Annotated in this window: 53 protein-coding genes, 2 tRNA genes and 1 pseudogene (1 of these 56 running past the window's edge); 45 read left to right on the top strand and 11 right to left on the bottom strand. The window is 59.7% G+C overall.

Annotated elements, in window-relative coordinates; translation table 11 throughout:
- Positions 1-382 precede the first annotated feature (382 nt).
- Positions 383-844: a tRNA (uridine(34)/cytosine(34)/5-carboxymethylaminomethyluridine(34)-2'-O)-methyltransferase TrmL gene (gene trmL / locus ACQ5BL_RS13320; protein WP_243804142.1), complete on the bottom strand. Its 462-nt coding sequence runs from the start codon at positions 842-844 to the stop codon at positions 383-385.
- Between trmL and ACQ5BL_RS13315 the strand changes: the two genes are divergently transcribed.
- Positions 843-1295, top strand: coding sequence for a hypothetical protein (locus ACQ5BL_RS13315; protein ID WP_207886286.1), 453 nt, complete (start codon positions 843-845; stop codon positions 1293-1295). The two genes, trmL and ACQ5BL_RS13315, sit on opposite strands and share 2 nt — an antisense overlap.
- A 585-nt stretch (positions 1296-1880) precedes the next feature.
- On the opposite strand, the gene secB is transcribed toward ACQ5BL_RS13315, so the two are convergent.
- Genes secB through ACQ5BL_RS13300 form a run of 3 tightly spaced genes read right to left on the bottom strand, consistent with a single transcriptional unit; the run spans position 1881 to position 3079 of the window.
- Positions 1881-2363: a protein-export chaperone SecB gene (gene secB / locus ACQ5BL_RS13310; protein ID WP_207886287.1), complete on the bottom strand. Its 483-nt coding sequence runs from the start codon at positions 2361-2363 to the stop codon at positions 1881-1883.
- Positions 2364-2400: 37 nt separating this feature from the next.
- Positions 2401-2655 carry a glutaredoxin 3 gene (gene grxC, locus ACQ5BL_RS13305; protein WP_207886288.1) on the bottom strand — a complete coding sequence of 85 codons (255 nt, stop codon included), beginning with the start codon at positions 2653-2655 and terminating at the stop codon, positions 2401-2403.
- A 1-nt stretch (position 2656) separates the two neighbouring features.
- Entirely contained in the window at positions 2657-3079 is a 423-nt protein-coding gene (locus ACQ5BL_RS13300; RefSeq protein WP_207886289.1) for a rhodanese-like domain-containing protein, read from the bottom strand.
- Positions 3080-3225: 146 nt separating this feature from the next.
- Here ACQ5BL_RS13300 and gpmI point away from each other — a divergent pair, with 146 nt between their 5' ends.
- The 4 genes from gpmI (at position 3226) to ACQ5BL_RS13280 (ending at position 8319) form a co-directional block, all read left to right on the top strand.
- Positions 3226-4761, top strand: a complete 1536-nt coding sequence (gpmI, locus tag ACQ5BL_RS13295; protein WP_243804140.1) for a 2,3-bisphosphoglycerate-independent phosphoglycerate mutase — start codon at positions 3226-3228, stop codon at positions 4759-4761.
- 139 nt (positions 4762-4900) lie between these two features.
- Positions 4901-6193 carry a murein hydrolase activator EnvC family protein gene (locus tag ACQ5BL_RS13290; RefSeq protein ID WP_207886291.1) on the top strand — a complete coding sequence of 431 codons (1293 nt, stop codon included), beginning with the start codon at positions 4901-4903 and terminating at the stop codon, positions 6191-6193.
- 29 nt (positions 6194-6222) lie between these two features.
- A complete protein-coding gene (locus ACQ5BL_RS13285; protein ID WP_207886292.1) occupies positions 6223-7533 on the top strand; it encodes a S41 family peptidase in 1311 nt (436 codons plus the stop codon).
- 3 nt (positions 7534-7536) lie between these two features.
- The gene (locus ACQ5BL_RS13280) at positions 7537-8319 is read left to right on the top strand and encodes a divergent polysaccharide deacetylase family protein (RefSeq protein WP_243804138.1); all 783 of its coding nucleotides are present in this window, start codon (positions 7537-7539) and stop codon (positions 8317-8319) included.
- A gap of 121 nt (positions 8320-8440) precedes the next feature.
- Here the strand turns inward: ACQ5BL_RS13280 and ACQ5BL_RS13275 are convergent, their stop codons facing one another.
- The 7 genes from ACQ5BL_RS13275 to hisB all read right to left on the bottom strand — a co-directional run bounded on the left by ACQ5BL_RS13275 (position 8441) and on the right by hisB (position 13478).
- Positions 8441-9199: a substrate-binding periplasmic protein gene (locus tag ACQ5BL_RS13275; RefSeq protein WP_243804136.1), complete on the bottom strand. Its 759-nt coding sequence runs from the start codon at positions 9197-9199 to the stop codon at positions 8441-8443.
- A 155-nt stretch (positions 9200-9354) separates the two neighbouring features.
- Positions 9355-10113, bottom strand: coding sequence for a substrate-binding periplasmic protein (locus ACQ5BL_RS13270; protein ID WP_243804134.1), 759 nt, complete (start codon positions 10111-10113; stop codon positions 9355-9357).
- A gap of 208 nt (positions 10114-10321) precedes the next feature.
- Complete coding sequence (gene hisF / locus ACQ5BL_RS13265) at positions 10322-11092, bottom strand: imidazole glycerol phosphate synthase subunit HisF (protein WP_207886296.1); 771 nt, start codon at positions 11090-11092, stop codon at positions 10322-10324.
- Between the two features lie 112 nt (positions 11093-11204).
- Positions 11205-11942, bottom strand: coding sequence for a 1-(5-phosphoribosyl)-5-[(5-phosphoribosylamino)methylideneamino]imidazole-4-carboxamide isomerase (hisA, locus tag ACQ5BL_RS13260; protein ID WP_088420217.1), 738 nt, complete (start codon positions 11940-11942; stop codon positions 11205-11207).
- Positions 11943-11982: 40 nt separating this feature from the next.
- Positions 11983-12243, bottom strand: a complete 261-nt coding sequence (locus ACQ5BL_RS13255; RefSeq protein WP_045215778.1) for a DUF2164 domain-containing protein — start codon at positions 12241-12243, stop codon at positions 11983-11985.
- A 3-nt stretch (positions 12244-12246) separates the two neighbouring features.
- The gene (gene hisH / locus ACQ5BL_RS13250) at positions 12247-12885 is read right to left on the bottom strand and encodes an imidazole glycerol phosphate synthase subunit HisH (protein ID WP_243804132.1); all 639 of its coding nucleotides are present in this window, start codon (positions 12883-12885) and stop codon (positions 12247-12249) included.
- The gene (hisB, locus tag ACQ5BL_RS13245) at positions 12885-13478 is read right to left on the bottom strand and encodes an imidazoleglycerol-phosphate dehydratase HisB (RefSeq protein WP_152226950.1); all 594 of its coding nucleotides are present in this window, start codon (positions 13476-13478) and stop codon (positions 12885-12887) included. Before hisB ends, hisH begins: the two co-directional genes overlap by 1 nt.
- A 150-nt stretch (positions 13479-13628) precedes the next feature.
- Between hisB and ACQ5BL_RS13240 the strand changes: the two genes are divergently transcribed.
- The 40 genes and pseudogenes from ACQ5BL_RS13240 to arcD form a co-directional block, all read left to right on the top strand.
- Entirely contained in the window at positions 13629-14027 is a 399-nt protein-coding gene (locus tag ACQ5BL_RS13240) for an acetyl-CoA sensor PanZ family protein (RefSeq protein ID WP_243804129.1), read from the top strand.
- A gap of 173 nt (positions 14028-14200) precedes the next feature.
- Positions 14201-16432 carry an AsmA family protein gene (locus tag ACQ5BL_RS13235; protein WP_243804128.1) on the top strand — a complete coding sequence of 744 codons (2232 nt, stop codon included), beginning with the start codon at positions 14201-14203 and terminating at the stop codon, positions 16430-16432.
- On the top strand, positions 16429-17496 hold the full coding sequence (gene mutY, locus ACQ5BL_RS13230) for an A/G-specific adenine glycosylase (protein WP_243804126.1): 1068 nt from the start codon (positions 16429-16431) through the stop codon (positions 17494-17496). Before ACQ5BL_RS13235 ends, mutY begins: the two co-directional genes overlap by 4 nt.
- Entirely contained in the window at positions 17493-17765 is a 273-nt protein-coding gene (locus tag ACQ5BL_RS13225) for an oxidative damage protection protein (protein WP_015479334.1), read from the top strand. Before mutY ends, ACQ5BL_RS13225 begins: the two co-directional genes overlap by 4 nt.
- A 78-nt stretch (positions 17766-17843) precedes the next feature.
- Positions 17844-17919: transfer RNA gene (locus tag ACQ5BL_RS13220), tRNA-Phe, on the top strand.
- Between the two features lie 230 nt (positions 17920-18149).
- Positions 18150-20480, top strand: a complete 2331-nt coding sequence (locus ACQ5BL_RS13215; protein ID WP_243804124.1) for an LTA synthase family protein — start codon at positions 18150-18152, stop codon at positions 20478-20480.
- Positions 20481-20754: 274 nt separating this feature from the next.
- Positions 20755-21528, top strand: a complete 774-nt coding sequence (locus tag ACQ5BL_RS13210; RefSeq protein WP_243804123.1) for an ABC transporter ATP-binding protein — start codon at positions 20755-20757, stop codon at positions 21526-21528.
- Between the two features lie 14 nt (positions 21529-21542).
- The gene (locus ACQ5BL_RS13205; protein WP_207886303.1) at positions 21543-22295 is read left to right on the top strand and encodes an ABC transporter substrate-binding protein; all 753 of its coding nucleotides are present in this window, start codon (positions 21543-21545) and stop codon (positions 22293-22295) included.
- Between the two features lie 56 nt (positions 22296-22351).
- Positions 22352-23047: an ABC transporter permease gene (locus ACQ5BL_RS13200; RefSeq protein ID WP_207886304.1), complete on the top strand. Its 696-nt coding sequence runs from the start codon at positions 22352-22354 to the stop codon at positions 23045-23047.
- On the top strand, positions 23044-23736 hold the full coding sequence (locus tag ACQ5BL_RS13195; protein ID WP_207886305.1) for an ABC transporter permease: 693 nt from the start codon (positions 23044-23046) through the stop codon (positions 23734-23736). The genes ACQ5BL_RS13200 and ACQ5BL_RS13195 overlap by 4 nt, the downstream gene beginning before the upstream one ends.
- Positions 23737-23800: 64 nt before the next feature.
- Positions 23801-25021 (top strand): methyltransferase, encoded by a 1221-nt coding sequence (locus ACQ5BL_RS13190; RefSeq protein WP_243804121.1) that lies wholly within the window; start codon positions 23801-23803, stop codon positions 25019-25021.
- Between the two features lie 389 nt (positions 25022-25410).
- Positions 25411-25890, top strand: coding sequence for a MarR family winged helix-turn-helix transcriptional regulator (locus tag ACQ5BL_RS13185; RefSeq protein WP_243804119.1), 480 nt, complete (start codon positions 25411-25413; stop codon positions 25888-25890).
- Positions 25887-27368, top strand: coding sequence for an efflux transporter outer membrane subunit (locus ACQ5BL_RS13180; RefSeq protein ID WP_243804118.1), 1482 nt, complete (start codon positions 25887-25889; stop codon positions 27366-27368). Before ACQ5BL_RS13185 ends, ACQ5BL_RS13180 begins: the two co-directional genes overlap by 4 nt.
- Before the next feature lie 14 nt (positions 27369-27382).
- Positions 27383-28567, top strand: a complete 1185-nt coding sequence (locus ACQ5BL_RS13175; RefSeq protein WP_243804116.1) for an efflux RND transporter periplasmic adaptor subunit — start codon at positions 27383-27385, stop codon at positions 28565-28567.
- A 13-nt stretch (positions 28568-28580) separates the two neighbouring features.
- A complete protein-coding gene (locus ACQ5BL_RS13170; protein ID WP_243804114.1) occupies positions 28581-30113 on the top strand; it encodes a DHA2 family efflux MFS transporter permease subunit in 1533 nt (510 codons plus the stop codon).
- 73 nt (positions 30114-30186) lie between these two features.
- Positions 30187-30262: transfer RNA gene (locus ACQ5BL_RS13165), tRNA-Thr, on the top strand.
- Between the two features lie 295 nt (positions 30263-30557).
- Positions 30558-30725, top strand: coding sequence for an MBL fold metallo-hydrolase RNA specificity domain-containing protein (locus tag ACQ5BL_RS13160; protein ID WP_430293166.1), 168 nt, complete (start codon positions 30558-30560; stop codon positions 30723-30725).
- A 147-nt stretch (positions 30726-30872) separates the two neighbouring features.
- Positions 30873-31937, top strand: coding sequence for an LPS O-antigen chain length determinant protein WzzB (locus ACQ5BL_RS13155; protein ID WP_243804113.1), 1065 nt, complete (start codon positions 30873-30875; stop codon positions 31935-31937).
- A gap of 98 nt (positions 31938-32035) precedes the next feature.
- Positions 32036-33340, top strand: a complete 1305-nt coding sequence (gene wbpA, locus ACQ5BL_RS13150; protein WP_243804111.1) for a UDP-N-acetyl-D-glucosamine 6-dehydrogenase — start codon at positions 32036-32038, stop codon at positions 33338-33340.
- 75 nt (positions 33341-33415) lie between these two features.
- Positions 33416-34366 (top strand): UDP-N-acetyl-2-amino-2-deoxy-D-glucuronate oxidase, encoded by a 951-nt coding sequence (gene wbpB / locus ACQ5BL_RS13145; protein ID WP_243804109.1) that lies wholly within the window; start codon positions 33416-33418, stop codon positions 34364-34366.
- 7 nt (positions 34367-34373) lie between these two features.
- The gene (gene wbpD / locus ACQ5BL_RS13140; RefSeq protein ID WP_243804107.1) at positions 34374-34958 is read left to right on the top strand and encodes an acyltransferase; all 585 of its coding nucleotides are present in this window, start codon (positions 34374-34376) and stop codon (positions 34956-34958) included.
- Positions 34959-36071 (top strand): DegT/DnrJ/EryC1/StrS family aminotransferase, encoded by a 1113-nt coding sequence (locus tag ACQ5BL_RS13135; RefSeq protein ID WP_243804105.1) that lies wholly within the window; start codon positions 34959-34961, stop codon positions 36069-36071.
- Positions 36072-36075: 4 nt separating this feature from the next.
- Entirely contained in the window at positions 36076-37134 is a 1059-nt protein-coding gene (rfbB, locus tag ACQ5BL_RS13130) for a dTDP-glucose 4,6-dehydratase (RefSeq protein WP_243804103.1), read from the top strand.
- Positions 37135-37144: 10 nt separating this feature from the next.
- Complete coding sequence (gene rfbA, locus ACQ5BL_RS13125) at positions 37145-38008, top strand: glucose-1-phosphate thymidylyltransferase RfbA (RefSeq protein ID WP_243804101.1); 864 nt, start codon at positions 37145-37147, stop codon at positions 38006-38008.
- On the top strand, positions 38005-39030 hold the full coding sequence (locus ACQ5BL_RS13120) for a TDP-N-acetylfucosamine:lipid II N-acetylfucosaminyltransferase (RefSeq protein ID WP_243804099.1): 1026 nt from the start codon (positions 38005-38007) through the stop codon (positions 39028-39030). Before rfbA ends, ACQ5BL_RS13120 begins: the two co-directional genes overlap by 4 nt.
- A 4-nt stretch (positions 39031-39034) precedes the next feature.
- Entirely contained in the window at positions 39035-39607 is a 573-nt protein-coding gene (locus ACQ5BL_RS13115; RefSeq protein WP_243804097.1) for an acyltransferase, read from the top strand.
- The gene (rffA, locus tag ACQ5BL_RS13110; protein ID WP_243804095.1) at positions 39594-40724 is read left to right on the top strand and encodes a dTDP-4-amino-4,6-dideoxygalactose transaminase; all 1131 of its coding nucleotides are present in this window, start codon (positions 39594-39596) and stop codon (positions 40722-40724) included. Before ACQ5BL_RS13115 ends, rffA begins: the two co-directional genes overlap by 14 nt.
- Positions 40721-42139, top strand: a complete 1419-nt coding sequence (locus ACQ5BL_RS13105; RefSeq protein ID WP_243804092.1) for a lipopolysaccharide biosynthesis protein — start codon at positions 40721-40723, stop codon at positions 42137-42139. The genes rffA and ACQ5BL_RS13105 overlap by 4 nt, the downstream gene beginning before the upstream one ends.
- An 88-nt stretch (positions 42140-42227) precedes the next feature.
- Positions 42228-43307 (top strand): EpsG family protein, encoded by a 1080-nt coding sequence (locus tag ACQ5BL_RS13100; protein WP_243804090.1) that lies wholly within the window; start codon positions 42228-42230, stop codon positions 43305-43307.
- A 230-nt stretch (positions 43308-43537) separates the two neighbouring features.
- Positions 43538-44680, top strand: coding sequence for a glycosyltransferase (locus ACQ5BL_RS13095; protein WP_243804088.1), 1143 nt, complete (start codon positions 43538-43540; stop codon positions 44678-44680).
- Positions 44681-44814: 134 nt separating this feature from the next.
- Complete coding sequence (locus ACQ5BL_RS13090) at positions 44815-45945, top strand: glycosyltransferase family 4 protein (protein WP_243804086.1); 1131 nt, start codon at positions 44815-44817, stop codon at positions 45943-45945.
- Positions 45946-46195: 250 nt separating this feature from the next.
- A complete protein-coding gene (locus tag ACQ5BL_RS13085; RefSeq protein ID WP_243804084.1) occupies positions 46196-47152 on the top strand; it encodes an NAD-dependent epimerase/dehydratase family protein in 957 nt (318 codons plus the stop codon).
- 109 nt (positions 47153-47261) lie between these two features.
- The gene (locus ACQ5BL_RS13080) at positions 47262-47813 is read left to right on the top strand and encodes a sugar transferase (RefSeq protein ID WP_243804082.1); all 552 of its coding nucleotides are present in this window, start codon (positions 47262-47264) and stop codon (positions 47811-47813) included.
- Positions 47814-47841: 28 nt separating this feature from the next.
- Complete coding sequence (locus ACQ5BL_RS13075; protein WP_243804080.1) at positions 47842-49842, top strand: polysaccharide biosynthesis protein; 2001 nt, start codon at positions 47842-47844, stop codon at positions 49840-49842.
- A 640-nt stretch (positions 49843-50482) separates the two neighbouring features.
- Positions 50483-51388 carry a dTDP-4-dehydrorhamnose reductase gene (gene rfbD / locus ACQ5BL_RS13070; protein ID WP_243804078.1) on the top strand — a complete coding sequence of 302 codons (906 nt, stop codon included), beginning with the start codon at positions 50483-50485 and terminating at the stop codon, positions 51386-51388.
- Positions 51389-51487: 99 nt separating this feature from the next.
- A pseudogene (locus ACQ5BL_RS13065) lies at positions 51488-51812 on the top strand (glucose-1-phosphate thymidylyltransferase RfbA); the annotation flags it as partial.
- Positions 51809-52354: a dTDP-4-dehydrorhamnose 3,5-epimerase gene (gene rfbC / locus ACQ5BL_RS13060; protein ID WP_243804076.1), complete on the top strand. Its 546-nt coding sequence runs from the start codon at positions 51809-51811 to the stop codon at positions 52352-52354. The pseudogene ACQ5BL_RS13065 and the gene rfbC, both read left to right, overlap by 4 nt.
- A 113-nt stretch (positions 52355-52467) precedes the next feature.
- Positions 52468-54279, top strand: a complete 1812-nt coding sequence (locus tag ACQ5BL_RS13055) for a sensor histidine kinase (RefSeq protein ID WP_243804074.1) — start codon at positions 52468-52470, stop codon at positions 54277-54279.
- On the top strand, positions 54276-55667 hold the full coding sequence (gene dctD, locus ACQ5BL_RS13050; protein WP_243804073.1) for a two-component system response regulator DctD: 1392 nt from the start codon (positions 54276-54278) through the stop codon (positions 55665-55667). The genes ACQ5BL_RS13055 and dctD overlap by 4 nt, the downstream gene beginning before the upstream one ends.
- 593 nt (positions 55668-56260) lie before the next feature.
- Positions 56261-57305, top strand: the 5' portion of a protein-coding gene (gene arcD, locus ACQ5BL_RS13045; RefSeq protein ID WP_243804071.1) for an arginine-ornithine antiporter. 404 nt of this gene lie beyond the right edge of the window; only the first 1045 of its 1449 coding nucleotides appear in the window; it begins with the start codon at positions 56261-56263; its stop codon lies beyond the right edge, outside the window.

The raw sequence follows: 57305 nt of genomic DNA, 5'->3' as shown, positions 1-57305 counted from the left end.
GTCCTGCGATTAAAAAGGGGCCGGAAGGCCCCTTTTTTCTTGCATCACCGTGAGCGCCGTGCCGGCTTTAGCCAATCGCGGACAGAGTCCGCTCCTACGCTCGGATCGGGTGTAGGAGCGGGCCATGCCCGCGATCAGCGTCAGCAAGGCACGGTCACATCCCGGCAACATCTATCCCCAAAACCTGTGGATAACACTGTGCACGGAACGGGGAAGGAACGTGCTACAGCCCAGAGCACGCGCGGTCTGCGGGTTTGCGCGGTTTCTGTGCAGGAATTTCGCGCTTGCCCACAACCACTGTGCGCCTGCCTGTGGATAAGCCTTGGACAAGCCGCTGCACTCCCCGCCCGACGCGGCTTTGCGCGGATCGATCAGAAAACGCTCAGTCCATGGCGAAGCCGTGCTGACGCCAGGCCTCGTAGACCGTCACCGCCACGGTGTTGGACAGGTTCAGGCTGCGGCAGCCGGGGCGCATCGGCAGGCGAACGCGCTGTTCCGGCGGCAGGGCATCGCGCACCTCCTCCGGCAAGCCACGGCTTTCCGGGCCGAACAGGAAGGCATCTCCCCGCTCGTAGGCCACCTCATGGAACGGCTGCGAGCCCTTGGTGGTGAAGGCGAACAGACGCGGCTGGCCGAGTTGTTCCAGGCACTCCTCCAGGGTCGCGTAGCGGCGCACGCTGGCATACTCGTGGTAATCCAGCCCGGCGCGGCGCAAGCGCTTGTCGTCCAGCTCGAAGCCCAGCGGCTCGATCAGGTGCAGGCTGCAGCCCGCATTGGCGCACAGCCTGATAATGTTGCCGGTGTTTGGGGGGATTTCCGGTTGAAAAAGGATCACGTGGAACATGCAGCGCTCCGAGCCTGAGAACGGCGGGCATTCTACTCCCGCGCAGGCGCAAATGCGGCCCAGGCCGTTACTCAAGGTATGGGTTTCGCTGTGCGTGCTGGGGCTGCTGGTGGGCCTGATGCTCGGGCGCCTGGTGAATCCACCCCATGACGGACCCGCGCAAATCCTCGCCATAGAGGCGGCGGCGGACGGCCTGATGCTCACGCTGAATGCCCAGCCCGCCGTGCGTGCCGGTCATCTGGAGGGTGCCCTGGCCTTGCAGATCGACGCCAACGGCACGGCGCAGCAGGGCCAGCTGCGGATCGGCGATGCGCCGCTGCGCTGGAAACTGGAGCCGCAAGGCGGCGGTATGCTGCTGACGCTGCTGTCCACCCGCACGCTGCAAGGCGCCTGGGACAGCGCCGAGGTGGAGGGCCGGTGGCACCTGAACGTCAGGGTGCGGCCCGAATAAAAGCGGGGTTCTCCCGGCCTGCCTGGTCCGGGGCCCCGAAGCGGGTTGCAGGCCATCGAGGGAAGATGGCCGCTGGCATAAAAGGGGGGCTTACCCGGCCTGCCTGTACCAGGACCCCCAAACCGGTTGCGGCGGCCGCTGCTTCGAGCGGCGCACCCGCGAGGTGTAAAAGAGGGGTTACCCAGCCTGCCTGAACCGAGGCCCCTGAAATCGCTGTTATCAGGGGTATTGCAGAGGGCGTGCCAAGATTGTCATCGGTTTCGGGCAGAACCTCGCGTGACCTGCTGAAAGCCAGTAACGGCGGAGCTTTCGGCGGATTATCAGGCGTCCATGTGCACACAGTGGAGCGGGCAATATCGAGGCTACAGACCACCACCCGCCTGCGCCCCTCTAGTGCGCACGCACCAAACTTGGACGCCGCGCGGAGTAAACAGGCCATGCAGGGACTCCGTCCGCGATTGGTCCGCATCGCGCCGGATGCCATCGCGGACGGAGTCCGCTCCTACACCCAGGCTCGACCTCGGCAGCAAACGCCAGGCAAAGAAAAAGGCGCCCGAAGGCGCCTTTGTCATGCAGCAGTCAGGATCACTGAACCGCCGGGATCTCGCCGGAAGCCTGCATGCGGGCGATTTCCTGCGCGTACAGCGCATCGAAGTTCACCGGGGACAGCATCAGCGCCGGGAAGGAACCGCGAACAACCAGGCTGTCCAGGGTTTCACGGGCATACGGGAAGAGGATGTTCGGGCAGAAGGCGCCGAGGGTGTGGCTCATGCTGGAAGCGTCCAGGCCCTTGATCAGGAAGATGCCGGCCTGCTGCACTTCGGCGATGAAGGCGGTTTCTTCGCCGTTCTTCACGGTCACCGAAACGGTCAGCACCACTTCGTAGAAGTCGCCGTCAAGCTGCTTCTGGCGGGTGTTGAGGTCCATGGAAATGCTCGGCTGCCACTCCTGGCGGAAGATTTCCGGCGCCTTGGGCGCTTCGAAGGAGAGGTCGCGGATGTAGATGCGCTGCAGCGAGAACTGCGGATTGTTGTCTTGCTGGCCTGCGCCGTTGGCTTGTTCAGTCATTTCGAGACCTTCTTGTGCATCGTTTCAGGATTGAGGATCACGCCGAGAGCAGCGTATCCAGCTTGCCCGCGCGTTCCAGCGCGTAGAGATCGTCGCAGCCGCCGACGTGGGTCGCGTCGATCCAGATCTGCGGCACCGAGGTGCGGCCCGCCTTGCTGGCCATCTCGGCGCGAACGCCCGGCTTGCCGTCCACGGAGATCTCCTCGTAGGCGACACCCTTGCGGTCCAGCAGGGCCTTGGCGCGGATGCAATATGGGCACCATGCGCTGGTGTAGATCAAGATCGACGGCATCTCACTTCACCAGGGGCAGGTTGTCGCCACGCCAGGTGCCGATGCCGCCGGACAGCTTGGCGGCGGTGAAACCGGCCTTCTGCAGCACGCTGCACCAGGTGCCCGCGTGCTGGCCCATGCTGTCGACCACGATGATGGTCTTGGCCTTGTGTTTGTCCAGCTCGGACAGGCGTGCGTTCAGTTTGTCCGCCGGAATGTTCAGCGCATCGACGATGTGGCCGGTGGAGAACTCCTTGGTCGGGCGGATATCGAGGACCACGGCCTGCTCGGCGTTGACCAGAGCGGTCAGCTCGCGGGTCGACAGGGCGCGGCCGCCCTTGCGCATTTCATGCAGGGCCAGCAGTACCAACAGCACGACCAGGGCGCCCACCAGCAGGTAGTGATGGGTGGCGAATTCGATCAGACGAGGGAGGAACGAGGGCATGGCGCAGGGCATCCAGACGTAAAAATGCCGGCCAGTATACACGCGCGTATCTGACGGCTGCACCCTGTGGATCATGGCGTCTGTCGGCACCAATCGGTAAAATGTGGGTCCTTTTCTGACCCCTATTCTCGGAAAGAGCCGTACCTATGACTGCAACGCCCAAACCGCTGGTCCTGATCATTCTGGACGGCTTCGGCCATAGCGATAGCCCGGAATACAACGCCATCTACGCCGCGAAAAAGCCCAACTGGGACCGCCTGCTGGCCAGCCAGCCGAACGGCCTGATCTCCGGCTCCGGCATGGACGTCGGCCTGCCCGACGGCCAGATGGGCAACTCCGAGGTTGGCCACATGAACCTGGGCGCCGGCCGCGTCGTGTACCAGGACTTCACCCGCGTCACCAAGGCCATCCGCGACGGCGAGTTCTTCCAGAACCCGGTCCTGACCGAGGCAGTCGACAAGGCCGCCGGCGCCGGCAAGGCCGTGCACATCCTCGGCCTGCTCTCCGACGGCGGCGTGCACAGCCACCAGGACCACCTGGTCGCCATGGCCGAACTGGCCGCCCAGCGCGGCGCTGAGAAAATCTACCTGCACGCCTTCCTCGACGGCCGCGACACGCCGCCCAAGAGCGCCGAGCCGTCGCTGAAGTTGCTCGACGACGCCTTCGCCCGCATCGGCAAGGGCCGCACCGCCAGCATCATCGGCCGCTACTTCGCCATGGACCGCGACAACCGCTGGGACCGTGTCGAAGCCGCCTACAACCTGATCACCGAAGGCGCCGCCGAATTCACCGCGGAAAACGCCGTGGGCGCGCTGAACGCCGCCTATGAGCGCGGCGAAAGCGACGAGTTCGTCAAGGCCACCCGCATCGGCGCGCAGGTGCGCGTAGAAGACGGCGACGCCGTGGTGTTCATGAACTTCCGCGCCGACCGCGCCCGCGAACTGTCGCGCGCCTTCGTCGAGCCGGGCTTCAAGGAATTCCCGCGCCAGCGCGAGCTGAAGCTGGCCAGCTACGTGATGCTGACCCAGTACGCGGCGAGCATCCCGGCGCCCAGCGCGTTCAAGCCCGAGTCCCTGGACAACGTCCTGGGCGAATACCTGGCGAAGAACGGCAAGACCCAGCTGCGCATCGCCGAGACCGAGAAGTACGCCCACGTGACCTTCTTCTTCTCCGGCGGCCGCGAAGAGCCGTTCGAAGGCGAAGAACGCATTCTCATCCCCTCGCCCAAGGTCGCCACCTATGACCTGCAGCCGGAAATGAGCGCACCGGAAGTCACCGACAGGATCGTCGACGCCATCGAGCACCAGCGCTACGACGTGATCATCGTCAACTACGCCAACGGCGACATGGTCGGCCACACCGGCGTGTTCGACGCCGCGGTGAAGGCCGTCGAGTGCCTGGATACCTGCGTCGGTCGGATCGTCGAGGCGCTGGACAAGGTCGGCGGCGAAGCCCTGATCACCGCCGACCACGGCAACGTCGAGCAGATGGAAGACGCCATGACCGGCCAGGCGCACACCGCGCACACCTGCGAGCCGGTGCCGTTCGTCTACGTCGGCAAGCGCAAGCTGAGCATCCGCGAGGGCGGCGTACTGGCCGACGTGGCGCCGACCCTGCTGACCCTGATGGGTCTGGAGCAGCCCAAGGAGATGACCGGCACGTCGATCGTCACCCTGCTTTAATGGGTGCCGATAGGGCGGGAACGTGAGCCAGCGCCCGCCGGTCAGAGCAAACGCCCCACGCCATGCGGCCTGGGGCGTTTTTTTTAGCGCCCGCCACGGGCATACTAGCCCGACCCAGAATTCAGGTGCCCGCCACCCAATGCCTCGCGCCCTCCTCCCGCTGCTGCTGATCTGCCTCCTGAGCCCGCTTGCGGCCGGTGCCGACGAACGTGCCGACACCCAGCGCCAGCTGGAACAGACGCAGAAAGACATCGCCGAGCTGAAAAAGAACCTGAAGAACATCCAGGACGAAAAGTCCGGGGTGCAGAAGCAGCTCAAGTCCACCGAGACCCAGATGGGCGACCTGGAAAAGCAGATCCAGCAGATCCAGGACGAGATGAAGAAGAACGAGGAAGAGCTGCAGCGCCTCGATTCGGAGAAAAAAAAACTCCAGGGCGCGCGCCTTGAGCAGCAGCGCCTGATCGCCATCCAGGCACGCGCCGCCTACCAGAGCGGTCGCGAGGAATACCTCAAGTTGCTGCTGAATCAGGAACACCCCGAGAAGTTCAGCCGCACCCTCACCTACTACGAGTACATCAACAAGGCGCGCCTGGATCAGCTCAGCGCGTTCAACGAGACGCTGAGCCAGCTCAACGCCGTCGAGCAGGACATCACTGCGCAGAAGAACCAGCAGATCGAGCAGCAGAGCGCGCTGGAATCACGCCGCCAGGAGCTGGCCGACGCCCGCAAGGCGCGCCAGGAGGCCCTGGCCAAGCTCGACAGCGACCTCAAGGACAGCAACAGCAAGCTCAAGAACCGCGAGCAGAGCCAGGAAGACCTGAACAAGGTCCTGAAGACCATCGAGGAAACCCTGGCCCGCCAGGCCCGCGAGGCCGAGGAAGCGCGCCAGCGCGCCCTGGCCGCCGAGCGTGAGCGCGCCAAGCGCGAACGCGAACTGGCCGAACGCGGTGAAAAGCCCGAGGCCCCGAGCAAACCCCGCGCCGACTACAGCGGCCCGCTGGTCTCCAGCGGCGCAGGCTTCGGCGGTGCCTTTGACGCCGCCAAGGGCCGGCTGCCCTGGCCGGTCAACGGCCGCGTGCTGGCGCGCTTCGGCAGCCCGCGCGGCGACGACCCCCGCGCCACCTGGGATGGCGTGCTGATCGGCGCCGCCGCCGGCAGCACGGTACGCGCCGTCCATGGCGGTCGCGTGGTGTTCGCCGACTGGCTGCGCGGCGCCGGCCTGCTGGTCATTCTCGACCACGGTGGTGGCTACCTCAGCCTTTATGGGCATAATCAAAGTCTTCTGAAGGACGCCGGCGACACCGTCAAAGCAGGCGACCCCATCGCGACCGTAGGTGCCAGCGGTGGGCAGAGCACCCCGGCGGTATACTTCGCCATTCGCCATCAGGGCCGCCCGGCGGACCCTTCTACCTGGTGTCGCACGCAGGGATAAGCGGCGAGCACGCCTTAGGAGCCCCAAACATGTCGCAAGCGTTCCGTCTCACCACCCTGGCCCTGGCCCTGCTGCTCGGCGTCGGTGCGGCACAAGCCGCCGACGCTCCCGCAGCCGCCCCGGCGGCCAATGGCAAGGAGGCTCCGCTGCCGCTCGATGAGCTGCGCACCTTCGCCGAGGTCCTGGACCGGGTGAAAGCCGCCTATGTCGAGCCGGTGGACGACAAGACCCTGCTGGAAAACGCCATCAAGGGCATGCTCAGCAACCTCGACCCGCACTCCGCCTACCTCGGCCCGGAAGAGTTCGCCGAGCTGCAGGAGAGCACCAGCGGCGAGTTCGGCGGCCTGGGCATCGAGGTCGGCAGCGAAGACGGCTTCGTCAAGGTGATCTCGCCGATCGACGACACCCCGGCAGCCAAGGCCGGTATCCAGCCGGGCGACCTGATCGTCAAGATCGACGGCAAGCCGACCAAGGGCCAGTCGATGAACGAGGCGGTGGACAGCATGCGCGGCAAGGCCGGCTCGCCGATCACCCTGACCATCGTCCGCGGTGGCGGCAAGCCGTTCGACGTCGAGCTCAAGCGCGCCGTCATCAAGGTCAAGAGCGTGAAGAGCCAGATGCTCGAACCGGGCTACGGCTACCTGCGCATCACCCAGTTCCAGGTCAACACCGGCGAGGAAACCGTCAAGGCGCTGACCAGCCTGCGCAAGGAAAACAATGGCCGGCTCAAGGGCGTGGTCCTTGACCTGCGCAACAACCCCGGCGGCGTGCTGCAGTCGGCGGTGGAAGTGGCCGACGCCTTCCTCACCAAGGGGCTGATCGTCTACACCAAGGGCCGCATCCCGAACTCCGAGCTGCGCTTCTCGGCCGATCCGTCCGATCCGTCCGATGGCGTACCGCTGGTGGTGCTGATCAACGGCGGCAGCGCCTCGGCGGCGGAAATCGTCGCCGGCGCCCTGCAGGACCAGAAGCGCGCGATCCTCATGGGCACCGACAGCTTCGGCAAGGGCTCGGTACAGACCGTGCTGCCGCTGAACAACGACCGCGCCCTGAAGCTCACCACCGCGCTGTACTACACCCCCAACGGCCGCTCGATCCAGGCCCAGGGCATCACCCCGGACATCGAGGTGGAGCGCGCCAAGGTGACCCGCGAGCAGAGCGAGTTCGATGGCTTCAAGGAAGCCGACCTGCAAGGACACCTGGCCAACGGCAACGGCGGCAAGGACCGTCCCACCGCTGCCGGCAAGCGCCCGGAAGACCGCCCGCAGGAAAGCGACTACCAGCTCGGCCAGGCCCTCAGCCTGCTGAAGGGACTCAGCGTCAGCCGCGGCAACAACTGACCCATGCGCTGGGCCCGGCTGCTGTTCGGCCTTGGCCTTGGCGCATGCCTGGGCCAACCGGCGGCGGCAGCGCCGCCGCCGGTTGGCGCCAAACCGCTGGTCAGCATCGTCATCGACGACCTCGGGCAGAACCTGACGCGCGATCGCCAGGTGCTCGAACTCTCCCCCGCCATCGCCCTGGCGATCATTCCCGACACACCCCACGCCGCCGAACTGGCCCGCGAAGCGCACAAGCTAGGGCGCACGGTGATGCTGCACATGCCGATGGATCCGGCCGGCGGCGAGTTCGCCTGGCGTCCGGAACTGAGCCAGGAGGAGCGCGCCCGCCGTCTCGACGCAGCACTGGCACGGGTGCCCTACGCCCAGGGCCTGAACAACCATGAAGGCAGCCGCATGACTGCCGACCGCCCGGCCATGGCCTGGCTGGCCGCGGAACTGCAGCGTCGCCACCTGTTCCTGCTCGACAGCCGTACCAGCGCCGCCACGGTGGCCGCCGCCGAGGCACAGAAGATCGGCCTGGCGAGCCTGTCGCGGGACGTGTTCCTGGATGACGATCCGAGCGAAGCGGCGGTGATGGAGCAGATGCAGCGCGGCCTGAAACTGGCGCGCAAGCAGGGCACGGTGGTGATGATCGGCCACCCGAAGCCGGCGACCCTGGCGGTGCTCAGGCGCGTATTGCCAACCCTGAAGGCCCAGGGCTTCGAACTGGTGAAGCCCACACTGCTGATCGGCGAGCGCGCCAACCGCGCCATGCAGGGGCATGGGCAGGATGGGGTTTACCGGTAAACGTTGGCGGGATTCGGTTCGCGAGCAAGCTCGCTCCTACGAAAAGCAGGCTCGCTGTTCTCTGTAGGAGCGAGCTTGCTCGCGAATATCCAGAATCCTGGCGGCGACCGCCGGGCCTTCTTTATAGATAGTTGTTGGTCGCCTGCTCGATGAAGCCATCCGCGCGCATCGAATCAAGCGCCTTCTGCAGACGCTGCACCACCTCATCCGGCGTGTCCTTGTTCAGCGCCAGGTAGAGTTGGTCCTCATTGAAACGCAGCACGGTCTGCAGGCCGGAGACGCCCTCCTGCTTGGCCAGGTAGCGGCCGACCGGATCGGTGGTGGCCCACAGGTCGATCTCGCCGGAAGTCAGCTTCTTCACGTTTTCCTGGTCGCGCAGCGCGTTGATCACCGGGATGCCCTGCTTCTCCAGGCCCTCGCTCACCGCATCGTTCTTGTAGGCGCCGATCTTGTACTTGGCGCCGGCTTCCTTGATGTCCTTCACCGCGATCTTGCTGCCGGCAGGCGCCAGCAGCACCCAGTTGGTCTTGGCGATGGGGCCGACCCACTTGAACAGCGGCACGCGGTCGGGCGTGTAGGCAGTGGAGAACAGGCCGTAGTCGGGCTTGTCGAGGGTCAGCTTGTACAGCCGATCCCAGGGGAAGCGCAGGCTCAGGCTGTACTGGATGCCGGCGCGCTTGAACATCTCGCGGACGATATCGGTGCTGATGCCGTCGATGCTGTCGTCACGGGCGAAGTTCTTGTCATCCACCGCCATGTTGAAGGGCGGGAAGTTCTCGGTGAGCAGCACCATCTTGTAATCGGCGGGCACCTCGGCACGGGCCGCGGCGGCCCCCAACAGCAGGCCGAGGGTCAGGGTCTTGGACAGGATTTTCAGCATGGTCATACCGCTCGCAGGGTTATCGTTATTGGCTTGCGGCATCCCTGCAAAGGGACGGAATACTCAGCTCGTCTGCCTTCCATGGCATGGTCGGCGCCGGTGAGGGTGGCGCCGGATTGCTTTCGCGGGCCGTGAGGTTGGCCGGCCCACGGGCATTACAGGTAACTGTTGAGGACGTCGTCGACGAAACCTTCGGCGCGCATCTTGTCCAGCGCGGCTTGCAGCTTCTGCACCACCTCGTCCGGCGTTTCGCGGTTCAGCGCCAGGAACAGCTGGTCGCTGTTGAAGCGCAGTACGGTCTTCAGGCCGGTAACGCCGACCTGCTTGGCCAGGTAGCGCCCCGCCGGATCGCCGCTCGCCCACAGATCGATCGCACCTTCCTGCAGCTTGCCGGCGTTCTCCTGGTCGCGCAGCGCCAGCACAGGCTCGAAGCCGTGCTTGGCCAGGTATTCGGCCATGGCGTCGCCCTTGTAGGCGCCGACGCGGTATTTCTTGGCGTCTTCCAGGTTGTTCAGGGTGATCGTGCTGTCGCCCTTGGCCAGCAGGACCCAGTCGTCCGGGCCGATCGGGCCGACCCACTTGAACTGGCTCTCGCGCTCGGGTAGGCGGGCGGTGACGAACACGCCGTAGCCGGGCTTCTCCAGCGCCAGCTTGTAGATGCGGTCCCAGGGGAAGCGCAGCGTCAGGCTGTACTGCACGCCAGCGCGCTTGAACATCTCCTTGACGATGTCGACGGCGATCCCGTCGATGTTGTCTTCCTGGGCGAAGTTCTTGCCGTTGATGGCCATGTTGTAGGGCGGGAAGTTCTCGGTCAGCAGCACCATGCTGTAGTTCGAGCTATCCGTTTCCGCCTTTGCGGCGCTGGCCAGCAACAGACCACAGCCAATCCATGCGAGCAGAATGCGCTTCAGCATCTGGGAATTCCTGAGAGTGACAATTCTGAGAAGGCGCTGAGCTTACTCGGAGAATTGACGCCAAGAAACCCTGCAGCGATGGCAATCACACATCCAAACGCCATCACCGCGACCAGCGGTATCGGGCAATCGGGACTCTGCGGCGAAAGGGCCTGCGGCGACTGGGCGCAGGCCCTCGAAGGCCGGGAGAGCCCCGGCCCGGAGGAGGTCAGCGGACGACGATACCGCGACTGGCCAGGTAGGCCTTGGCTTCCGGCACGCTGTATTCGCCGAAGTGGAAGATGCTCGCCGCGAGAACCGCGTCGGCCTTGCCTTCAATGATGCCGTCGGCCAGGTGCTGCAGGTTGCCGACACCGCCCGAAGCGATCACCGGAACGTTCACCGCCTCGCTGATGGCGCGGGTCACGCCCAGGTCATAGCCGCTCTTCACGCCGTCCTGGTCCATGCTGGTCAGCAGGATTTCACCGGCGCCCAGGCCTTCCATCTTCTTCGCCCACTCCACCGCGTCCAGCCCGGTGGGCTTACGGCCGCCGTGGGTGAAGATCTCCCAGCGCGGCGCTTCGCCCGGTGCCGAGACCTTCTTGGCATCGATGGCGACTACGATGCACTGCGAGCCGAAGCGCGCGGCGGCTTCGCCGACGAACTCCGGGGTGAACACCGCGGCGGTGTTGATCGAGACCTTGTCCGCACCGGCATTGAGCAGGTTGCGGATGTCCTGCACGGTGCGCACACCACCGCCCACGGTCAGCGGGATGAACACCTGGCTGGCCATGCGCTCGACGGTATGCAGCGTAGTGTCGCGGCCATCGACGCTGGCGGTGATGTCGAGGAAGGTGATCTCGTCGGCGCCCTGCTCGTCGTAGCGGCGGGCAATTTCCACCGGGTCGCCGGCGTCGCGGATGTTCTCGAACTTGACGCCCTTCACCACGCGGCCGTTGTCCACGTCGAGGCAGGGAATGATGCGTTTAGCCAGTGCCATAGCAATGCTCTCGTAGGATGGGTGGAGCGCAGCGATACCCATGCTGCCGAACCACCCCAGGTCCTCATCGCCGGGTTACGCCGCATTGCGGCCCACCCAGCCTGCGTTCAGATCAGCCTTTGAAGCTGTCGCACAGCGCCTGTGCTTCGGCGACGTCCAGGGTGCCTTCGTAGATCGCGCGGCCGGTGATGGCGCCGACGATGCCCGGGGTGCGCGCGTCCAGCAGCTTCTGGATGTCGCCCAGGTTGTGGATGCCGCCCGAGGCGATCACCGGGATGCGCGTGGCGTTGGCCAGGGCGGCGGTGGCTTCGACGTTGCAGCCCTGCATCATGCCGTCCTTGGAGATGTCGGTGTAGACGATGGCGGAGACGCCGTCGGCCTCGAAGCGCTTGGCCAGGTCGATCACCTGCACTTCGCTCACCTCGGCCCAGCCGTCGGTGGCGACGAAGCCGTCTTTAGCATCGAGGCCAACGATGACCTTGCCAGGGAAGGCGCGGCAGGCTTCGCCGACGAACTCCGGCTGCTTGACCGCCTTGGTGCCGATGATCACGTAGCTGACGCCGGCGCGCACGTAGTGCTCGATGGTTTCCAGCGAGCGGATGCCGCCGCCGATCTGGATCGGCAGGTTCGGGTAGCGCTTGGCGATGGCGGTGACCACTTCACCGTTGACCGGCTTGCCTTCGAAGGCGCCGTTCAGGTCCACCAGGTGCAGACGGCGGCAGCCGCCCTCCACCCACTTGGCGGCCATGGACACCGGGTCGTCGGAGAACACGGTGGCGTCTTCCATCAGGCCCTGGCGCAGGCGCACGCAGGCGCCGTCTTTCAGATCGATTGCGGGGATGATCAGCATGGGTTGAACCTGCTCGAATCCAAAGATGAATGGGGTCGGGTCAGCTCTTCTCGAGCGCCCACAAGTCGCTTTCGATGCTCTCGAACCGGTCTTTCAGGTGAGATTGCACGTCGAAGATCGCCTTGTTGTAGAACAGCGGGCCGAACTCGCGCAGGAAGAAGTCCAGCGCCTCTTCGGCCTCGAAGGAGCCGACGTCCAGCTCGAAGCGATCTTCGAGGAAGCGCTGGATGGCGCGCGCCGCACTCTGGCGCTGGGCGCCGTCGAGTTCGAGGATCGCCGGCTTGTCCTTCTGGCGGGCCATGGCTTACCAGCGCCCGTCCCAGGCGGCGAAGTTCTGCAGCAGCTGCAGGCCATGGGTATGGCTCTTCTCCGGGTGGAACTGCACGGCGAAGCGCGAGCCGTCAGCCAGCGCGGCGGCGAAATCGACACCGTAATGGCCGCGACCGACCACCTGGCGCGGGTTACCCGCCTGGATGTAATAGCTGTGCACGAAATAGAAGCGCGCGTTGTCCGGGATGTCGTGCCACAGCGGGTGGTCGACACTCTGCGCCACCTCGTTCCAGCCCATGTGCGGCACCTTCAGGTGTTCGCCGCCCTCGTGCAGGTCCTTGCCGAAGAAGCGCACCTTGCCGGGGAACAGGCCGATGCAGTCGACGCCGTCGTTCTCTTCGCTGTGGTCCAGCAGCGCCTGCATGCCGACGCAGATGCCGAGGAAGGGACGGTCCTGGCTGACCTCGCGCACCAGGGCGTCGAAGCCCAGGCGCCTGATCTCGGCCATGCAGTCGCGGATCGCGCCGACGCCGGGGAACACCACGCGGTCGGCCTCGCGGATCACGTTGGCGTCGCTGGTCACCAGCACGCGCCCGGCGCCCACGCGCTCCAGCGCCTTGGACACCGAGTGCAGGTTGCCCATGCCGTAGTCGATGACGGCTACCGTCTGCATCACAGGCACCCTTTGGTGGACGGCATCTGGCCGGCCATGCGCTCGTCCAGCTCGATGGCCATGCGCAGGGCGCGGCCGAAGGCCTTGAACACCGTCTCGATCTGGTGGTGGGTGTTGTGCCCGCGCAGGTTGTCGATGTGCAGGGTCACCTGGGCGTGGTTGACGAAGCCCTGGAAGAATTCCATGAACAGGTCGACGTCGAAGCCGCCGACGCTGGCACGGGTGAACGGTACGTGCATCTGCAGGCCGGGGCGGCCGGAGAAGTCGATGACCACGCGCGACAGCGCCTCATCCAGCGGCACGTAGGCATGGCCGTAGCGGCGGATGCCCTTCTTGTCGCCGATGGCCTTGGCGAAGGCCTGGCCGAGGGTGATGCCGATGTCTTCGACGGTATGGTGGTCGTCGATATGCAGGTCGCCCTTGCACTCGATGTCCAGGTCGATCAGGCCGTGGCGGGCGATCTGGTCCATCATGTGCTCGAGGAAGGGAACCCCGGTATCGAAGCGGGCCTTGCCCGTCCCATCCAGGTCGATGGAAACCTTGATCTGGGTTTCCAGGGTGTCGCGCGCGACGGATGCCTTGCGTTCGGCCATCACCAGCTCCACAGCTAACACTGCACGTAATTATAAGAAGGGGCAGCATTATAGGCGCGCCCGCCCCGGCGCGGCTATGGGCGGTGGTCGGCGCTGGCCGATCGACAGCACTTTTCCCTACACTGCCGGACCGCCACCGAGGAATCGTCCATGCCCGTCATCGTCCAGCACCTGACCCAGCCCAGCGAACAGGACCGTCAGGATCTGCTGAAGATCTATGCCGATGCCCCGGACTGGCTGCTGAAGCCCTTCGACGATGCCGCGCAGCTGGTGGATATGGGCCTGCGCGAGGGCCTGCTGCTGACCGGCCGCTTCAACGACCGCCTGCTGGGCGCCACCTGGATCGAGCGCGATGCGGACGCCTGGCGCCTTTCGCGCCTGTGCGTACGCCAGGTTACCCGCGGGCGCGGCGTGGCCCGGCGGTTGCTGGAAGAAGCCCAGCGCCTGGCCATCCTGCAGGGCGCCGCGCTGCGCCTGAGCGCACCGGCCGACCAGCCGGACGCGGCCGCCTTCGCCGAACGCCTCGGGCTCACGTTGCTGCCCGCCTGAGCCGGTCCGGCATTCTGCGACCCGCTCGGCAGGAACCGACGCACGGGGGAACCGTGCGCCGACCCTCCGTTCAAACCTGACGGAACCTGCACCTTTCTCCTCTGACTGAGGCACAGGTGCGTCGTTGATATACTTTTCCGCTACTCCATCCGCTGCCTGAACAAGGACCCTTCATGAAAGCGTTCGGTAAAATCCTCGGCATCGTCGTGCTGGGCCTGCTGCTGCTCATAGTCGCAGCCGGCTTCGTGCTGACTCATTTCTTCAACCCGAACGACTACAAGGACGAAATCCGCCAGCTGGCCCGCGACAAGGCCAATGTCGAGCTGAACCTGAAGGGCGACATCGGCTGGAGCCTGTTCCCCTGGCTGGGTCTGGAACTGCACGACACCAGCGTCGCCACCCTGCAGGCACCCAACCAGCCCTTCGCCGACGTCCAGCTGCTGGGCATGTCGGTGCGCGTGTTGCCGCTGCTGCGCAAGGAGCTGCAGATGAGCGACATCCGCGTCGAGGGCCTGAACCTGAGCCTGAACCGCGACAAGACCGGCGCCGGCAACTGGGAAAACATCGGCAAGCCTTTGCAGCCGGCCGGCGGCGCACCTGGCGCCTCGCAGCCCGCGCCCGCACCCAGTGAACCGGCGAAGCCCGCCGCCGCCGAAACGCACCAACCGATGAAGCTCGACATCGACAGCCTGACGGTGAAGAACGCGCGTATCGACTATGCCGACGCGCAGAACGGCAAGAACTATACGGTCGAAGGCATCGAGCTGAGCACCGGCGCCATCCGCGAGGGCAGCAACATCCCGGTCAAGTTCAGCGCCTACCTGGGCAGCAACCAGCCGGTGATCCGCGCCCGCACCGAACTGACCGGCAACCTGCGCTTCGACCGCGCCCTCAAGCGCTATCAACTGGAAGACACCAGGCTCTCCGGCGAAGTGTCCGGCGATCCCTTCCAGGGCAAGACCGCCAGCTACAGCGCCCAGGGCCAGCTGGTGCTTGACCAGGCCGCCCAGGTCGCCGAGTGGAACGGCCTGAAAATTACCGTCAACCAGCTGCGCGCCCTCGGCGAAATCAAGGCCCGCGAGCTGGACAAGGCGCCCAAGTTCGATGGCGGCCTGTCGCTCGCACCGTTCAACCTGCGCGAATTCCTCACCGGCATCGGCCAGACCCTGCCGGAAATGGCCGACGCCAACACCCTGACCAAGCTGGAGCTGTCGACCCGCGTGGCCGGCGACCGCAACAGCCTGAACCTCGGCGACATCAAGCTGAAACTCGACGACAGCAGCTTCAGCGGCAACCTCGGCATCGCCGACTTCGGCAAGCAGGCCATCCGCGCCCAGCTCAGCGGCGACCGCCTGGACCTTGACCGCTACCTGCCGGCCAAGGCCGCCAAAGCCCAGGAAGCCACCAGCGCCGCGCGCAAGGCCGAGGTCGAAGCCACCACCAGCAACGCCATCCAGGGCGATACCCCGCTGCCCAGCGCGCCGACCCAGCAAGCCTGGAGCGACGCCCCCATGCTGCCGGTGGCGAAACTGCGCGCCCTCGACCTGGACGTCGGGCTGCAACTCGGCCAGCTGACCCTCGACAAACTGCCGATCGAGAACGCCAACCTCAAGCTGCACGGCAATGACGGCCTGCTCACCCTCGACGACATGCGCGGCGAGCTCTTCGACGGCAAGTTCAACGCCACCGCCAGCCTCGACGTACGCCAGGACGTTCCGTTGCTCAAGGCACAGAAGCACATCGCCGACGTGCCGGTGGATCGCCTGCTCGAATCCCAGGGCCAGAAGCCGCCGGTGAAGGGCCTGCTCGACCTTGACGCCGACATCACCACCCAGGGCCTCAGCCAGAAGGCCTGGATCGACAACCTCAACGGCACCGCGCACTTCGTCCTGACCCAGGGCGTTCTGCTCAACGCCAACCTGGAACAGCAACTCTGCCAGGGCATCGCCACCCTCAACCGCAAGGCCCTGGAAGGGACGCACGGCGGCAAGGACACGCCGTTCCGCGAATTGCAGGGCAACCTGGTATTCAAGAACGGCGTGGCCAGCAACCCGGATCTGAAGGCAAGTATTCCCGGCCTGACCGTCAAGGCTGACGGCGACATCGACCTGCGCGTGCTGGGCATGGACTACCGCGTCGGCGTGATCATCGAAGGCGACAAGGGCGAGATGCCCGATCCGGCCTGCCAGGTGAACAAGCGCTACGTCGGCATCGAATGGCCGCTGCGCTGCCGTGGCCCGCTGGAACTGGGCGCCAAGGCCTGCCGCCTGGACAAGGACGGCATGGGCAAGATCGCCGGGCAACTGGCCGGGGAACGGCTGAACGAAAAACTCGAAGAGAAGTTCGGCGACAAGGTCAGTCCCGAACTCAAAGACGCACTCAAAGGGCTGCTCAAGAAGAAATGACCCCGGAACGTTTCAATACAGCGGTGCTCGACTGGTTCGACCGCCATGGCCGCCATGACCTGCCCTGGCAGCAGAACATCACGCCCTACCGTGTGTGGGTCTCGGAAATCATGCTGCAGCAGACCCAGGTCGCTACCGTGATGGGCTACTTCGACCGCTTCATGACAGCGCTGCCGACGGTGGCGGACCTCGCTGCCGCACCGGAAGACGAAGTGCTGCACCTGTGGACGGGCCTGGGCTACTACACCCGTGCGCGCAACCTGCACAAGACCGCGAAACTGGTGATGGAGCGGCATGGCGGCGAATTTCCCCGCGACGCCGAGCAGCTCGCCGAGCTGCCCGGCATCGGCCGCTCCACCGCCGGCGCCATCGCCAGCATTTCCATGGGCCTGCGCGCGCCGATCCTCGACGGCAACGTCAAGCGCGTGCTGGCGCGTTACCTGGCCTGCGACGGTTATCCGGGCGAGCCGAAGGTGACCAGGCAGTTGTGGGAGGCCGCCGAGCGCTTCACGCCGCATGCGCGGGTCAACCACTACACCCAGGCGATGATGGACCTCGGCGCCACCCTCTGCACCCGCAGCAAGCCCAGCTGCCTGCTCTGTCCGCTGCGCGAGGGCTGCCGCGCGCATCTGCTGGGCCGCGAGGCCGACTTCCCGGTGCCCAAGCCGCGCAAGGAACTGCCCCGCAAGCGCACCCTGATGCCGATCCTGGCCAACCGCGCCGGCGACATCCTGCTCTATCGCCGCCCCTCCACCGGCCTCTGGGGTGGGCTGTGGAGCTTCCCCGAACTGGACGACCTGGCTGCCCTTGACCCGCTCGCCCAGCACCACGCCCTGCGCCTGGGCGAACGCCGCGAGCTGCCCGGCCTGACCCACACCTTCAGCCACTTCCAGCTGGCCATCGAGCCCTGGCTGGTGCGCGTCGAGGACGCAGCCCCCGCCGTGGCCGAGGGCGACTGGCTCTGGTATAACCTCGCCACCCCGCCGCGGCTCGGCCTTGCCGCCCCGGTGAAGAAGCTGCTCAAACGAGCCGCTGACGTGTTGAATGCAGGAGAAATGTCATGACCCGACTGGTGATGTGCCGCAAGTACAAAGAAGAGCTGCCCGGCCTCGATCGCGCGCCCTACCCCGGAGCCAAGGGCCAGGACATCTACGAGCACGTCTCGAAGAAAGCCTGGGACGAATGGCAGAAGCACCAGACCATGCTGATCAACGAGCGTCGCCTGAACATGATGAATGCCGAGGATCGCAAGTTCCTCACCGCCGAGATGGACAAGTTCCTTTCCGGCGAGGAATACGCGCAGGCGGAAGGCTACGTCCCGCCCAGCGCGTAAGTTTCGGTATTATTTGAAAAATTTTTTAGCGACACGCTTGACACCCCTCCCGAAAACCCTTTTAATGCGCGCCACGTTGCCCAGGTAGCTCAGTTGGTAGAGCAGGGGATTGAAAATCCCCGTGTCGGCGGTTCGATTCCGTCCCTGGGCACCAAGCCTTCCGAAAGCCCCTGAAATCGCAAGATTTCAGGGGCTTTTTCGTTTCCGCCCGAAAAATTCCTCCTCGCCCCCGCCCCCTCGCACGAATCGTGTCGAATGTTTGCCGAACTACACTGTCTACTGGCACGTAGCAGGTTGTTCTTTCAGAATCATGACGAACTGGACGACTCCGGCCTTTTTGGCGGGATACCCTCCGGAAGTTCGATGTTTCATAGCGGAGTCACTGTGCGCACACTCACTCGCTGGTGGAATTCACGGGGCAACCTGGCCACCTTGTCTGCCCTTTTCCTGCTGATCCCCCTGATTGGCCGCTATAGCCTTGGCTGGGGCACACCGCAGGGCTACCTGTCCGATCTCGCGCTCGGCTCGTTGCTCGTCGTCGCGCTGCACAGCCGACGACTGTTCATCGCCCTCCCGGTGATGCTGGTCTGGGCATTGTCGGTCATCGGCACCGCCGAACTGGTCAGCGCCGTGGGCCGCATGCCCGCCCCGGAAGACCTGCACTTCCTCGCCGACCCGACCTTCGTCGCCAACTCCACCGAAGGCGGCGGCCTGAATCACCAGCACCTGGCGATTGTCATCGGTATCGGCATCCTGCTCTGCGCGCTGCTCTGGCGCCGTCGCGAGCAGCCATTGCCGCGCTACGCCTACGCACTGCCGGCCGTATTCCTGGCCGGCCACTTCGGCCTGCAGTACTTCCAGCCCAGCGATGCGGAGATGTGGAAGCAGTTCAACCTGCCGCACCAGCTGGTCTCCCGCGCCATTACCAGCGGCGAAATCGCCTATGAGGACTGGCGCGACCGCGACCTGCCGGAGGTCCGCCCCGACGTGACCGGCCTCACCCAGCACGATCTCAATGGCACCCCGCTGCTTTCCGGCCGCGGCCAGGCGAAGAACGTGCTGATCATCGCCATGGAGGGTATTCCCGGCGCCTATGTCGCCACCAACCGCGCCGCGCTGAGCAGCAGCTACGAAGAGTCGATGATGCCCAAGCTCAGCACCTGGGCCGAACGGGCGATGACTACTCCGGATTACGTGGTGCACAGCCACCAGACCATCCGCGGCCTCTACGCCATGCTCTGTGGCGACTACAGCAAGCTGGACAACGGCACGCCCAAGGGTGTCGAACTGCTGGGCAACCCGACCCGCGCCGCCGAATGCCTGCCGGCACAGATGCACCAGGCCGGCTTCAGCACCCACTTCCTGCAGGGCGCCGGGCTGCGCTTCATGGCCAAGGACAAGGTCATGCCGGCCATGGGCTTCGACAAGACTCTCGGCCGCGACTGGTTCAAGAAGAAGCCCTACCTGGAATTCGCCTGGGGCATGGATGACAAGGCCTTCTTCGAGGGTGCGCTGGACTATGTCGGCCAGCTGCGCCAGAAGAAGCAGCCGTGGATGCTCACCCTGCTGACCGTCGGCACCCATCAGCCCTACTCGGCCACCCCGGAATACCTGGCCAAGTACCCGACCGCGCGCCAGGCCGCCGTTGCTTACCTGGACGACGCAGTGACCGCCTTCCTCAAGGGACTGGAAGAGAAAGGCGTACTGAAGGACACCCTGGTCATCGTCACCTCCGACGAGTCCCACGGCATCGACAACGTGCGCCTCGCCTCGGCCTGGGGCCTGAACCTGGTGTTCGCACCGGAGCAGGCCGCGCTGCCGCCGGTGAAGGACGGCGTTTATGGCCATGTGGACCTGGAGTCGTCGATCCTCGACTACTTCGCCATCAAGGCACCGCAGGATATCGCCGGCCGCTCGCTGTTCCGCGAATACGAAACGGGCCGGGAGATGGTGTCCTTCACCAACGGCATGCAGCGTTACCACGACGGCAAGGGCACCTTCATCGAGTGCGACTTCCAGCAGGTCTGCCGGCGCTACAAGAGTGACGGCTTCATCGCCGACAGCGCCAAGTTCGAGGGTCGCTTCAGCGGCCGCGATGCGCGTCTGATGACTGCCCGCGCCGACATCCTCGACCAGTCGGTGGTCAACGCCCAGTCGGCGCGCGAATACCAGTTCGCGACCAAGGAACGCATTCAGCTGAAGCCGAAGATCGACAACGAATACACCGACAACCTGATCGGCGCGCAGTACCTCGAATTCCCGGCCAACTCGCGCACCACGGTGAGCCTGAAGATCCGCGCCATCCAGATGGACGCCAACGGGGCCAAGGTCACGCTCAAGACACGTTCCTTCGAGAAGCCGGTGCCCATCGAGATGCCGGAGTTCCCGCGGGTCATGCGCAATCAGCCGCTGGAAGTGACCTTCGGCTTCGACAACGAGGAAGCCCGCAAGGCGTTTTCCTTCCACCTGCTGGCCGAAGGCAAGGGCATCATCGAGATCACCGACTTCCACGTCACGACGCAGCCGCGCAAGTCGCCGATCAACGCCAGCGAGCCGGGCGCAACGGGCCTGGCCGACGGCAAGGTGCTGCCGATTCCCCGCCTCTCCGGCCACCCGAACCTGATGGCCAGCCAGCCCCCGGAATCCCAGGACGACGTGACACCCACGGACGTCATCGAAGATCCGTCACCGCAACTGCGCCAGATGATGCAGTGACCCAAACCGGCGGCCGCAAGGCCGCCGGTCTTTTCCCCATCAGCGGAAGCTGGCACTATCGCGCCCCCGCGACGGAAGGCCCTCCGCCCCCGCGAGTTCAGCCCAGGCGACAACACACTGTGGCAATGCGACAACTTGCCGCCATCCCGGCGAACAGCGAGGCATGGGCGCTTGGCGCCCCCTGGGACGCGTGTTAGCTTCCCCTCGCCAGGATGGCCCCGATTCTGCAGTACCCCGCTGCGAGAGCGTCCTAATAACAATAGAGGAGCCCCCTATGGCCGAGGCCATACCCGCACTGGAAATCCGTAATCTGCACAAGCGTTACGGTGACCTGGAAGTGCTCAAAGGCATTTCCCTGACTGCCCGCGACGGCGATGTGATTTCCATCCTCGGCTCCTCCGGTTCCGGCAAATCCACGTTCCTGCGCTGCATCAACCTGCTGGAGAACCCGCACCAGGGCCAGATCCTGGTCGCCGGTGAAGAGCTCAAGCTGAAGAAGGCCAAGGACGGATCGCTGGTCGCCGCCGACGGCAAGCAGATCAACCGCATGCGCAGCGAACTGGGCTTCGTCTTCCAGAACTTCAACCTCTGGCCGCACATGAGCATCCTCGACAACATCATCGAGGCCCCGCGCCGTGTGCTGGGCAAGACCCGCGCCGAAGCCACCGAGATCGCCGAGGCCCTGCTGGCCAAGGTCGGCATCGCCGACAAGCGCCACAGCTTCCCGTCCCAGCTTTCCGGCGGCCAGCAGCAGCGCGCCGCCATCGCCCGCACCCTGGCGATGCAGCCCAAGGTCATCCTCTTCGACGAGCCGACGTCCGCACTTGACCCGGAAATGGTCCAGGAAGTGCTCAACGTCATCCGCGCGCTCGCCGAGGAAGGCCGCACCATGCTGCTGGTCACCCACGAAATGAACTTTGCCCGCCAGGTTTCCAGCGAGGTGGTGTTCCTCCACCAGGGCCTGGTAGAAGAGCAGGGGCCGCCGCAGCAGGTCTTCGAAAACCCGCAATCGGCACGCTGCAAACAATTCATGTCCAGCCACCGCTAACGGAGCATCACTGCATGAAAAACTATAAGAAAGTCTTCCTGGCTGTCGCAGCCACTCTGGCCATCGGGGGCAACGCCATCGCCGCGGATAAACTGCGCATCGGCACCGAAGGCGCCTATCCTCCCTTCAACGGCATCGATGCCAGCGGCCAGGTCATCGGCTTCGACGTCGACATCGCCAAGGCCCTGTGCGCCAAGATGAAGACCGAGTGCGACGTCGTCACCTCCGACTGGGACGGCATCATCCCGGCGCTGAACGCCAAGAAGTTCGACTTCATCGTCGCTTCCATGTCGATCACCGACGAGCGCAAGCAGGCGGTGGACTTCACCAGCCCGTACTACACCAACAAGCTGCAGTACGTAGCCCCCAAGTCGGTGGACTTCAAGACTGACAAGGACTACCTGAAGGGCAAGGTGATTGGTGCCCAGCGCGCAACCATCGCGGGCACCTGGCTGGAGGACAACATGTCCGACACCGTCACCATCAAGCTGTACGACACCCAGGAAAACGCCTACCTCGACCTCTCCTCGGGCCGCCTCGACGGCGTGCTGGCCGACAAGTTCGTGCAGTACGACTGGCTGAAAAGCGACGCCGGCAAGGACTTCGAGTTCAAGGGCCAGCCGGTATTCGACAACGACAAGATCGGCATCGCCGTGCGCAAGGGCGACCCGCTGCGTGACAAGCTGAATGCCGCTCTGAAGGAAATCGTCGAAGACGGTACCTACAAGAAGATCAACGAAAAGTACTTCCCCTTCAGCATCTACTGATGCATGTGCCGCGCCGCCCAACCCCGGGCGGCGCGCGCCCTCAGGCGTGATTCCCCATGATTTTCGACCTGCACGGCTTTGGCGATCAGCTGATCGCCGGCACCTGGATGACGCTCAAGCTCTCGCTTTCCGCAGTCTGTGTCGGACTGGTCCTCGGTCTGCTGGGCGCGATAGCCAAGACGTCCAAGAACAACTTCCTGCGCATGCTCGGCGGCTTCTACACCACCGTGGTGCGCGGCGTACCCGAGACGCTCTGGGTACTGATGATCTACTTCGGTACCGTGACCGGACTGAATGCCCTGGGTGATCTGTTCGGCCATCCCGAGTTCGCCCTGTCGCCCTTCGCCGCCGGCACCTGTGCACTGGGCCTGTGCTTCGGTGCGTATGCCACCGAAGTGTTCCGTGGCGCGCTGCTGGCCATTCCCAAGGGGCATCGCGAGGCCGGCCAGGCACTGGGCCTGTCCGCTCCGCGCATCTTCTGGCGCGTCGTGCTGCCGCAGGTGTGGCGCGTTGCCCTGCCGGGCCTGGGCAACCTCTACCTGATCCTGCTGAAGGATACCGCCCTGGTCTCGCTGATCAGCCTCGAAGAAATCATGCGCAAGGCCAGCGTCGCCTCCAACGCGACCAAGGAACCCTTCACCTTCTATATGGTGGCCGCGCTGATCTATCTGAGTCTGACCATCTTCGTGATGGCTGCCCTGCATTACCTTGAGCGCCGCGCCGGCCGTGGCTTCGTGAGGAACGAGCTATGACCGACTTCGAGCTGATTCTCAAGTGGATGCCGAAGATGCTCCTGGGCGTGCAACTGACCCTGGAGCTGGTGGCCATCGCCGTGGTCGCCGGCCTGTGCCTGGCCATACCCCTGGGTATCGCCCGCGCCTCGCGGCACTGGTACGTGCGTGCGCTGCCCTATGCCTACGTCTTCTTCTTCCGCGGTACGCCGCTGCTGCTGCAGCTGGCCCTGGTCTATTACGGCCTGGCGCAGTTCGAGGCGGTGCGCAAGAGCAGTCTCTGGCCCTATCTGCGCGACCCGTACTGGTGCGCACTGCTGACCATGACCCTGCACACCGCGGCCTACATTGCGGAAATCCTCCGCGGCGCCATCCACGCCATTCCCTTCGGTGAGGTGGAAGCGGCCCGCGCGCTGGGCATGTCGCGGCGTCAGGCGCTGTTCCACATCATCCTGCCGCGCGCCGCGCGCATCGCACTGCCGGCCTACAGCAACGAGGTGATCCTCATGCTCAAGGCCAGCGCCGTGGTGTACACCGTGACCCTGTTCGACATCATGGGCATGACCCGCACCATCATCGCGCGCACCTATGAAGCCATGCTGTTCTTCTGCCTGGCCGGTGTGTTCTATCTGGTGATTACGCTGGTGCTGACCCGCATCTTCCGCCTGGTCGAGCATTGGCTGCGCGTCGACATGATGCAGGGCCGCTGATCGGCACGCCCAGCGAAGCACGGGGCCGTTATACTGCGCGCCCCGTGACCTTCCCCGCCGCACCGTGCCCCCGAACGATACTCCCCTGACCGGCCCCGACCTGCTCCAGCGCTTCCTGCAACTGGATGAGTTCCTGTTGCGCCACCAGGCGCTCTGGCGACCGAAACCGTTCACTGTGCTCGAACTGCCCTGGGAGCGCGAATACCCGGAGCTGGCCGGCTGGCTGCGTAGCCGCAGCCTGGAAGACGCCGACGCGGACCACCACCTCAGCGCACGACTCAATGCCCCCGCCCCTTTTCCCGAACTGGCCGACAGCGCCGCACGCCTGTCCGCCGTCGGTGAATTGCCAGCGGTCGCCCTCGGCCAGTTGCCCACGGCCCTGACGGTCGACGTACCCGGCCGCAAGTGGCAACAGATCGAGGCATTCGCCAGCCGTCTGCGTTTCGTCGAACCGCCCCGCCAGTGGCTCGACTGGTGTGCCGGCAAGGGTCACCTCGGCCGGCTGCTGGCGCGCGATGGCAATCCCCTGCTCAGCCTGGAATACGACGCCGCCCTGGTGGAAGACGGGCAGCGCCTGAGCGATCGGCTACGGCTGCAAGCCCGCCACCGCCAGCAGGATGTGCTTGAAGCGAATGCGGCCGAGCATCTGCAGGCCGGGCACACGGCCGTAGCCCTGCATGCCTGCGGCGATCTGCATGTGCGTTTGCTGCAGCTGGCCAGCGAGCGCGGTTGCCGCCAACTGGCCGTCGCGCCCTGCTGTTACAACCGCATAGACAGCGACCACTACCGCCCCCTCTCCGGTGCAGCACAAGGCTCGGCACTGCTGCTGTCGCAGGACGACCTGCGCCTGCCGCTGGCCGAAACCGTCACCGCCGGCGCGCGCGTGCGCCGGCAGCGCGACAGCTCGATGGCGCGTCGGCTGGCGTTCGACCTGCTGCAGCGGGAGCTGCGGGGCAGCGACGACTATCTGCCTGTCCCGTCGGTCCCGCCGGCGTGGCTCGACAAGCCGTTCGCCGACTACTGCCGCGACCTGGCCGCGCTGAAAGACCTGCCCTCCCCAGCCGAGCGCGACTGGCCGACACTTGAGGCGCACGGCTGGAAGCGCCTTGCCGTGGTGCGCAATCTGGAGCTGGTGCGCGGGCTATTCCGTCGCCCCATGGAGCTATGGCTGTTGCTCGATCGAGCGCTGTTTCTCCAGGAGCAGAGCTATGAGGTCACTCTTGGCAACTTCTGCAACCCACGCATGACCCCGCGCAACCTGCTCCTGCTCGCGGAACGCATCTGAGACGGGCGTTCCAGGCATCCATCCACAGCACCTGTGGATAACTCTGTTGACATCATCGAGAAAATTCGCGCTCACGCCCAATCCAGACGGCGCCTGTTCACGTTGCCGGCTTTCTGCAATTTTTATTAATTTCCTTTAAAAACAATCAATTAGAAAAAGCCGTGATGCACCGCACATCATGTATTCAATTTTCTTCGCAGTACGCCGGGCAATGTGCATAAGGCCTCACGCCCCATGCCTCGCGCTGTCCGGACTTGTTGCCGTCGATACACCAATCACGATTCGTGGAATTGATTGTTCCCGCATGGCGACAATCAGGACTTGTCAATCGCTGCCTAAGCAGTAATATTTCGAAATATATCCCTGCCTAGACAGCTATTAGTCTTGCCATGAATCACTACGACGTCGCGGATTTTCCGTTCAAGGGCTCCATCGGCCATCTCCTGGGGGCCAGCGCACTCCTCAAGGACCGCTTGCTGGACAAGCACCTGGCCCACCTGGACATTACGGCGGCACAGTTCAAGGTGCTGTTCTTCATCGGACACGAGCGCGCCAACACCCCCGCCGAATTGTGCCGCGAACTGTCCATCGACAGCGGCTCGATGACACGGATGCTCGATCGTCTGGCACGCAAGGACCTGCTGCTCCGCCAACCCTGCCAGAACGACCGACGCAGCGTACGCCTGCACCTCAGCGAAGCCGGCCAGGCGGTGCACGCCCAGTCCCCGCAGATCGCTGCGGCGGCGATGAACGAGTTGGTCAGCAGCCTGTCCCGCGAAGAACTGCGCACGCTGACCGGCCTGCTCGACAAGATTCTGCAAGCCCATGGCGTGCTGCCCAGCGATCAGCCACAGGAGAATCGGGCATGACCCTCCCGCGTATCGCCCGTCTGCCGGCCGGCGTGCTCGGTGCCGTGCTGAGCCTGGCGGGCTGCGTCAGCTCGTCGGGGCTGCTGCCCAGCGGCCAGGCCACCGATCCGGCCAGCCTGAAAGCGGGAACGACCCTCGACGGTACCGCGCTCTCCCCCGCTGCCTGGCCCAGCCAACATTGGTGGACCAGCCTGGGCGATCCGCAACTGGATGGCCTGATCGACGAAGCCCTGCGCGGTACGCCGGACCTGGACATTGCCAGCGCCCGCGCGCGCCAGGCCGTCGCCGCGGCGCAAGCGCAGGACGCCGAGCGCCTGCCCAGCGTGAAGGGCACGGCCAGCTACGCCGGCATCCGCGCCCCGGAAAGCGTGCTGCCGGCGCCCATGGGCGGCCGCTATTCCGCGATCAAGTACCTGTCGCTGGGCTTCAGCTACGACCTGGACATCTGGGGCGGCAAGCGCGCTGCATGGGAAGCGGCACTCGGCCAGGCCAACGCCGCCGAAATCGACCGCCAGGCCGCGTCGATCAGCCTCTCCACCAACGTCGCCCGCGCCTACAGCAACCTGGCCCACGCCTTCGTCGTCCGCGATCTGGCCCGTGACGAGCTGGAGCGTTCGCAGCACCTCTACCAGCTCAGCCAGAAGCGCATGGACGCCGGCCTGGACAGCAAGGTCCAGTTGCAGCAGACGCAGACCCAGGTCGCCAGCGCCAAGCAGCAACTGGCAGCCGCGGAACAGGAAATCGCCAGCGACCGCATCGCCCTGGCCGTGCTGCTGGGCCAGGGACCCGATCGCGGGCAGAGCCTGCAACGCCCGCAGGTTCTGAAACCCGGCGCGCTGTCCCTGCCGTCGAACCTGCCCGCCGAACTGCTTGGCCGTCGCCCGGACATCGTCGCCGCGCGCTGGCGCGTCGAGGCGAGCGCCAAGGACATCCAGTCGGCCAGGACCGAGTTCTACCCGAACCTCAATCTGGGAGCGATGGTTGGCCTGGCCGCGATGCACACCGAGGACGTGCTGAAGGCGCCGAGCCGCTTCTTCCAGATCGCCCCGGCGATTTCCCTGCCGATCTTCGACGGCGGCCGCCTGCGAGCGAACCTTGCCGGCAAGGACGCCGACTACGACCTGGCGGTCGCCCAGTACAACAAGACCCTGGTCAACGCCCTCGGCGAAGTCAGCGACGACCTCGGCCGGCTGCGCTCGCTGGAACAGCAGATCGACGACCAGCGCGAGGCCCGGGACATCGCCAGGTCCAACTTCGATCTGGCCATGCGCCGCTACGGCGAAGGGGTCGGCAATTACCTCGACGCCCTCAGCGTGCAACAGCAGCTGCTGGTCGCCGAGCGCCAACTGGCCAACCTCGACGCCGAGCGCATCGACCTCTCGGTCCAGCTCGTCCAGGCCCTGGGCGGCGGTTACCAGCCCGACACCACCACCACTCCCGCCCCGCTCGCCCAGGCGAACGCGGCCGCCGCGCATTGAACGAGGCACCCGACATGAGCACCCCCACTCAAGAAACCCCGAACGGCAACTCCAAGCGCAAGCGCTGGCTGCTGATCCTGCTCGCCGTCGTCGTGCTAGCCGGCCTCGCCAGTGTGGCCTGGCAGGTTGTTTACAGCCGCTGGCATGAAGACACCGACGACGCCTACGTGAACGGCAACGTCGTGCAGATTACCCCGCAGATAACCGGCACCGTGGTGAGCATCGGTGCCGATGACGGTGACCTGGTGCAGAAGGGCCAGGTGTTGGTGAAGTTCGACCCCAGCGATGCCGACATCGCCCTGCAACAGGCCGAAGCCAACCTTGCGCGTACCGTGCGTCAGGTTCGCGGGCTGTTCAGCAATGTCGACGGCTACAAGGCCGACGTGGCGGCGAAAAAGGTCGCCCTGGCCAAGGCGGAGGCGGACTTCAAGCGCCGGCAGAACCTCGCCAACGACGGCGCCATCTCCCAGGAAGAGCTGGCCCATGCCCGCGACGCCCTGGACACCGCGCGCAACTCGCTGACCAGCGCCGAACAACAGCTGGACACCAACCGTGCGCTGGTCGACGACACCGTCATTTCCTCCCACCCGGACGTCAAGGCCGCCGCCGCCAAGCTGCGCCAGGCCTACCTGGACGACGCCCGCGCAGTGATCATCGCGCCGGTCACCGGCTACGTCGCCAAGCGCACCGTGCAGGTCGGCCAGCGCGTGCAGCCGGGCGCCGCGTTGATGGCAGTGATTCCGCTGGACCAGGTGTGGATCGACGCCAACTTCAAGGAAACCCAGCTCAAGCACATGCGTATCGGCCAGCCGGTGGAAATCCGCTCCGACCTCTACGGCAGCGAGGTGAAGTACTCCGGCACCGTCGACAGCCTCGGCGTCGGCACCGGCAGCGCCTTCTCCCTGCTGCCTGCGCAAAACGCCACCGGCAACTGGATCAAGATCGTCCAGCGCGTGCCCGTGCGCATCCGCATCAGCCCGGACGAGCTGGCGAAGCATCCGCTGCGCATCGGCCTGTCGATGGACGTCAACGTCAACCTGCACGACCAGAGCGGTCCCGCCCTGGCCCAGCAATCGCCGAAAGAAGCGCTGTTCTCGACCGACGTCTACCAACAGCAGCTGGCCTCCGCCGACCAACTGATCGAACAGCTGATCCACGCCAACCTGGCTGACGCCACCCACCGTACCGCGCAGCGCTGATACCCCCGACGCCATGAGCCAGAACAGCAGCTTCTCCCCGCCCAGCCTGGTGATGGCCACCATCGGCCTGTCGCTGGCGACTTTCATGCAGGTGCTGGATACCACCATCGCCAACGTGGCGCTGCCGACCATCTCCGGCAACCTCGGGGTGAGCTCCGAGCAGGGCACCTGGGTGATCACCTCCTTCGCGGTGAGCAATGCCATCGCCTTGCCGCTGACCGGCTGGCTCAGCCGGAAAGTCGGCGAGGTAAGGCTGTTCATCGCCGCCACCCTGCTGTTCGTGATCGCCTCCTTCCTCTGCGGCGTGGCACAGCAGATGGGGATGCTGGTGGGCTTCCGGGCACTGCAGGGCTTCGTCGCCGGACCGCTGTACCCGATCACCCAGACCCTGCTGATCTCCATCTATCCCCCCGCCAAGCGAGGAATGGCGCTGGCGCTGCTGGCCATGGTGACAGTGGTCGCCCCCATCGCCGGGCCGATCCTCGGCGGCTGGATCACCGACAGCTACAGCTGGCCGTGGATCTTCTTCATCAACGTGCCCATCGGCCTGTTCGCCGCCATGGTGGTCTACCAGCAACTGCGCGAACGCCCGGTGGTGATCAAGCACGCGCCGATGGACTACATGGGCCTGGCGATGCTGGTACTGGGCGTCGGCGCCCTGCAGATCGTGCTCGACAAGGGCAATGACCTGGACTGGTTCGAGTCCGACTTCATCATCGGCGGCACGGTGGTCGCGGTGATCGCCCTGGCCGTGTTCGTGATCTGGGAACTGACCGATCGCCACCCGATCGTCAATCTACGACTGTTCGTGCATCGCAACTTCACCGTCGGAACCCTGGCTCTGGTCGGCGGCTACGCAGGATTCTTCGGCATGGGCCTGCTGCTGCCGCTGTGGTTGCAGACGCAGATGGGCTACACCGCCACCTGGGCGGGCCTGGCAGCTGCCCCCATCGGCATCCTGCCGATCTTCCTCTCGCCGATCGTCGGACGCTACGCGCAAAGCTTCGACCTGCGCGTGGTCGCCAGCCTTGCGTTCCTGACGATGGCCGCAACCTGCTTCATGCGGGCAGGCTTCACCACCGAGGTCGATTACGCCCGTGTCGCCCTGGTGCAGATGTTCATGGGCTTCGGCGTGGCGTTCTTCTTCATGCCGATCCTCAGCATCCTGCTCTCGGACCTGCCGCCGGACCAGATCGCCGACGGCTCGGGCCTGGCCACCTTCCTGCGGACCCTGGCCGGCAGCTTCGCCGCGTCCCTGACCACCTGGCTGTGGAATCGCCGGGCGACCATGCACCATGCCTACCTGACCGAAAACCTCAGCGCCTACGACCCAGCCACCCGGGCGACCGTCGATCAGCTCGGCGGCCCCGGCCAACACAGTGCTTCGTTGCTGGAGCGCATGGTGGAGAGCCAGGCCTACATGATGTCGACCATCGACTACTTCACCCTGCTGGGCTGGCTGTTTCTCGCCATGCTGGTGGTCATCTGCCTGGCCAAGCCGCCCTTCGGCGCCAAACCCGGTGCGGCTACGGCGGGCGGGCACTGATCAGGCACTGCATCACACTGCAAAATCAGTGGTTTACACCCCAGTCGGCGCCGCTATAATGGCGGCCCTCCTTGCCGGTATAGCTCAGCTGGTAGAGCAACTGACTTGTAATCAGTAGGTCCCGGGTTCGATTCCTGGTGCCGGCACCATCAGACCCAAACACAAAGGCCCGCCTCGCAGCGGGCCTTTGTGTTTCTGCTTGACGCGTTGCTCGACGCTCCCAGATTGCTGCTGCCTGCAGGCGCTTCAATAGGCGCCGTCCTGTGGCATTTTTTGCCCCAAGCGAGGTCCAAATAGCCAGCCTGCCTGCCGGTAGGGCCTCATGATCGTCGGCCTCAGGGCCGGAGTCACTACAGACAGGCAGGCCCAGCGCACTGGCCCTCGGAGCCGATGCGTAGAAATGGACAGGCAGTGCTATGACATTCGTTCACAAGTTCATATCATATGTGGTCCGCTCATGCGGATCAGAATGGATTTATTCGCTTCGCTATCGGCATGCTCGCTTGGGCGCCAGAGGCACGAATCGTACATGGAGGTCCAGCGGCCAAGCAGGCGCTGGCAGAAGCACTGCGACACCGGTACATCTCGGCAAAGTCGCGTCGTGGAGGTTGAAATACCTTGAGAGTCCCCATTTGTTGCGGGACGCAGCGGCACCGCAGAGTGCCCCCTCGTTAACCCCGTGTTCCAGCCCGGTCGGCTATAGCCCCAAAGGTTTCCGCCCGTGGCCAGACCCCATGCCTATAAGAAGCGGAGCCAAAGTTGAACCTAGATTCCCCGGCCAACCCAAGCAGTCAGCGCGATGAGATCGATCTGATCGAGTTATTCCAAGGGCTCTGGGCGCAGAAGTGGCTTATTGCCGCCGTTACCGCCGTTGCAGTGGCTTGCGCTGCCGCCTTTGCTTTTCTCAGCAAGCCGACCTTTGAGGCCAGGGCCGGGGTGCTGCCTCCGCGACTGAGCGATATCGCTGGCTACAACCTGGGGCGACGCGAAGCCAACCTGGATGAGTACAAAGTCGGAGACGTTTATCGGGTATTCAAGCTCAATCTGCTCTCTGACGGCGTCAAGCGAGAACTGTTCCAGAAAGCCTATCTACCTAGCCTGAAGGAGGCCGTAGCAAATGAGGCGCAGGATCGGCTATGGCTCCGATTCAACGACCTGCTGACGGTAAAGGCGCCAGACGCCAAGAACAGCCCCGACTACTTCACCATCACCGTGCAGCATGAAGATCCGCAGATTGCCGCTGACTGGGCCAACCGCTATGTGAGCATGGTGGAGGAGAAGACTGAAGCCGATATGAAGGCCAACCTGCTGACCGAGATCGGCACCAAGGCACAATCCATTGAGCGGCAGATCGAAGTGCTACGCGCCAGCGCACAAAAACGCCGAGAAGACCGGATCGTTCGTTTACGCGAGGCCCAACAAGTTGCCGAGGCCGTAGGCATAGGAGCTCCCCAGGTCACGGCAGGCAAGACTTCCTCCGACGGCGATCTGGCCCAGTTCATGGATGGCAACCTGATGTACATGCGTGGTGCCAAAGCCATAGGTGCCGAGCTGGCCGTGCTGGAGCAGCGCAAAAATGATGACCCCTTCATCCCCGAACTGCGTGGACTGGAAAATCAGATGGCATTCCTCCGCGGCGTGGACGTAAATCCGGACAATGTTTCGGTATACACCCTGGACAGCAGTGCGGAAGTACCGCAGACCCCGATTAAACCCAAAAAGGCGCTTATTGTGGCGCTGGGACTCGTATTGGGCGGAGTGATGGGCGTGTTTGTTGCGTTTATTCGTACAGTATTATTTAGACGAACTGCGAAATCAGGTTGATAACGATGCCAGTCATACAACCCTTCAAGGCAACCGCATCGTTTTCGGAGTTCTCCGATAAGCAATTTTCCACCATTATATTAAATGGACTTTAACACATGTATAAAGCAACAATTGAGCGCCTCAAGTCCAAGGACTCCGTTATTGGCATAGTCGGCATGGGGTACGTTGGCTTGCCGCTGATGCTGCGTTACAACGCAATTGGCTTCAATGTGCTCGGCATCGATATTGATGAAAGCAAAGTAACCATGCTCAATGCCGGCGAGAGCTATATCGAGCACATCTCCGCCGAGAAGATTATTGCTGCCCGATCGAGTGGCTTTACCGCCACTAGCGACTTCCGTCGCGTCGCCGAGTGCGATGCATTGATTCTCTGCGTTCCGACTCCGCTGAATAAATACCGTGAGCCGGACATGAGTTTTGTGATCAATACGACCAATGCAATCAAGCCATACTTGCGTGCAGGCCAGGTCGTCTCCCTGGAAAGCACCACCTACCCCGGCACTACGGAAGAGGAACTCTTGCCGCGAGTACAAGAAGGCGGCTTAGTGGTTGGGGAAAATATCTTCCTTGTATATTCGCCTGAGCGAGAAGATCCGGGCAACCCGAATTTTGAGACCCGCACAATTCCAAAGGTAATTGGTGGCCACACCTCTGCGTGCCTGGAAGTTGGTATTGCCCTATACGAGCAAGCAATCGATCAGGTAGTACCCGTCACGTCAACCAAAGCCGCGGAAATGACCAAGCTGCTGGAAAATATCCATCGTGCGGTCAACATTGGCTTGGTTAATGAAATGAAGATTGTTGCCGATCGCATGGGCATAGATATCTTCGAAGTAGTCGATGCTGCCGCAACCAAGCCGTTCGGCTTCACTGCCTACTATCCCGGCCCCGGACTGGGCGGTCATTGCATTCCCATCGATCCGTTCTATCTGACCTGGAAGGCTCGTGAATATGGCCTGCATACCCGCTTCATCGAGCTTTCTGGCGAGGTCAATCGGGCAATGCCGGAGTATGTCCTTAGCAAGCTGATGGATGGGCTCAATGACAGTGGCAAGGCGCTGAAGGGGAGCAGAGTTCTAGTACTAGGCATCGCCTACAAGAAGAACGTGGATGACATGCGGGAATCGCCCTCCGTGGAAATCATGGAGTTGATCGAGGAGAAAGGCGGTATTGTTGCCTACAGCGACCCGCACGTCCCCGTCTTCCCGAAAATGCGCGAACATCATTTCGAACTGAGCAGCGAAGCATTAACTGGCGAAAACCTAGCCAGCTTTGACGCCGTGATACTGGCCACCGATCACGACAAGTTCGACTATGAACTGATCAAACAGCATGCCAAGCTGATTGTCGACAGTCGTGGCAAATACCGTACTTCGGCCGAGCACATCGTCAAAGCCTGATTTGACGTCAAGCAACTCCTGCCCTGCAATATGTTCAATCATTTTGTAGGGCGACCGACTCGCTAAGGAATGACCATGAAAAACTTCGCCCTGATCGGTGCCGCCGGCTACATTGCCCCCCGCCATATGCGCGCCATCAAGGATACCGGCAATGTGCTGGTTTCTGCCTACGACATTAACGACTCGGTCGGCATCATCGACAGCATTTCGCCACAAAGTGAATTTTTTACCGAGTTTGAGCGTTTTCTTGAGCATGCCCACCGCATCAAACGTAATCCGGCAACTGCGCTTGATTACGTTTCGATCTGTACACCCAACTATCTGCACCATGCCCATATCGCCGCAGGCCTGCGTCTAGGCTGTGATGTGATTTGCGAAAAACCTCTGGTTCCAACGCCTGAAATCCTGGATGAACTGGCGTTGATCGAGCAAGAAACCGGCAAGCGCGTCTATAATATTCTACAACTGCGCCACCATCAGGCGATTCTCGACCTGAAGGACAAGGTGGCCCGCGACAACGCCAGCCACAAGTACGATGTGGAGCTGACTTACATCACCAGTCGTGGCAAGTGGTACATGGAGAGCTGGAAAGGGGACCCGCGCAAGTCCTTCGGCGTGGCAACCAATATTGGCGTGCACTTCTACGATATGCTGCACTTCATCTTCGGCAAGTTGCAACGCAACGTGGTGCACTTCACCGCCGAGAACAAGGCCGCCGGCTATCTCGAATACGAAAAGGCTCGGGTCCGTTGGTTCCTGTCTATCGATGCCAATGATCTGCCGGACTCGGTAAAAGGAAAGAAGCCCACTTACCGCTCCATCACTGTCAATGGCAATGAAATGGAATTCTCGGAAGGCTTCACGGATTTGCATACCACCAGCTACCAGGAAATCCTCGCAGGACGAGGCTATGGCATCGAGGATGCGCGTCATTGCGTGGAGACCGTAAATACCATTCGCTCCTCCGCGATCGCTGGCGTGCAGAACGATGACGGCCATCCGTTCCTCAAGAACCTGAATCGCTGAGGTCCCCATGAGCTATCAGGTACATCCTTCCGCCATCATCGATGAGGGCGCGCAGATCGGCGACGGTTCGCGAGTCTGGCACTTCGTTCATGTCTGCAGCGGCGCGCGCATTGGCAAGGGCGTCTCCCTGGGCCAGAACGTCTTTGTTGGCAACAAGGTAGTAATTGGTGATCACTGTAAAGTGCAGAACAACGTTTCTGTCTACGACAACGTCACCCTCGAAGAAGGTGTGTTCTGCGGCCCAAGCATGGTCTTCACTAATGTCTACAACCCACGCTCTCTGATCGAGCGCAAGAGCCAATACCGAGACACCTTGGTAAAGCGTGGCGCCACCCTTGGCGCTAATTGCACCATCGTTTGTGGTGTGACCATTGGCGAGTTCGCATTTGTCGGGGCAGGTGCGGTGATCAACAAGGATGTACCTGCATACGCCCTGATGGTCGGCGTACCGGCGCGCCAAGTGGGCTGGATGAGCGAGTTTGGCGAGCAGCTGGAGTTGCCGGTTCAAGGTGAAGGACAAGCGGTCTGTCCGCACACGGGCTCATGCTATGTATTGAGCGACAAGGGACTGAATAAAGTGGATGCGCAGTAAATGATTGAATTCATCGACCTGAAAGCTCAGCAAGCCCGTATCAAGGATAAGATTGATGCCGGTATTCAACGGGTTCTGGCACATGGGCAATATATCCTCGGCCCGGAAGTGGCTGAACTCGAGGAAAAGCTTGCCGCCTTCACTGGAGCCAAATACTGCATTACCTGTGCAAACGGCACCGATGCTCTGCAGATTGCACAGATGGCGTTAGGGATCGGGCCCGGCGATGAAGTCATTACACCTGGGTTCACCTATATAGCCACAGCCGAAACTGTAGCCCTATTGGGCGCAAAACCGGTCTATGTCGATATCGACCCCCTTACATATAACCTGGACCCAGGCCTTCTGGAAGCGGCAATCACGCCACGAACCAAAGCGATTGTCCCTGTGTCGCTGTATGGCCAGTGTGCGGACTTCGATGCTATCAACTCGATTGCAGCCAAATACGGCATTCCAGTGATTGAGGATGCGGCACAGAGCTTTGGAGCCACCTACAAGGGCCTGCGCTCCTGCAACCTCAGCACTATAGCCTGCACCAGCTTCTTCCCTAGCAAACCCTTGGGTTGCTACGGCGACGGCGGGGCGATATTCACCAACGATGACGAGTTGGCAAAAGTGCTGCGCCAAATTGCCCGGCACGGCCAAGAGCGTCGCTATCAACATGTCCGAGTGGGTGTTAACAGCCGCCTCGATACCCTGCAGGCTGCTATTTTGCTGCCTAAGCTGGATATCCTTGAAGAAGAAGTCATTCTACGCGGGCAGGTTGCCGCCCGCTACAGTGAGCAACTGAAGGCCATTAGGAGCGATGCCTCCGTTGCGAACGTCGCTTCTGACATCATTGCCATCCCCTACATCGAACCCCACAACATCAGTGCCTATGCCCAATACACCGTACGCGTTCATGATCGTGGGGCGGTTCAGGAAAAACTGAGCAAGGCCGGCGTCCCCACTGCCGTGCATTACCCTATTCCATTGAATAAACAGCCAGCGGTAGCGGACAAAGCAGCTATTTTACCGGTAGGTGATGAGGTTGCAGAACAAGTGATGAGCCTGCCTATGCATCCGTATATGGATGCTGAGGTGATCCAGAGAATCGTGCAGAGCCTGGTTTAGTAGAATGAAAATTATCGTAACCGGGGGTGCCGGCTTCATTGGCTCGGCAGTCATCCGTCACATTATCCGTAACACCGACAACAGTGTGGTCAACCTCGACAAGTTGACTTACGCCGGTAATCTCGAGTCATTGTCCGAAGTTACCGGCAGCGAGCGTTACGCCTTCGAAAAAGTGGATATCTGTGACCATGCCGAAGTGGCACGAGTGTTCCGCGAGCATCAGCCAGACGCGATCATGCATTTAGCAGCTGAATCCCATGTGGATCGCTCCATCGATGGCCCCGCGGCATTCATACAATCCAATATCGTTGGCACTTACATATTGTTGGAAGCAGCCCGTCAGTACTGGCTAGGGTTGGATGATTTACGCAAAGCAGCCTTTCGATTCCACCACATATCCACTGACGAGGTATATGGCGATCTGGAAGCTCCTGAAGAATTGTTCACTGAAACAACTCCGTACGCCCCTAGCTCGCCCTATTCAGCGAGCAAGGCCAGCTCCGACCACTTGGTCCGTGCTTGGCGTCGCACTTACGGGCTACCGACGCTGGTTACCAACTGTTCAAACAACTACGGGCCCTATCACTTCCCCGAAAAACTCATCCCGTTGATTATCCTCAATGCCTTGGAGGGCAAGCCACTGCCGGTTTACGGCACAGGTAATCAGGTACGCGACTGGCTCTATGTAGAGGACCACGCCCGCGCCTTGTACAGAGTGCTAACTGAGGGAAAGGTGGGAGAGACATATAATATTGGTGGCCACAACGAGAAACAGAACATCGAAGTCGTACGCACTCTCTGTGAGTTACTCGATGAATTGTGCCCCGACTCTCCACATCGCCCGCACGCGTTACTGATCACGCACGTTCAGGACCGCCCTGGGCATGATCTACGTTATGCCATTGACGCCAGCAAGATTCAACGCGAACTAGGCTGGGAGCCAGAGGAGACCTTCGAGTCCGGCATCCGCAAGACTGTCGAGTGGTATCTGAGAAACCTAGAATGGTGTCGCCGCGTGCAAGACGGCAGTTATCAACGCGAACGCCTCGGCTCGCCGATATAAGGACTGATAGATGAAAGGAATTATCCTCGCCGGAGGCTCGGGCACCAGGCTCTACCCCATTACCAAGGGGGTGTCCAAGCAGTTGCTGCCAATCTATGACAAACCTATGGTGTATTACCCGCTGTCAGTTCTAATGCTGGCCGGCATCCGCGACATCCTACTGATCAGCACCCCGGACGATATCAGTGGTTTTCAACGCCTACTTGGTGATGGTAGCGAGTTTGGTATTCGACTTAGCTATGCTGTACAGCCTAGTCCTGATGGGTTGGCGCAAGCATTCATCATCGGAGAGGAATTCATTGGCAGCGATTCAGTCTGCCTGGCACTGGGCGACAACATTTTCTATGGCCAGGGTTTCGGCCCTTTATTGCGAGATGCAGCCAACCGCACCGACGGCGCCACCGTGTTCGGTTACTACGTCATGGATCCCGAGCGCTTTGGCGTGGTCGAGTTTGATGCCGATAAGCGTGCCATTTCCATTGAGGAAAAGCCACTCAAGCCAAAATCCCACTATGCAGTGACCGGTCTGTATTTCTATGACAATGACGTCGTCGAGATCGCCAAGAGAGTAAAACCCTCAGACCGTGGTGAGCTGGAAATTACCAGTATCAACCAGGCTTATCTGGAGCGTGGCGACCTCAACGTCCAGGTACTTGGGCGCGGTTTCACCTGGCTCGATACAGGTACCCATGAAAGCCTGTTGGAAGCTGCCCACTTTGTCGAGACCATTGAGAAACGCCAAGGTTATAAAGTGGCTTGTCTCGAAGAGATCGCCTTTTATAACGGATGGCTAAGTGTCGAAGACTTGAAGAACATTGGGCAAGCCTTGAGCAAGAATGGCTACGGCCAATACCTTCTCTCTTTATTAAAATGAAAATTCTTCACATTGCCGAGCCTCAAACATTCACACAGCCGTTCTTCAAACTAATAGAGAGCAAGCTCAACCCGGCACAACATTTCATATTGAGCCACTCCTCGTCCAATGAGTGGCCAAAAGATCTGAGCATAACGAACAACAATAAAGTTGGATTATCCTGGATTTTACAGTTCACTCGAGCAGCATATCGTGCAGACAAAATAATAATTCATGGACTTTGGGACTTCTATGTAACAGTCCTACTTTCCCTTCAGCCATGGCTATTAAAAAAATGCTACTGGATGATCTGGGGAGGGGACCTCTATGACTACACCTCTAGTTATCGAAACTGGAAGTGGTGGCTAAGGCTGCTCTTCAAGCGCCCCGTTATAAAAAAAATGGGGAACTTGATTACATATGTCGAAGGAGATGTTGAGCTCGCACGCAACTGGTATGGCGCCACAGGCAAATACCATGAATGCATCATGTACACAAGCAACATATATCGAGAGCACAACATTGTAGCCGGACCACACAAAACAATTAATATTCAAATCGGAAATTCAGCCGACCCGAGCAATAACCACATCGAGATACTCGAAGCACTTTCTAGTTTTCGCAATGAAAATATTGAAATCTATGCCCCTCTCTCCTATGGGAATAAAGAGCATGCCCAATCCGTAATAAGAATGGGCCGAGAAATATTTGGGGAAAAATTCAAACCGCTTACCAAGCTAATGCCATTCGACCAGTATCTCGAATTCCTCGGGAAAGTCGACATTGCCATATTCAACCACAAACGTCAGCAAGCAATGGGCAATACCATCACACTCCTAGGGATGGGAAAGAAAGTTTACATGAGAAGTGACATCACTCCGTGGCCGATGTTCAAAAAGATGGGAGTTAAAGTTTATGAGCTTTCAAGCCTTGATTTGAACCCGATGGATGAGGCCACTTTCAACCTTAATCGCTTGGCCATCAGAAATAATTTCTCTGAAAAGAACCTAGTTGATCAGCTAAACAAAATATTTGAGGGGTAATTCAATGGCTTACTACTCAGATGAGCAGCTACAGCAAATGGGCTTTCGAAGCCTCGGCACAAATGTCAAAATAAGTGACAGGGCAAGCATCTATAATGCCGATCAAATTGAGATTGGGGACAACTCTAGAATCGATGACTTTTGTGTCATATCCGGCAGAATTAAGATTGGTGCATTCTGCCACATAACGCCTATGTGCTTAGTAGCCGGCGGAACTCCAGGTATATTTTTTTCTGACTTCTGCACACTGGCATACGGTGTAAAGGTTTTCTCCCAGTCGGATGATTACAGCGGTGAAACACTGACAAATTCTTTAATTCCTCGGGAGTTCAAGAAGGAAATTTTTGAAGAAGTCAGGCTCGGGAAGCACGTAATTATTGGCGCAGGCTCTGTAATTTTCCCTGGCGTTCATGTGGCCGAAGGGTGCTCTGTTGGAGCCATGTCATTAGTCAACAAAAGCACTTTGCCGTGGGGCATCTATATAGGTAGTCCAGCCTCTCGGGTAAAGGAAAGAAAACAAGACTTGCTTGTGCTGGAAAAAAAGTTTCTAGAAGAGATATCCAATGATTCCATTTAATAAACCGCCTTATACTGGCAACGAAGATCAGTATGTCATCAGTGCGATGCGTAGCCCTAAAATTTCTGGGGATGGCGAATTCAGCAAGCGCTGCCAAGCATGGTTCGAAGAGACTCTTGGGTGCAAAAAAGCGTTACTTACGCCCTCATGTACGCATGCCTTAGAAATGGCAGCATTACTGATCGATGTACAAGCTGGTGATGAAATCATCATGCCGAGTTACACCTTTGTCAGCACAGCTAATGCTTTCGCCCTGCGTGGGGCGAAGATCGTTTTCGTCGATATCCGACCGGATACGATGAACATCGATGAGAACCTGATCGAAGCGGCGATTACACCAAAAACTAAAGCAATCGTTCCGGTCCATTATGCTGGTGTCGCCTGCGAGATGGACACCATCATGGAGATAGCGGCCCGTCACCAACTTTTTGTGATAGAAGATGCTGCTCAAGGCATGATGGCTACATACAAAGGCCGCCCCCTAGGTAGTATCGGCCACATGGGAGCCTTTAGCTTCCATGAAACAAAAAACTACACCAGCGGCGGCGAAGGTGGCTTACTGATCATCAACGATGAGCGTTTCATAAGCCGCGCTGAAATTATTCGGGAGAAAGGTACTAACCGCAATCAGTTTTTCCGTGGCATGGTGGATAAATATAGCTGGGTTGATATCGGTAGTAGTTATCTGCCCTGTGATATTCAAGCAGCGTATCTATGGGGACAGTTAGAACGCTCCGAAGAGATAAATAAGAGTCGCCTCCAACTTTGGAGGACTTATTATGAGGCGCTATCATCCTTGACCGTCAGCGGAGAAATTACCCTGGCATCGACACCAGACGGCTGCGTTCATAATGCGCATATGTTCTACTTAAAAGTTCGAAATCTTCATGAACGAACAGCGCTTCTCGAACACCTAAAGTCACGTCAGGTGCATAGCGTTTTTCATTATGTTCCTCTTCATTCTGCTATCGCCGCACCTCAGTTCAGTCGGTTTCATGGGATGGATCGTTATACTACGCAAGACAGCGAACGTCTGATTCGCTTGCCGATCTGGTATGGAATGAGCAAGCAGGAACAAAATCGGATTATCGATTCAGTCCTAGAGTTTTTCACTTGAACATAAAGAAAGCTGCTGCTTTTGCTATTGGTCCAATCGGCGCGGCGGCATTAGGCTTTATAACCTTGCCGATTATCACCTGGTTCTATTCGGCCGAGGATATTGGCCGAATAGCTATGCTCCAATTAGCCTCTGGCTTTTGTGTCTTATTTTTCAGCTTAGGGCTGGATCAGGCATATGTACGTGATTATCACGAGTCGGAAAACAAGCCGGCTCTTCTTAAGATCTCGCTATTGCCCGGCTTGTGCTTACTTGTAGTGAGCTTGGTTCCATCGTTCATATCACCTGGATTTATTTCCAGAACTCTTTTCTCCGTGGACAGCGTACTAATCAGTATATTAGTTGCGTTGAGCTTACTGGCCACGCTTACTTCACGATTTCTCTCTCTAGTCTTGCGCATGCAGGAAAGAGGATTAGCATTCTCAATGAGCCAAGTATTACCAAAGGTGCTTTTCCTTTGTGTAGTCGGCGTGTACTGTTTTCTTTCGTTTGGTTTTGATCTTTCCCATCTTGTTCTTGCTCAAGTCATTTCCTTGATAACAGTCACTCTAGTTTTTTCCTGGAACGTCCGCCAAGAGTTATCAGCCTCAATAAAATCAGGCATTGACATAGAGAAACTTATATCAATGTTGCGTTTTGGAGCACCACTGATAATAGGTGGAGTTGCTTTTTGGGGATTAACTGCCATGGACAAAATCTTCTTACGAAATCTTTCCACCTTCGAAGAGTTAGGTCTTTATTCGGTCGCATCCAGCTTCGCTGCAGCAGCTGCTATTTTTCAAAATATTTTCTCGACTATCTGGATGCCAACTGTTTATAGGTGGGTGGCAGAAGGAGTCGATACCGGGAAGAAAATCGACCAAACTACAGATTATGTATTGACTGCGGTAGTTATTCTTTTTTCAGTAGCAGGCCTCTTGTCTTGGACTGTCACCTATTTGCTACCTCCGTCCTATGAGCGTGTTGAGTATATCCTTGTTGCCTGCATGGCATATCCGTTGCTCTATATACTTTCGGAGGTAACGGGTGCCGGTTTAGGTATTGCTCGCAAAAGCGCTCATGTAATGGGCGCTTCCATTTTTTCGGCCGTAGTCAATTTAATAATTAATTATTTATTAACCCCTAAGTATGGAGCTGCAGGGGCCGCTGTGTCGACAGCAATCTCTTTTTGGGTATTTTTCTTCTGCCGCACAGAGCTCTCCTGTCGCCTATGGAGGCCAACACCTCGGTTATTTTTATATGGAATATCTTTGGCGTGCTTGACCTTATCGATAGCTTTTGCCTTAGTAGGCCACAATTACAATTTTGAGTTTATTTCTTTTTGGCTGGCCTTGTTGATGATAGGAGGATGGCGCAGCAGAACGATTATTAGAAAAATTTTTACCAAAGCGTTTAAACAAGAAGACAAAAATTAGAGGGCAAGAATGGTAGGCTAATGCTTTATGCGAACTGCTCAATCAGGTTATAAGCTTTAATTATTTTATTTTTATCCAAAGGTTTTTTATGTTCGTCTACTTGGGCTTTCTTGTTCTTTTAGCGGGGCTGATTTTTTTGGCTAGTCACGCTCCTCCCACCCAAGGGAAGGGCATCGTTTTTTTTATATTTATTATTTTGATTGGATTTTCAGGACTGCGAGGAATTGTCGGCTCCGACACCGCTTCTTATCTTTTATTTTATGAGCGCTTTAAGGATTATGATGTCGTAAAGCTCTATCTTACCAAAATGGAACCTGTCTTTGTACTCTTGCTTGCACTGCATAGCAATATGATAGACAGCAAGTTCTTATACCTCCTGATGATGTCGTTTTTTCAGGCATGGCTTCTATGGCTGATTTACAAAAGAAGCTCTAGCAGATACTTATTTTTGCTTTCATATATTTTTGTTTTTTATTTTAATTTCCACTTCAATACTACCAGAGCAGCTATTGCGATTATGCTGCTATTGATAGCACTGACGAGCGAGTCCAAAAAAGCCAAGATAGCCTCCGCATTACTGGCACCGGGCTTCCATTTCTCTGTGCTGTTTTTTTACCCCCTTCTTTTCACCCGCATAACCTTTAAGTACATTATTGCGTCGACTCTTTTGCTGCTACTTATTTGTTTTTTGGCATACCAAAACCTTGACTACTTAATTTTGAAGTATGCTTCTTATCAAGATTACTCTTTCAAGAAGACCACACCTATATCTATAACGGGCCTGCTTTTCTCTTTTAGCATTATTACCTCTGTAGTTGTGCTGCGCACGTCCTCTCGTCTCTTTTTTGGCGCGGCACTTTTCGCTTTAATAGCCTTGGGGATTAGCGAATTCTACCCTATTGGCTATAGGCTCTGGATTTTTGCGTTTTTAATCTATCTTTACTTCCTCTTAGAGGAATTATCCTCCAGGACGAGCAAAGTTAACTACTTACTATTCTGGGCTCCAGTTTCTTTGTATTTCATTATATCCATTTACAGCATGTACAACGAGACAGCCACGCTGGAAAGAAGAATTTCGGAGGGCGAGGACTTAGAAGAGGCTTTCAAGTCCACATATATCCCTTATGAGTTCTATTGGGATGACAAAGACATAGATGACATTCGATAAATATTTGTTTAATTAACATATTTATCTATTGCCATAATAGTCTTATAGACTAGATAACTCCCATCACCAAAATTCATTCGCATTTATTTAAGGTGATGACTGTAGGTACTGAAGCTCGTGAGCGCGACAGCGCTAGACCTTGGATATAGTGCATCTTAGTGGTTTCGAGCCAAGTTTTTTTTGGCATCAGTTACCACTAATAGATGAGGCGAAGCCAATGCAATCATCACATGCACTGGCAGCGTTTTTCCTTGCAACCTTATAACTTTTATGCGAAGGGCGTTTTAATGAACTTAAAATCATTTATTTATTTTGCACTTGTTGATGAAGTGCGGGCGCCAGGGGTTGCAAAAAAAATTAAAAATACAGTCTTGGCCGCAAAGGAGTGCGGCCTGGCATCTGAGAAGCGCATTTATAAGAATCAGCTTTCTGGGATGCTTAGATTTCTTGTGGATTTATGGCGATCAAATTCCGATGTTGTCATGATCCGTTTTTCTGATCTTGCCTTCCCTCTTGTTTTTTTTGTTATGGTTGCGCTGCGCATCAGAGGAACAAAAATTATCGTCGATGTGCCTACACCCCGTGTGGTGGGGCTAAAGGAAATGGATGTTTCTATATCAAAACCTATAGTTCGCTTTTTTAGAAAAGCAATTACATATTTTTCAGCCAGCTGGGTTTTGCTGCCGGCGAGTTTGATTGTGCAGTATGCCGATGAAGGTTGGTGGTTTTCACTTGGGCTTCGCAATAAAACTTATAAGATAGGGAATGGCATTCTAATTGATGGCTCAACTCCGCTTTCTGGTGGGCGCTGGCCTGCTGATGCTGTGAGTTTAATTGGAGTTGCGCAACTGGCAAACTGGCACGGATATGATCGCCTACTTAAAGCCTTAGCGATGGCCAAGAAAGAAGATTGCACATACAAAATAACCCTAACCATTGTGGGTGAAGGGGAAGAATTAGCGGCTCTCAAGCGATTGGCAAGTGATTTGGACTTGAATGACGTTATATTTACTGGGCGCTTAAGCGGAAAAGATTTAGATAGCGCTTTTGAAGGGGCGCACTTTGGGGTATCTAGTCTAGGACTATATAGAAAAGGCCTGAACGAAGCGTCCGACTTGAAAACCCGTGAATACATGGCCAGGGGACTGTGTGTCATAGGTGCTGGAAGGGATCCAGATTTTGAAACTGTTAGCCCCTATAGATTTGAAGTCTCAAACTCAGACAGTGTGCAGGATTTGGCGAGGCTTCTTACTGGACTGAAGAATCTTTCTTTACCCCCGCCCGAGGAGGTAAGGCGCTTTGCTCAAGAGAAACTTTCATTGGGCGCAAAGCTGAATGGCATTCTAGAAGCTATTTGTGACCGACCTTCTTGAGCAGTCAGCTCCATCTTCATTAACGGCTCAGATTTTTTAGTTTTATATTTCTTTATATCTTGCAATATCTTTCACCTACTTCGCATGCTTTAATTTTTGTAGACTTGTAGCGAAGATATACGGAGTATGATTTTTTGATCATATCGCTTATTTCTCAAAATGCCTCTCCTGGCCTTCTGATTTTCCGCAAAGATCTTATTCTTTCCCTGGTAGAGCAAGGGCATAAGGTTTATTGTTTTGCAGTGGACTACGACTCAACTTCTAGAGATTTCATTACGAGATTAGGAGCGACACCTATTGACTACTCTCTTAACAAGGCAGGACTAAACCCTTTTCGGGACATACGAGATATCTTGGCTCTCTCAAAAGAACTCAAAGCTATCCGCTCGGATATAGCCATTAGTTTCTTTGTCAAACCTTCGATGTACGGCACACTAGCTGCCAAACTCGCAGGAGTTCCACGGCGTATCGCTATGCTTGAAGGTTTGGGTTATATCTATACTCCATCCCCGTCGGGCTTTTCGCTCAAGAAGAAAATACTTCAGGCCATTCATGGCCTTCTTTCCAGTGTAAGCTATTTTTTTGCTGAAAAAGTTCTTTTTTTAAACCATGATGATCCTGCTGACCTCCTGCGCAAGGCATGGATAAAAAAAGAAAAGATCTTCGTGGTCGGCCCTATTGGACTGGATTTAAATTTTTATCCTTATTCGCCTGTTGAGACTGCTAGGCCTGTTCGATTTATTTTTATTGCACGTCTTTTGGCGGAGAAAGGTATTTTTGAATACCTAGAGGCTGCGCGACTAGTTAAACGGCATTATCCAAACTCCGAGTTCGTTGTGCTCGGGGGGCTGGACCCAGATAACCCAACTGCATTATCTAACGAGCAACTTCAGACGGTAATTGATGAAGGCATAATCATTTATCCTGGACACGTCTCTAACGTACCTGACTGGATTGTATCCTCGCATGTATTTGTCTTACCGTCCTACCGTGAAGGTTTTCCACGCTCTACACAGGAAGCGATGGCGATAGGCCGCGCAGTAATCACTACGGACACTCCAGGTTGTCGTAATACGGTTAGCGAAGGGGTCAACGGATATTTGGTGCCTCCATGGAACTCCGCGTTGTTGGCAGAAAAAATGCTTCACCTGATTGAACATCCTGAAAAAATCAGGCGCATGGGCGATGAGAGTAATCGAATCGCGGTAGAGAACTATGATGTGCATAGAATCAATTCTGTATTCACTAGTTTAATTGTAGGGTGAATCATTGGATCTAAGGCTCATACTGACTTTGACAAAAACGTCATTTGGCGATCAAGTAGGGAAAATTAAAAACTGTTTTCGCAGAAACAGCTCATCGTGAGACAGGTTTCTATAGGTCGCGATCCGATTACAACTTCACTCATGGAGCTTCTCTTGCTTAAAGTAAAAATGTATCGCCCATGCAGCATATTTGGTGTATTTTAATACTCATGACCACTCGTGGTGCTAGCATTATTTTTCGAGGTTCTTTGTGTCAGACAGAATAAGTATTCTCGTTACTGGGGCTTCAGGCTTTATCGGGAGTTCTCTAACGAACTACTTGCTGGAGCAAGGGCATGAACTCAAAGCTGTTGGGCGTAGCAAACCAACCACTCCTTTGAGATTCCTTCATGGCGAGCTATCTGATGCCGCGCTTCTGAGCAGAGCGCTTCAGGGGGTGGACTGTGTTGTCCATCTAGCGGGCCGGGCTCATCAACTGCGTGATGAAGCTCGTGATCCATTGGCCAGTTTTAGGGCGGTTAACCTCGACCTTTCTGTCGGGCTTGCCCGGCAAGCGGCAATGAGTGGAGTTCGCCGGTTCGTGTTCATGAGCTCTATTGGCGTCAATGGAGCTGCGACTGGTATTGATCCATTCGTGGAGGACGCGGTGCCTGCTCCACATTCAGATTATGCGCAATCTAAACTGGAGGCGGAGCAGGCATTGCAAATGGTGGCGGCCGAGTACGGTATGGAGCTGACCATCATTCGCCCTCCCTTGGTCTATGCCGGGCACGCCCCAGGCAATTTCGCGCGGTTGCTGCGGATAGTGGCGATGGGAATGCCGCTGCCGTTTGGAGGTTTGGATAATCAGCGCAGCATGATCGCGCTGGATAACCTGATTGAATTAATCGCCACATGTGTAGTACATCCAGCTGCAGCAGGGGAGCTTTTTCTGGCAGCGGACGGTGATGATCTTTCTACTGGAGATTTGGTTCATATCCTGGCAGAGGGGATGGGCCGCCAAGCACGGCTATTTCCCATGCCGGCGCGATTGCTCTCGATAGGAGCTACCCTAGTTGGTAAGCGAGCCATATATACGCAGCTGTGTGAGTCATTGCGTGTCGACGCTTCGAAGGCACGGCGTTTGCTTGGATGGCAACCCCGAAAGTCGGCTCGTCAGGCACTGCTTGAGGCAGGGAGCGAGTACTCTCGTCATTGCGGCCGCTAGGCAGTATTCCCCAACCAGCGCAAGTTGTAAGACCTGGCCAGGGTAGGGTGAGGTAGTGTGTTGGCTATATAGCCAGATTTCTAAATGGATTGGATTTAATGGGTGCCCGATGATTCGTTTTTTTGATGTCGTGTTTTCTCTACTGGGGCTGGTTTTTGGCTTCCCCGTTTTGCTAGTCATTTATGCGTTTGGTTTATTGGACACTGGCTCGCCATTATTCATGCAGGAACGTGTCGGGAGAGCCAAAAAACCTTTCACTCTCGTCAAGTTCAGAACCATGAAAGTAGATACCGCCTCTGTTGCCAGTCATCTAGCATCGGCTTCTTCCATTACGACGCTGGGGAGCTTTCTGCGCAAGACCAAGCTTGATGAGTTGCCGCAATTGTGGAACGTGCTGAAAGGTGACATGAGTCTCGTCGGGCCGCGACCCAATTTATTCAATCAGGATGAATTGATTGCCGAGCGTGAAGCCCTGGGCATCTATGCTGTTCGGCCAGGCATTACCGGCTTGGCCCAAATAAACGAGATCGACATGTCTACCCCGAAACTGCTGGCGGAGACCGATGCTAGAATGATCCAGCAAATGTCCGTTCGAAATTATTTCAGCTTCATCATTCAAACGGTTACTGGAAAAGGCTCTGGCGACCGTGTACGGCATTAAAACTAATATAATTATATAAGATATAGTCATGTTGGGATTAGTTGACTCAATACGCACGCGCTTGCTACGGATACCTCGTCGCTACAAGCGGATTCTCCAGGTAACTGTCGATATCTTCCTGGTCTGGATTGCTCTGTGGCTGGCCTTCGTCGTTCGCTTGGGTGAGTTCGATGTCGTTCGCCCCTTCAATGGCCACGGATGGTTGTTCCTCAGTGCGCCGTTGATCGCCTTGCCGCTCTTCATCCGCTTCGGCATGTACCGGGCGGTGATGCGCTATTTGGGTAACGATGCATTAGTTGCCATTGCCAAAGCTGTTTCTCTTTCGGCACTGCTGCTCTCCCTAGAGATCTATTGGTACCGTGGAAGCCCGGTGAGCGTGCCGCGCTCAATGGTGTTCAACTATTGGTGGTTGAGCCTCGTGCTTCTTGGCGGTTTGCGCCTGGCGATGCGCCAGTTCTTCATGGGCGACTGGTTCGATCCCCGGGCAAGAGCCAATATCGCCCGAGGTGACGGACGCATACGCGTGGCCATTTATGGTGCGGGCGCTGCGGGCAATCAGTTGGTAGCGGCCTTGCGCATGGGGCGAACGCTGTTGCCTGTGGCATTTATCGATGACGATTCGTCCATAGCTGGCCGAGTCATTTCGGGGTTGCAGGTATACAAACCCAAGCATATCGCGCAGTTGATCGATGAGACTGCAGCGAGTGAAGTGTTGCTGGCCATTCCGTCCGCGTCTCGTGGGCGCCGTCGTGAAATGCTGGGAATGCTCGAAGCGTATCCGTTGCATGTCCGTTCGGTGCCGGGAGTCGTGGACCTCGCCAGCGGCAAGGTTAAGGTCGACGATCTGCAGGAAGTCGACATTGCCGACCTGCTCGGGCGCGATGCCGTGCCGCCGCAGCAGGAGTTGTTCGAGCGTTGTATCAAGAAGCAGTCGGTACTGGTTACAGGAGCCGGTGGCTCGATCGGTTCGGAGTTGTGCAGGCAGATTCTGTCTTCCGGGGCTCGGGTGCTGATTCTGTTCGAGCATTCCGAATTCAATCTCTACAGCATTCACAGCGAGTTGGAGCGGCGCATCGTTCGCGAATCGCTGAAGATCCAGCTGGTGCCGATACTCGGCTCGATTCGCAATCCAGTTCGACTGCAGGATGTATTGAAAACCTGGCAGGTGAATACTGTTTATCACGCGGCGGCCTACAAACATGTGCCAATGGTGGAGCACAACATCGCCGAGGGCGTACTGAACAATCTGCTTGGCACTCTGTATACCGCGCAATCGGCCATCAAAGCGGGTGTGGCGAATTTCGTGCTGATCTCGACCGACAAGGCGGTGCGACCGACCAATGTTATGGGCAGTACCAAGCGACTGGCGGAAATGGTACTACAGGCGCTGAGCAGGGAGGCTGCACCAGCATTGCATGGCGACGGTGGCGTTCACCGGGTGAATAAGACCCGTTTCACCATGGTGCGTTTCGGCAATGTCCTGGGATCTTCCGGCTCGGTGATTCCGTTGTTCCGTGAGCAGATCAAGCGCGGAGGCCCGGTCACTGTTACACACCCGAATATCACACGCTACTTCATGACCATTCCGGAAGCTGCACAGCTGGTTATTCAGGCAGGATCCATGGGGCAAGGCGGCGACGTGTTCGTGCTCGATATGGGTAGCCCAGTGAAGATTGTCGACCTGGCCGAGAAGATGATCAGGTTGTCGGGGCTTAGCGTGCGCTCCGAGTCCGATCCGCATGGGGATATCTCCATCGAGTTTTCCGGGTTGCGCCCAGGCGAGAAGCTCTACGAAGAGCTTCTGATTGGCGACAACGTGCAGCCAACCGAGCATCCCATGATCATGCGGGCCAATGAGGAATACCTTTCCTGGGATGTACTCAAGGAGCGCGTGGAAGCGTTGCTCACGGCTGTTGAAGCGGATGATTTTGTTCAGGTTCGGCAACTGCTACGTGAAACCGTCAGCGGTTATGTCCCGGATGGAGACATCGTCGATCACATCTATATCCAACGCCGAACGGACATGTGAGGCCATGGTTTAACCGGCTATTTGCAGGGTAGTTGTCACCTGAACATCTCACCCTGCGGCAGCGTGTTCTGTAACATCCGACACTGCTGACGGCTGGCTGGCCTCTACCGGACGATGCTGCCCGGCAACCTCTGCAGGTTGCCGTATCACCTCCACAATGACCCTGATCCAAGACGCCCCTCGTCACATCAGGTCCAACTCTGTCCTCGGCTGGACTGCTGCACACTCTGAACAGTGATCAGCCTGGACAAGCGAGCCGACGCCGGCAACCGAGCGAGCCTGGCCGACCTCGATGACGACGACAAGCGAGCCTTTGTCCATGACGATGCAGGGCATGTGGACAAGACCTACAATGCCAGAGGCTGGAACGAGAAATCCCGGCAAGAAGTGGTAGACCACGTCTGTGACGAACTCGACCGGGAGTCTCCTCGCAACGAAGGTCCCGGCACCGTGAGCAGATTCACTTCCTCAAGGGCGGCCCCTGCCACGATCACCGCTGCGCCATCGATGCCATGCTCCTGGAGTGTGGGTTGGACCGGAGCCGGCAGAGACCTTTGATAGTGGAATTGCCAAAATCGCCCGCGGGCCCCGAAAGCGTTTGCCAGCGGGCCTATCGTCAATGACTGAGCCAACAGTGCATATGAACGACATTCTGATCCTCGGGGCCAACGGCCAGGTCGGCTGGGAGTTGCAACGCTCTCTATCCCCCCTGGGTCAGCTGACCATCTGCGATCGCCAGCGTGGCAACCTGGAGGACACCGAGGGTCTACGTTCGCTGGTGCAGTCCATATGCCCCGCTATCATCGTCAACGCCGCTGCCTATACCTCAGTCGATAAGGCGGAGGCCGACGTCGACCGGGCACGTCGGGTGAATGCCGAGGCCGCCTGCGTGCTGGCAGAACTGGCTGCCGACCTGGACGCCTGGCTCGTACATTATTCGACCGACTATGTATTCGACGGCAGCGGCACCCAACCCTTCCGCGAAAACGACCCTACCGGACCACTCAACATCTATGGCAGAACGAAGCTGGAGGGCGATCAGGCGATTCTCAACAGTAATTGCCGCCACCTGATCTTCCGCACCAGTTGGGTCTATGCCGCGCGCGGCACGAACTTCGCCAGGACCATGCTGCGCCTGGCGGCGGAACGCGAGGAGCTGCGCGTGATTGCCGATCAGGTCGGCGCACCAACCAGTGCCGAATTGATCGCCGACGTCACCGCCCAGGTGCTCGCACAGCTGTGCCATCGTCCTGACGCCCGATCGCTTGCCGGCCTCTATCACCTGACCGCAGATGGCGCGGTCAGCTGGCACGGCTATGCGCGCTTCGTGATCGAGCAGGCCATCGCCCTGGGGTTGCCACTTCGCACCCTGCCAGAGCAGGTTCTGCCAATCCCTACCCGGGACTACCCACTACCGGCAACACGCCCCAAAAACTCTCGCCTCGATACCCGCAAACTGCGGGAAACGTTCGGCCTGAACCTGCCTGCATGGGAAACTCACGTGAAGCGGATGCTGATCGAACTGGCGGGAGAAAAAGCCGCATGAAGCGTAAAGACATCCGGGAATGTTGATCATCTTTACACCAGAGGACGCTCCCCCGGATCAGTAACTGCCAGGCAACGGCAACCAATGAGGCATCGGGATCGCCAAGAGCCTCCCCTGACACGCGGCGAACTGGAAATCACCAACGTTAATCACATCCGCCTGGAAAAGAGCGAGTTGTCGGTTGAGATCATGGGACGCGGCTATGCTGGCTGAATACCGGCATCCGTGAATCCCTGCTCGAAGCCGGTCAACTCGTCACAACCTTGGAGAACCGGCAGGGACTCAAGGTCGCGTGCCCGGACGAGACTACCTCCCGCCAGGGATGGATCGGTCCGGAAGTCCTGCCAAAGCTGGTCGTACCGCTGCCCCAAGCGGGCACGGCCTGTATCTCCAACGCCTCCTGACACAGACGGTGCACCGATGAACGTCACCCCGCTGGCCATTCCCGATGTTCTATTGATCGAACCCCAGGTATTCGCTGATAGCCGTGGCTTCTTCTTCGAAAGCTACAATCAGCAGAAGCTCGAACAGTCGATCGCCCGCAAGATCAATTTCGTACAGGACAACCACTCCTGCTCGTCCCGTGGTGTGCTGCGCGGCCTGCACTATCAAATTCGCCAGGCCCAGGGAAAATTGGTGCGCGTCGTTCGGGGCGCGGTGTTTGATGTCAGCGTGGACATCCGTCGTGGCTCGCCGACCTTCGGCCAGTGGGTCGGACAAGTCCTCAGCGAAGAGAACAGACGACAGGTATGGATTCCCGAAGGCTTCGCCCACGGTTTCCTGGTGCTCAGCGAAAGTGCGGAGTTTCTCTACAAGACCACGGATTTCTGGGCGCCGGAACATGAGCGCTGCATCGCCTGGAACGATCCGGAACTCGCCATCGACTGGCCACTCGACGCAGAGCCAGCACTGTCCGGGAAGGACCGAGAAGGGCGCCGTCTGGCAGACGCCGAACTCTTCGACTGAGGCACCGAGAGACGTTTGTCCGCGAGCGAGCCGCAAGGGGCTGAGCAGTTCGCCGGATGCAACCTGCCCGGCATTGATCGGTGTAGCATCCATAGCGAATACGCCCCCAAGCGATGTATGCCGACTTGAACCTTCACCTCACCCGCTGGCGCTCGCTGGCTCTTCTCGCCTTGCTGCTGGCGCCGCTGCTCTGGCCGCTGCACCACTTCGCCGAGCGCTACTACAGCCAGCAGATCGCCCAGCAGAACCAGCAGACCCTCGACCTCTACGTCGCCAACCTGCTCGGTACGTTGCGCCGCTATGAGGACCTGCCGCCGATCCTCGGCGAGCTTCCGACGCTACGGGCCGCGCTCCAGTCTCCCGGCAACCTGCTCCTGCAGAACGCCGCCAACCTCGAACTGACGCGCATCCGCGGGCGCACCGGCGCCGACGTGATCTACCTGATGCAGCCGGACGGCCTGACCCGCGCCGCCTCCAACTGGGATCAGCCCGACAGCTTCGTCGGCCGCAATTTCTCGTTCCGTCCTTACTATAAGGAAGCGATGCAGGGGCGCCCCGCGCGCTTCTTCGGCCTGGGCACCACCTCCAAGCGCCGCGGCTACTTCTTCGCCAGCGAGGTGCGCGACGGGGATACGCTGCTGGGCGTGCTGGTGGTGAAGGTCGACCTGGAACACATGGAGCAGCTGTGGGGCAATACGCCCGACCAGTTACTAGTGATGGACAGCGACGGCGTGGTCATCCTGTCGTCCAACAAGGCCTGGCGCTTCCATACCAGCCGCGAGCTGTCGCCGGCCAAGCAGCGCGAAATCGCTGAGAACATCCCCTACCCCGTCCTGCATCCCGCACCGCTGAAGATCGACCAGCGCCGCTGGATCAGCCAGAGCCGCCAATTGCCGGAAACCGGCTGGACCGTCAGCATCTATACCCCGCGCACCCAGGTCGACGGCCCGGTGCGCAGCGTCGTGCTGATCGGCGCGGCCACCCTCGTCGCGCTGCTCCTGCTGCTGTCGCTGCTGACCATCAGCCGCCGTCACTACCTCGAACGCATCGAACTGGAGGCTCAGGCCAAGCACGAGCTGGAACTGCGTGTTCAGGAGCGCACCCAGGAACTGGAAGATGCCAACACCCGCCTGCAGGAAGAGGTCCGCAACCGCGAACAGGCCCAGCGCGAACTCATGCATGCCCAGGACGAAGTGGTACAGGCCGGCAAGCTGACCGCACTGGGCACCATGTCCGCCAGCATCAGCCACGAACTCAACCAGCCGCTGGCGGCGATCCGCAGCTACGCCGACAACGCCCGCGTGCTGCTCGACCACGAGCGCTACGACGACGCGCGCGGCAACCTGCAGCAGATCGGCGAGCTGACCGGACGCATGGCCTCGATCATCGGCCACCTCAAGGCCTATGCGCGGGGAGCGCGGCGCGCGCCGGAGAACGTCGCCCTGCAGCCGGCGATCAACGATGCCCTGGCGCTGGTCGCGCCGCGCCGGCAGGCGATGAACGTGGAACTGCTGCGCGACCTGCCGGATGCCGCGATCTGGGTGCAGGCCGGCGAGACCCGGCTGCGGCAGATTCTCTCCAACCTGCTGTCCAACGCCCTCGACGCCCTCACCGAGAAGGCGCCACCGCGACGCATCTGGCTGACCGCCGAGCAGACGCCCGAGCGCATCATCCTGTCCCTGCGCGACAACGGCCCCGGCTTCTCCGAGCAGGCGCTGGCCCATGCCCGCGAACCCTTCTTCACCACCAAGACCAGCGCCAAGGGCCTTGGCCTGGGCCTCGCCATCTGCGACACCCTGTTACGAACGCTCGGCGGTCATCTGGAATTGGGGAATCACCCCGAGGGCGGCGCTCTCGTACAATTGCACCTGTTGCCGGGAATCCCCGGCGTGACTTCGACGCCGCAGGAGGAAACCCGCGCATGAGTTTGGCCGCGCCCTTCGATCCCACCACCCAGGTGCTGCTGATCGACGATGATCCGCATCTGCGCCAGGCACTGTGCCAGACCCTCGACCTGGCCGGCTTCAAGGTCGTCGCCCTGGCCGATGCGCGCCAGCTCGATACCCAGCAGGCGCGGGACTGGCCCGGCGTGATCGTCAGCGATATCCGCATGCCCGGCATCGACGGTCTGCAGTTGCTGGAGCAGTTGCACGCGCAGGACGCCGAACTTCCGGTGATCCTGGTCACTGGTCACGGCGACGTCCCGCTGGCGGTCAAGGCCATGCGCTCGGGCGCCTACGACTTCCTGGAAAAACCCTTCCCCAGCGATGCATTGCTCGACAGCGTACGCCGCGCCCTCGATGTACGCCGCCTGGTGCTGGAGAACCGCAGCCTGCGCCTGGCGCTGTCCGAGCAGAAGGAACTGCGCGGCCGCCTGGTTGGCCAATCCGCCCCCATGCAACGCCTGCAGCAGCAGGTCGCCTCGTTGGCGGCGATCCAGGCGGACGTGCTGATCCTCGGCGAGACCGGCTCAGGCAAAGAGGTGGTCGCCCGCGCCCTGCATGACCTGTCCAGTCGCCGCAACGGTCCCTTTGTCGCCATCAATGCCGGCGCGCTCGCCGAGTCGGTGGTGGAGAGCGAGCTGTTCGGCCATGAGCAAGGCGCCTTCACCGGCGCGCAGAAACGGCGCATCGGCAAGTTCGAATACGCCAATGGCGGCACGCTGTTCCTCGACGAGATCGAGAGCATGAGCCTGGACGTGCAGGTCAAGCTGCTGCGCCTGCTGCAGGAACGTACTGTCGAGCGCCTGGGCTCCAACCAGCTCATCCCGCTGGATATCCGCATCATCGCCGCCACCAAGGAAGATCTGCGCCTGGCCTCGGACGAAGGCCGCTTCCGCGCCGACCTTTATTACCGCCTGAACGTCGCCAGCCTGCGCATCCCGCCGCTGCGCGAGCGCGGCGACGATATCCTCCTGCTGTTCCAGCACTTCGCCGAACGCGGAGCGCAGCGACACGGCCTGACAGTGCGCCCCCTGGACTCCGCACAGCGCGGGCAGCTGCTGGCCCACGGCTGGCCGGGCAACGTGCGCGAACTGCAGAACGCCGCGGAGCGTTATGCACTGGGACTGGACCTGGGACTCGACGAGCTTGGCGCCCAGACGTCTCCGGCCACCACCGGCGCGGGGCTGAACGAACAGGTCGAGGCCTTCGAGCGCTCGCTGATCGCCGCCGAGATGAGCCGTCCGCACAGCTCGCTGCGCAGCCTGGCCGAAGCCCTCGGCGTGCCGCGCAAGACCCTGCACGACAAGCTGCGCAAGCACGGGCTGCTGTTCTCCGGTGGCGGGAATCCCGCCGAGGACGCCGACGGCTGAGCAGGAATCCGCCTATTCAATGAGCGGCCCCATCGGGCAAAGCCCGGAAACTGGAGACGCAGCAGACTGGCACACCCCTTGCTCTTCATTTGTTAATGCGTGTTGCGCATTGCTTCGTGCCGCATCTGCCTGCGGCGCGCCCTCCGGGCCACGAACCCGGCGGTGTCCTTCGGCCCCCATGCCATCTGGCGCCTTCGGCGCTTCGCCGGGCGCAGCGATCCTGCCCCGGCCAATCCATTCTTCTCCCAAGTGACTTCGCCGCCGTCAGGCGCCTTCACTTGTATCAGAACGTTCCTACACACCCGGCCTCTCGCTGCAACCATTGCCCATGGCAAGCGTGCCGTATCGCACATCTGGATGGACGCGGCAGCAAACTGCCACAGCGCTGTCACATAACCGCGATCAAATTTTCACGAAAGCCTCTCTAAATCGGGCATTACTGGGAAATTCCTTCTATCTTGTCAGCGGGGTGAGCGGAGCTGGAGTACCGCTCAATACATTGGATAGCAAGCTATTGACCCACGTCAGGGAGCGTCCCTGACAGACGGCGCTTAATAGCTACACTCTCCAACTTCCTATAGGGAGATTCTTAAATGTCGCAAGAAAGCAGCCAAAAATTAAAACTCGGTGCGCTGACAGCCCTTGTCGTTGGTTCCATGATCGGCGGGGGTATTTTCTCCCTCCCGCAAAACATGGCCGCCAGTGCTGACGTCGGCGCAATTCTCATCGGTTGGGCCATCACCGCGGTCGGGATGCTGACCCTGGCATTCGTCTTCCAGACCCTGGCCAACCGCAAACCTGAACTCGACGGCGGTGTGTACGCCTACGCCAAGGCCGGCTTCGGCGACTACATGGGCTTCTCCTCAGCCTGGGGCTACTGGATCAGCGCCTGGCTCGGCAACGTCGGTTACTTCCTTCTTCTCTTCAGCACCCTTGGCTACTTCTTCCCGATCTTCGGCAAGGGCGACACCCTGCCGGCGGTGATCTGTGCCTCGGTGCTGCTGTGGGCCCTGCACTTCCTGGTACTGCGCGGGATCAAGGAGGCGGCGTTCATCAACACCATCACCACCGTCGCCAAGATCGTCCCGCTGTTCCTGTTCATCCTGATCTGCCTGTTCGCCTTCAAGCTGGACATCTTCACCGCTGACATCTGGGGCGCGAGCAATCCGGAACTGGGCAGCGTGATGAACCAGGTGCGCAACATGATGCTGGTCACCGTCTGGGTGTTCATCGGTATCGAAGGCGCGAGCATCTTCTCCTCCCGTGCGGAAAAACGTTCCGACGTCGGCAAGGCCACCGTGATCGGCTTCATCACCGTCCTGCTTCTGCTGGTGCTGGTGAACGTGCTGTCCATGGGCGTGATGACCCAACCGGAACTGGCCAAGCTGCAGAACCCGTCGATGGCGCTGGTGCTGGAGCACGTGGTCGGTCACTGGGGCGCGGTGCTGATCAGCGTCGGTCTGCTGATCTCCCTGCTGGGTGCCCTGCTCTCCTGGGTACTGCTGTGCGCCGAGATCATGTTCGCCGCGGCCAAGGACCACACCATGCCGGAGTTCCTCCGCAGGGAGAACGCCAACCAGGTGCCGGCCAACGCCCTGTGGCTGACCAACATCTGCGTGCAGGTCTTCCTGGTGGTGA

Origin of the sequence: Pseudomonas sp. B1-22, assembly GCF_050474425.1 — a bacterium.
Classification (GTDB): domain Bacteria; phylum Pseudomonadota; class Gammaproteobacteria; order Pseudomonadales; family Pseudomonadaceae; genus Pseudomonas.
The sequence above is the reverse complement of the archived record's forward strand: the minus strand, read 5'-3'. Positions and strand labels throughout refer to the sequence as shown.

Bases quoted from the DNA above. Each gene is read 5' to 3' on its own strand.
- rffA (WP_243804095.1), top strand. From the start codon at position 39,594: ATGATTCCATTTAATAAACCGCCTTATACTGGCAACGAAGATCAGTAT.
- hisF (WP_207886296.1), bottom strand. From the start codon at position 11,092: ATGGCACTGGCTAAACGCATCATTCCCTGCCTCGACGTGGACAACGGC.
- wbpD (WP_243804107.1), top strand. From the start codon at position 34,374: ATGAGCTATCAGGTACATCCTTCCGCCATCATCGATGAGGGCGCGCAG.
- ACQ5BL_RS13075 (WP_243804080.1), top strand. From the start codon at position 47,842: ATGTTGGGATTAGTTGACTCAATACGCACGCGCTTGCTACGGATACCT.
- ACQ5BL_RS13185 (WP_243804119.1), top strand. From the start codon at position 25,411: ATGAATCACTACGACGTCGCGGATTTTCCGTTCAAGGGCTCCATCGGC.
- ACQ5BL_RS13255 (WP_045215778.1), bottom strand. From the start codon at position 12,243: ATGGCCCGCCAGAAGGACAAGCCGGCGATCCTCGAACTCGACGGCGCC.
- ACQ5BL_RS13225 (WP_015479334.1), top strand. From the start codon at position 17,493: ATGACCCGACTGGTGATGTGCCGCAAGTACAAAGAAGAGCTGCCCGGC.
- ACQ5BL_RS13170 (WP_243804114.1), top strand. From the start codon at position 28,581: ATGAGCCAGAACAGCAGCTTCTCCCCGCCCAGCCTGGTGATGGCCACC.
- ACQ5BL_RS13205 (WP_207886303.1), top strand. From the start codon at position 21,543: ATGAAAAACTATAAGAAAGTCTTCCTGGCTGTCGCAGCCACTCTGGCC.
- rfbB (WP_243804103.1), top strand. From the start codon at position 36,076: ATGAAAATTATCGTAACCGGGGGTGCCGGCTTCATTGGCTCGGCAGTC.
- hisB (WP_152226950.1), bottom strand. From the start codon at position 13,478: ATGGCCGAACGCAAGGCATCCGTCGCGCGCGACACCCTGGAAACCCAG.
- ACQ5BL_RS13290 (WP_207886291.1), top strand. From the start codon at position 4,901: ATGCCTCGCGCCCTCCTCCCGCTGCTGCTGATCTGCCTCCTGAGCCCG.
- ACQ5BL_RS13080 (WP_243804082.1), top strand. From the start codon at position 47,262: ATGATTCGTTTTTTTGATGTCGTGTTTTCTCTACTGGGGCTGGTTTTT.
- dctD (WP_243804073.1), top strand. From the start codon at position 54,276: ATGAGTTTGGCCGCGCCCTTCGATCCCACCACCCAGGTGCTGCTGATC.
- mutY (WP_243804126.1), top strand. From the start codon at position 16,429: ATGACCCCGGAACGTTTCAATACAGCGGTGCTCGACTGGTTCGACCGC.
- ACQ5BL_RS13300 (WP_207886289.1), bottom strand. From the start codon at position 3,079: ATGCCCTCGTTCCTCCCTCGTCTGATCGAATTCGCCACCCATCACTAC.
- hisA (WP_088420217.1), bottom strand. From the start codon at position 11,942: ATGCTGATCATCCCCGCAATCGATCTGAAAGACGGCGCCTGCGTGCGC.
- ACQ5BL_RS13315 (WP_207886286.1), top strand. From the start codon at position 843: ATGCAGCGCTCCGAGCCTGAGAACGGCGGGCATTCTACTCCCGCGCAG.
- ACQ5BL_RS13160 (WP_430293166.1), top strand. From the start codon at position 30,558: ATGTGGTCCGCTCATGCGGATCAGAATGGATTTATTCGCTTCGCTATC.
- ACQ5BL_RS13235 (WP_243804128.1), top strand. From the start codon at position 14,201: ATGAAAGCGTTCGGTAAAATCCTCGGCATCGTCGTGCTGGGCCTGCTG.
- wbpA (WP_243804111.1), top strand. From the start codon at position 32,036: ATGTATAAAGCAACAATTGAGCGCCTCAAGTCCAAGGACTCCGTTATT.
- trmL (WP_243804142.1), bottom strand. From the start codon at position 844: ATGTTCCACGTGATCCTTTTTCAACCGGAAATCCCCCCAAACACCGGC.
- rfbD (WP_243804078.1), top strand. From the start codon at position 50,483: ATGAACGACATTCTGATCCTCGGGGCCAACGGCCAGGTCGGCTGGGAG.
- ACQ5BL_RS13275 (WP_243804136.1), bottom strand. From the start codon at position 9,199: ATGCTGAAAATCCTGTCCAAGACCCTGACCCTCGGCCTGCTGTTGGGG.
- ACQ5BL_RS13210 (WP_243804123.1), top strand. From the start codon at position 20,755: ATGGCCGAGGCCATACCCGCACTGGAAATCCGTAATCTGCACAAGCGT.
- ACQ5BL_RS13100 (WP_243804090.1), top strand. From the start codon at position 42,228: ATGTTCGTCTACTTGGGCTTTCTTGTTCTTTTAGCGGGGCTGATTTTT.
- ACQ5BL_RS13195 (WP_207886305.1), top strand. From the start codon at position 23,044: ATGACCGACTTCGAGCTGATTCTCAAGTGGATGCCGAAGATGCTCCTG.
- ACQ5BL_RS13175 (WP_243804116.1), top strand. From the start codon at position 27,383: ATGAGCACCCCCACTCAAGAAACCCCGAACGGCAACTCCAAGCGCAAG.
- hisH (WP_243804132.1), bottom strand. From the start codon at position 12,885: ATGCAGACGGTAGCCGTCATCGACTACGGCATGGGCAACCTGCACTCG.
- ACQ5BL_RS13285 (WP_207886292.1), top strand. From the start codon at position 6,223: ATGTCGCAAGCGTTCCGTCTCACCACCCTGGCCCTGGCCCTGCTGCTC.
- ACQ5BL_RS13120 (WP_243804099.1), top strand. From the start codon at position 38,005: ATGAAAATTCTTCACATTGCCGAGCCTCAAACATTCACACAGCCGTTC.
- rfbA (WP_243804101.1), top strand. From the start codon at position 37,145: ATGAAAGGAATTATCCTCGCCGGAGGCTCGGGCACCAGGCTCTACCCC.
- ACQ5BL_RS13095 (WP_243804088.1), top strand. From the start codon at position 43,538: ATGCACTGGCAGCGTTTTTCCTTGCAACCTTATAACTTTTATGCGAAG.
- wbpB (WP_243804109.1), top strand. From the start codon at position 33,416: ATGAAAAACTTCGCCCTGATCGGTGCCGCCGGCTACATTGCCCCCCGC.
- ACQ5BL_RS13115 (WP_243804097.1), top strand. From the start codon at position 39,035: ATGGCTTACTACTCAGATGAGCAGCTACAGCAAATGGGCTTTCGAAGC.
- rfbC (WP_243804076.1), top strand. From the start codon at position 51,809: ATGAACGTCACCCCGCTGGCCATTCCCGATGTTCTATTGATCGAACCC.
- secB (WP_207886287.1), bottom strand. From the start codon at position 2,363: ATGACTGAACAAGCCAACGGCGCAGGCCAGCAAGACAACAATCCGCAG.
- ACQ5BL_RS13200 (WP_207886304.1), top strand. From the start codon at position 22,352: ATGATTTTCGACCTGCACGGCTTTGGCGATCAGCTGATCGCCGGCACC.
- ACQ5BL_RS13135 (WP_243804105.1), top strand. From the start codon at position 34,959: ATGATTGAATTCATCGACCTGAAAGCTCAGCAAGCCCGTATCAAGGAT.
- ACQ5BL_RS13180 (WP_243804118.1), top strand. From the start codon at position 25,887: ATGACCCTCCCGCGTATCGCCCGTCTGCCGGCCGGCGTGCTCGGTGCC.
- gpmI (WP_243804140.1), top strand. From the start codon at position 3,226: ATGACTGCAACGCCCAAACCGCTGGTCCTGATCATTCTGGACGGCTTC.
- ACQ5BL_RS13280 (WP_243804138.1), top strand. From the start codon at position 7,537: ATGCGCTGGGCCCGGCTGCTGTTCGGCCTTGGCCTTGGCGCATGCCTG.
- ACQ5BL_RS13055 (WP_243804074.1), top strand. From the start codon at position 52,468: ATGTATGCCGACTTGAACCTTCACCTCACCCGCTGGCGCTCGCTGGCT.
- ACQ5BL_RS13270 (WP_243804134.1), bottom strand. From the start codon at position 10,113: ATGCTGAAGCGCATTCTGCTCGCATGGATTGGCTGTGGTCTGTTGCTG.
- grxC (WP_207886288.1), bottom strand. From the start codon at position 2,655: ATGCCGTCGATCTTGATCTACACCAGCGCATGGTGCCCATATTGCATC.
- ACQ5BL_RS13240 (WP_243804129.1), top strand. From the start codon at position 13,629: ATGCCCGTCATCGTCCAGCACCTGACCCAGCCCAGCGAACAGGACCGT.